Source organism: Salinarimonas ramus, from assembly GCF_014645695.1.
Lineage (GTDB): Bacteria > Pseudomonadota > Alphaproteobacteria > Rhizobiales > Beijerinckiaceae > Salinarimonas > Salinarimonas ramus.
This window is the reverse complement of sequence record NZ_BMMF01000003.1, coordinates 220,952-277,405: the sequence shown is the minus strand read 5'-3', so window position 1 is coordinate 277,405 and position 56,454 is coordinate 220,952. Positions and strand designations below refer to the sequence as shown.

Sequence of the window (56,454 nt, the reverse complement as noted above, 5' to 3'; positions counted from 1 at the left end):
TGGCCAGAATCTCGAAGGACGACCAGGCGAAGACGCGCTCCGCCGGGCTCAAGCCCGGCTCGCCCCACCAGGGGTCGAGCGCGGGCCCGCCGGGTTGCTGCTCGGGCACGATGTCGGCGAGCGCACGCCGCACCGCGTCCGGCACCGCACCCGGCGTCCATTCCGGGATGCGGATCGACCCCGTCGGGCCCGTGAGCGAGGCGAGTGCATGGGCGAGCTCGATCGCCGGGTTGGCCAGAAGGCCGCCGAAATTTCCCGAATGATGCGCGCCCTCGCGCGCCTCCACCACGAAATCGATCGGGTATCCCCCGCGCGATCCGAGGAAGAGCGTCGGGCGATCCTTCGACAGGCGCGGCCCGTCGGAGGCGACGAGGAGGTCCGCCGCGAGATCCGCCGCATGCGTGCGGGCGATCTCGCGAAGGCCCGGCGAGCCCGTCTCCTCGCCCATCTCCACGAGGAAGGTGGCGTTGAAGCCCAGCCGTCCGCGGGTCTCGATCACGGCGGCGAGCGCCGCCATGTCGATGGCGTGCTGGCCCTTGTTGTCGGCGGTGCCGCGCCCCCAATAGGCGCCGTCGCGCTCCACCAGCGTCCAGGGCGAGAGGCCCGCCGCCCAGCGCTCGTCCTGCCCGCGCACGGTGTCGCCGTGGCCGTAGCCGAGCACGGTGGGCAGATCGGCGCCCTCCCGACGCCGTGCGATGAGGAACGGCGCCGGCGCGGCCGGGTCGCGGACGATCGCGACCTCGAAGCCGAGCGCCTCGAAGGCCGGGCGCATGGCGTCGGTGAGGTAGGCCTCGAGCGCCGCTGCGCACGCGGGGTTCTGGCTCTCGGTGGGCATGGCGACGAGGCGCGCCAGCGTCTCGGCGAAGCCGCCCTCGTCGAAATGCGCGGCCGCGCGGGCGATGGCATCGGATCGTGTGGTCATGGCGCGACCCTAGCGCGCCGCGCGGGCGCGGGAAACGCGCGGGTTCGCGAAGACGGGAAGGGGACGAGCGGGGGAGGGGCGCCCGCTTCATTGCGTTTTCCCGGGGATGCACGCATCCCATTGTTGACGTCCGGCCCGAAGTTCCGCAAGCTGTGTCAACCTGACGCGACATCTTGAAGTGTCAGGAGCGGAGGGCAGTGCGATGGACGGGCCGAGACGCGCCGCGCGGGCGGACGGCGTGCGGCGGGAGACGACGATCCACGTGCGCGCGCCCGCCCGCACACGCGACCTCATCGACAAGGCCGCCTCCTCCCTGGGGAAGACGCGGTCCGAGTTCATCCTCGAGAGCGCACGCTCCCGAGCGGTGGACGTGCTCATCGACGAGCGGCTGTTCGGCCTGGACGATTCGCGCCACGCGGCCTTCCTCGACGCGCTGGACACGCCGCCCGCGGCGCATCCGCGCCTCGTCGCGCTGATGCGGCGCCGGCCGGCCTGGGAGGCGTGACATGCACAAGACCGTCTCGGAGAGCCTGCTCGCCGCGCCGCTCACGGCGCCGGGCCGCATGAACGCTGAATGCGAGGTGGGCGCCTTCGCCTGCGGCGACCCCGTCCTCGACGACTGGATCCGCCGCCGCTCGCTCAGGCGCGATTCCCGCGGCGCGCGGACTTTCGCGGTCTGTTCGGATCGCCGGGTCGCGGGCTTCTTCTGCCTCGCCCTCGGGCTCGTGTGCGCGCCCGAGGCGGAGAGCCGCCCCACGCGCGACGGCTTCGATCCGCTGGCGGCCCGATCCGAACCCGTCCCGGTGGCGATCCTGCGCCGGCTCGCCGTCGATTCCCCCTGGCAGGGCCGCGGGCTCGGCGCCGATCTCCTGATGGACGCGCTCCATCGCATCGTCGCGACGAGCGCCGATCTCGGCATCCGCGCGATCCTCGCCCGCGCCGTCGAGGCCCCCGCCCGCGACTTCTACCGTGCCTTCGGCTTCGCGCGGATGGAGCAGGACGAGGAGATGCTGATGCTGCCGCTGGAGACGGCGGAGGCGGCGCTGCGCGGGGTGTAGGGGCTCGCGTCACGCGACGGGCCCACCCCTGGCTCGCTTCGCGAGCTTTCCCCTCCCCGACAGGGAGAGTGCGAAAGGCGGCTACGCCATTCTCCTTCCCTTTAGGGGAAGGTGGCGCGCCGCGCAGCGGCGTGACGGACGGGGCACGCCGGAAGGCGTGTTCGGCGAAGCCGAAACGACGGCCGAAGCCGCGGTCACCGTGCCGAAGCGCATTCCCGAGCCGCCCGCGCCGCGCTAGAACAGGCGGGCCGCTCTCCCGCGGCTGCCCCCGGTTCCCGCGCCCGAGTTCCCCCATGGCCCGCACGCCCGTCTCCTATGCCGATCTCGCCCCGGAGGCTCTCACCGCCCGGCAGGCGAAGAAAGAGCATCAGCGGCTCGCCGACGAGATCGCCGGGCACGACGTGCGCTACCATCAGGAGGACGCGCCCACCGTCTCCGACGCCGAGTACGACGCCTTGCGCCGGCGGCTCGCGGCGATCGAGCAGCGCTTTCCGGAGCTGATCGGCGAGGCGGAGGTCTCGACCGCGGTGGGCGCGAAGCCGGCGGAGAAGTTCGCCAAGGTCCGCCACCGCGTCCCCATGCTCTCGCTGGAGAACGCCTTCGACGACGAAGAGGTGGGCGAGTTCGTCGGGCGCGTGAAGCGCTTCCTGAACCTCGCGGAGACGCCGGTCTTCACCGCCGAGCCGAAGATCGACGGGCTCTCGCTCTCGCTGCGCTACGAGGACGGGCGCCTCGTCACCGCCGCCACCCGCGGTGACGGCACGGAGGGCGAGGACGTCACCGCCAACGCGCGCACCGTCGACGACATTCCCGCCGAGATCCCGCAGGGCGGGGAGGTGGAGGTGCGCGGCGAGGTCTATCTCTCGCACGCCGATTTCGCGGCGATCAACGCGCGCCAGGCACAGGCCGGCAAGCCGCTCTTCGCCAACCCGCGCAACGCCGCGGCCGGCTCGCTGCGCCAGCTCGATTCGCGCGTCACCGCCGAGCGACCGCTCAAGTTCTTCGCCTATGCCTGGGGCGCCATGCCCCCGCCGGCGCCGACGCAATACGAGGCCGTGCGGCGCTTCGAGGCATGGGGCTTTCGCACGAACCCCTTGATGGTGCGCTGCGCCGATCTCGACGAGATGCTCGCCCATTACCGGCGCATCCAGGAGGAGCGGCCGGATCTCGGCTACGACATCGACGGCGTCGTCTACAAGGTCGACGACCTCGCGCTGCAGGAGCGCCTCGGCTTCGTGTCGCGCGCGCCGCGCTGGGCGCTCGCCCACAAGTTCCCGCCCCAGGAGGCCTTCACGGTGGTGGAGGCCATCGAGATCAACGTGGGACGCACGGGTTCGCTGAACCCGCTGGCGAAGCTCAGGCCCGTGACGGTGGGCGGCGTCGTCGTCTCCAACGCGACGCTGCACAACGAGGACTACATCAAGGGCATCGGCGGGAACGGCGAGGCCATCCGCGAGGGACGCGACATCCGCGTCGGCGACACGGTGAAGGTCTACCGCGCCGGCGACGTCATCCCCAAGGTCGTCGACGTCGTCGTCGAGAAGCGCCCGCCGGAGGCGCAGCCCTACGTCTTCCCGACCGTCTGCCCCGCCTGCGGCAGCCATGCCGTGCGCGAGGTGAACCCCCGCACCGGCCGCGAGGACGCCGTGCGCCGCTGCACCGGCGGGCTGATCTGCCCGGCGCAGGCGGTGGAGCGCCTCAAGCACTTCGTCTCGCGCAACGCCATGGACATCGAGGGGTTGGGCGCGGAGCGCATCGAGGACTTCCACCGCGAGGGGCTCGTCATGAGCCCGCAGGACATCTTCACGCTGGAGGTGCGCAACGCCCGCAGCCTCACCAAGCTCGAGACCCGCGAGGGCTGGGGCCCGCAATCGGCGCGAAACCTCTTCGCGGCCATCGCCGAGCGGCGCGAGGTCGAGCTCAACCGCTTCGTCTTCGCGCTGGGCATCCCCCATGTCGGCGAGACCGGCGCGAAGCTGCTGGCGCGCCATTTCGGGACGTTCGAGACCCTGCGCGAGACGGCGCTGCGCGCCGCGAACGAGGATGCGGCGGCCTACCAGGAATTCATCGACATCAACGGCATCGGCGCCGTCGTGGCGGACGCGCTGGTGGAGTTCTTCCGCGAGAAGCACAACGAGGACATGCTCGACGCGCTCCTGGCGGAGGTGACGCCGACGCCTCTCCAGGAGACCATCGCCACCGACAGCCCCGTCGCCGACAAGACCGTCGTCTTCACCGGCACCCTCGAGCAGATGACGCGCGACGAGGCGAAGGCCATGGCCGAGCGGCTCGGCGCCAAGGTGGCGGGGTCCGTCTCGGCCAAGACCGACATCGTCGTCGCGGGGCCTGGCGCCGGCTCCAAGCTGAAGAAGGCGCAGGAGCTCGGCCTCCAGGTCCTCGACGAGGACGGCTGGTTCGCGCTGGTGGGGCGCGGGCGATGAGCAGGCGGCGATTGGCGCGCGGGCGCGCGATGACTATCTCCTGCACGCCATGAAGATCCTCATCGTCGAAGACGACCGCGAGGCGGCGGCCTTCCTCGCCAAGGGCCTGCGCGAGGAGGGGCACGCCGTCGATCAAGCCGAGACCGGGCTCGACGGCTATGCGCTGGCCGAGAGCGGCGATTACGACATCCTCGTCGTCGATCGCATGCTGCCCAAGCTCGACGGGCTCTCCCTCATCCGCTCGTTGCGTGAGCAGGGCGTGGCGACCCCTGTGCTCATCCTCTCCGCGCTCGGACAGGTGGACGATCGCGTCAAGGGCCTGCGCGCGGGCGGGGACGACTACCTGCCCAAGCCCTACGCCTTCTCCGAGCTCCTCGCCCGCATCGAGGTGCTGGCGCGGCGCGGCGCGGCGCCGGCGCAGGCCGAGCCGACGAGCTATCGGGTCGCCGATCTCGAGCTCGACCGCCTGGCGCGGCGCGTCACCCGCGCGGGCACGGAGATCGAGCTGCAGCCCCGCGAGTTCCGGCTGCTCGAATACCTGATGAAGAACGCCGGCCGCGTCGTCACGCGCACCATGCTGCTGGAGCACGTCTGGGACTACCATTTCGACCCGCAGACCAACGTCATCGACGTCCATGTCTCACGCCTGCGGGCGAAGGTGGACAAGGGCTTCGACCAGGCGCTGATCCAGACCGTGCGCGGCGCCGGCTACCGGCTGCGCGGGGCGGGCGAGTGAGCGCGCGGGCGGGCATCGGCGCTGGAGCGGCCGGCCTGCGCAAGCTCCTGTCGACGACGGCGTTTCGCCTGTCGCTCGTCTATCTCGGCATCTTCGCCCTCTCGATCGTGCTCGCGCTCGGCTACGTCGCCTGGAGCGCCGAGCGGATCATGACGCGCGGCATGGTGGAGACCATCGAGGCGGAGATCGCCGAGCTCGAGCAGGTCTGGCGCCGCGGTGGGCTCCGGCGTCTCGCGGGCGCGGTGGAGCGCCGCGCGCAGGCGCCCGGCGCCTCCGTCTACCTGTTCACGACGCCGCAGGGGCAGCGCATCACCGGCAACGTCGTCTCGGTCTCGCCGGGCACCCTCGACGTGCCCGGCGAGCGCGCCATCGAATACGCGCGCCTCACCGCCGAGGACGAGAGCGGCGTCGCCGTGCATCGCGCGCTCGTGCGCGTCTTCGTCCTGCCCGGCGGCTTTCGCCTGCTCGTGGGGCGCGACATGGGCGAGCGCGACCGCCTCGTGGAGGCGATCTGGGGCGCGTTCGGCTGGTCGCTCCTCGTCCTCGTCGTGCTCGGCTTCCTCGGCGGCTGGCTCGTCTCGAAGCGCGTGCTCGGGCGCATCGAGGCGATGACGGCGACGACGAAGACCATCATGGCGGGCGATCTCTCCGGGCGCCTCGGCGTCTCGGGCTCGGGCGACGAGCTCGACCGGCTGGCGCAGAGCCTCAACGCCATGCTCGAGCGCATCGGCGAGCTGATGGAGGGCATGCGCCAGGTCTCCGACAACATCGCCCACGACCTGAAATCCCCGCTCGCGCGCCTGCGCGCCCGCGCCGACGAGGCGCTGCGCACCGCCGACAGCCCGGACGCGCTGCGCGCGGCGCTGGAGCGCACCATCGAGGAGAGCGACGACCTCATCCGCGTCTTCAACGCCCTCCTGATGATCGCGCGGCTCGAGGCCGGCAATGCGGAGGCGCCCCTCGCCGAGGTCGACGCCGCCGAGATAGCGCGAGGCGTGGGTGAGCTCTACGAGGCGGTGGCCGAGGAAGCGGGCGTGCCGCTGGAGCTGCGCATCGCGGACGCGCTGCCCCTCGTCGGCTCGCGCGAGCTGCTCGGCCAGGCGCTCGCCAACCTCATCGACAACGCGCTGAAATACGCGAGCGAGGCCGCGCCCGGTGCGCCCGTGACGCTGACGGCGGAGCGCGTGGGCGAGAACGTCGTGGTCAGCGTCCGCGATCGCGGGCCGGGCATACCGGCGGACGATCGGGAGCGGGTGCTGGAGCGCTTCGTGCGGCTCGAGACCGCGCGCACGCGCCCGGGCTTCGGGCTCGGCCTCTCCCTCGTCGCCGCGGTAGCGCGCCTGCACGGCGGGACGCTGCGGCTCGAGGACGCCGAGCCCGGCCTGCGGGCCGTGCTGGTCCTGCCCCGCGCACGCACGCGTCAGAAGGACCCCTCCACCAGGATCGCGGTGGCGTCGTCGGAGCGCTTGAAGCGCGGATAGAGGTGTCCCGACGGGTCGATCCGCGTCTCGATCTCCCGCAGCCGCGCGGCGAGCGAAGAGAGCCCCTCCTCGGCGGCGCGGGCCATCATCGCGGCGACGTCCATGTCCTCGTAGAGCTCGACCAGCGCCGAGAAGCCGTCGCTCGCCAGCAGCACCAGCGCGTCACCGTCGAGCGTGACGGAGCCGCGCTCGGCGAGCGCCACGGCGTCGGGATGGAGCCCGAACACGGCGGGCGCGCTCGCGACCTGCGCCCGGCGCCGGCGCTCGCTGTCCTCGCGATAGGCCTGCGTCGTGCGCATGGTCTCGACGTCCGCGCCGGTCTCGCGCATCAGCCGCGCGGCGAGCGCGCTCTCGGCCCGGCGCAGGTCCGGCGCTTCGCCCAGCGTGTAGACCGCGCCCGCCTCGTCGCGGACATAGGCGATCGTGTCGGCGATGGTGAGCGTGTCGAGCCGCCCGATGCGGCGATGCGCCAGCGTCAGCGCCGCCACGGGCCAGGTGTGGCGTTCCATCCGTTCGCTGCGCCCGCTCGTCTCGACGCGCTCCAGGAAGCCCGCGCGCGCCTCCTCGATCACGGCGAGCGTCAGCTGCGCGGGGTCTTGCGCGTGGGGCGCGAGGGCGGCGAAGCGCGCGCTCGCGAAGCCCGCGAGCCAGGCGGCGTCGGACGGCGCGTCCATGATCGGCTCGGTGCCCGGCAGAATCGCGCCGTCGATCACCCAGGCGAAGTCCCCCGCCGCCCCGCACGCGTCCTCGTTGGGCCGCGCGGGCGAGCCGGGAAGCGAGATCTGGTCACGGATCGTGAAGGCCATGAGACGCGGCTCCGCGGGGGCACTCGGGGAGGGAAAGCGCGACTGTGGCACGGACCCGACGCGAGGTCGACGGGGCGCAGTGTTTCGGCTAAGCCCGGCCGACGCATTCCCTCGCCGCCGAGGCTCCATGATCGACGCCGACTTCCTCTGGGCCGCTTTCGTGACGCTGCTCGTCACGCTCGATCCGCCGGGCCTCGCGCCGATCTTCCTGTCGGTGACGAACGGGATGACGAAGGAGCAGCGCCGCGGCGTGTCCGTGCGCGCCTGCCTCATCGCCTTCGCGATCCTCTTGTTCTTCGGCTTCGGCGGCGAATTGCTGCTGCAGGCGCTCGGCGTCGGGCTCCCCGCCTTCCGCATCGCCGGCGGCATCCTGCTCTTCTACATCGCCTTCGAGATGATCTTCGGCGGGCGCTCGGAGCGCAAGCGCGAGACGGCGGAAACGGCGATCACCCTCGACCACGTGCGCAACGTCGCCGCCTTCCCCCTGGCTATCCCGCTGATGGCGGGACCCGGCGCCATCACGGCGGTGATCCTGCTCGCCGGACGCGCGGCCGGCGAACCGGCGATGCAGGCGGCCCTCGTCGCCGTCATCGCCGTGTGCGTGGCCACCTGCTTCCTCGCCTTCCTGGTCGCCGAGCGCGTCTCGAAGCTGCTCGGCGTCACCGGCAACATCGTGCTGACCCGCCTGCTCGGCGTGATCCTCGCCGCGCTCGCGGTGCAGTTCGCGGTGGACGGTATCACGACGCTGGTGCGCGGGGGGTGAGGTGCATGCGGCGGCTCAGCAACTCCCACGCCCGTCCTGGAGATACATGCCGCGGGTGAAGCGATAGCGGACGTTGAGGATCTCCGAGCCGCCGTCGAAGGTGAAGTTGCGCTGGATGGTGACGAAGCGCGGCGGGCGCTCGCCGTACTCGATGCAGTACGAGCCCACCACGCTGAGGATCTGCTTCCAGCCGGTCCAGCGCTGGTCCACGAAGACGAAGGTCTCGCAGCCGATGGGCGCGCAGTGCATGGACTGGCGCCCGTGGCAATCGAAGCGGTTCTCGTCGAGGACGAGATCCGGGCGGCCGTTGCCGGTGAGGTCGACGCGCTCGATCGCCATCATCGGGTCGCCCGGGCTGCCGCCCGCGCGCTGGCAGGCGTCGACCATGGCGAGCGCCCGGCGCTGGACCATCTCCGGCAGCGCGTCGAGGCGCGCCTCGACGGGCGCGGCGAGCACGGTCAGCGAGAGGACGAGGCAGGCGAGGAGCGTGCGCGCCAGGCGAGGCGGCGCCGGGAGCGCCGTCGCGTCGGGGCGCGTGAGGGTCCGGTGCGTGCGCATGTGCCAGAATGGGCACGCACCGGTTAACGCGTGGTGAAAGCGGCTCAGTCGCGGGTGAGGTCGCCGAGCAGGCTCGCGGCCACCGTCAGCTTCGAGAGCGTCAGGCCCGAGGAGACGATGCCGTCGACCGCGGTGCGGATGCGCGTCACGTCCGGCCGGCTCGCGCACCACGCCTCCACCGCCTCGCGCCCGGAGCCCTGCTCGCGGGCGATCTCGGCGGTGAGCCGGCGATGCGCGTCGGCGACGCCCGAGAGCGCGCGCTCGAGGGCGAGGCGGTCGTAATAGTCGGCGATCGCCACGTCGCGTCCCTGCGCCGCGAGCGTGCCGAGGCGGAACGTCTCGTCGAGCGCGAAATAGGTCGCCGCGACGTCGCGCAGCGAGCGCTGCGCCTCCTCGGCGATGAGGGTGATGTCCGGCGCCGCGACGAGGATCGGCAGCGCCGCGAGCCGGCTCGCGAGCGCATCGGGCACGGCTTGCGCCGTGAGCGCCTCCGTCCGCTCGCGCCACAGCGCCTGTGCGGCGTCCGGCAGGCAGTCGACGAGGGCGGCCTCCACGGCCACGACGCCCTCGCGGAAGCGCCCGACGATGGCGTCCAGCGGCTCGAGATCGAGGTCGACGTTGCGGATGAACCAGCCGATGCGGTTCATCGCGAGCTCCTCGAGCTCGGCGTAGAGCGCGAGCTGCAGCGCGCCGGCGATCTTCGTGTCGAGCGCGTCGACGCCGGCATTGAGCTCGACGAGGCCGAACGAGTCGCGCGCCGCCGCGTAGGCCGCCGCGATGGTCGGCGCGTCGGCACCCGTCGCGTCCGCGAGGCGGGCGATGACGGTGGGGCCGCCGCGATTGACGATGGCGTTGGAGAGCTGCGTGGCGATGATCTCGCGGCGCAGGCGATGGCTCGCGATCGCGTCGGCGAAGCGCTCGTGCAGCGCCTGCGGGAAATAGCGGTCGAGCTCGCGACCGAGATAGGGATCGTCCGGCACCGCGCTCGCGAGCAGCTGGTCGTAGAGCTGGAGCTTGGCGTAGGCCAGCAGCACGGCGAGCTCCGGGCGCGTCATGCCGCGTCCCGCCTCGGCGCGGGCGATCAGGCTCGCGTCGTCGGGCAGCTCCTCCACCGCGCGGTCGAGGCGGCCCTCGTGCTCGAGCCCCTGCATCAGGCGCCGCACGAAGCCGATGTCGCCGGCCCCGCGCCGCTCGGCGAGCGAGATCGAGAGCGTCTGGAGGTAGTTGTTGCGCAGGACGAGGCGCCCGACCTCCTCGGTCATGCCGGCGAGGAGCGCGTTGCGCGCCTCCGGCTCGAGGCGCCCGTCGCGCAGCGGCGTGTCGAGCGCGATCTTGATGTTCACCTCGACGTCGGACGTGTTCACGCCCGCGGAATTGTCGATGGCGTCGGTGTTGAGCCGAACCCCCGCCTGCGCCGCCTCGATTCGGCCGAGCTGGGTCACGCCGAGATTGGCGCCCTCGCCGATCACGCGGGCGCGCACTTCGGAGCCGGTGATGCGGATCGCGTCGTTGGCGCGATCGCCCACCCGCTCGTCGCTCTCGCCCACCGCGCGGATGTAGGTGCCGATGCCGCCGAACCAGAGCAGGTCGACGCGCATGCGCAGGATCGCGCGCATCACCTCGAAGGGGGTGGCGCTCGCCTGGTCGAGGTCGAGGAGCGCGCGCATCTCGGCGGAGAGCGGGATGGCCTTGAGGCTGCGCGAGAACACGCCGCCGCCCTTCGAGATCAGGCTCTTGTCGTAATCCGCCCAGGACGAGCGGCCGAGATCGAACATCCGCCGGCGCTCGGCGAAGGACGTCTCCGGGTCGGGGTTCGGGTCGATGAAGATGTCGCGATGGTCGAAGGCGGCGACGAGCTTGATCGCGTGCGAGAGCAGCATGCCGTTGCCGAAGACGTCGCCCGACATGTCGCCGACGCCCGCCACCGTCACGGGCTGCGACTGGATGTCGACGTCCATCTCGCGGAAATGGCGCTTCACCGCCTCCCAGGCGCCGCGCGCCGTGATGCCCATGCCCTTGTGGTCGTAGCCGTTGGAGCCGCCGGAGGCGAAGGCGTCGCCGAGCCAATGGCCGCGCTCCAGCGAGATGGCGTTGGCCGTGTCCGAGAAGGTCGCGGTGCCCTTGTCGGCGGCGACCACGAGATAGGGGTCGTCGCCGTCGTGGCGCACGGTGTCCGGCGGCGGGCGGATGTCGTCGCCCACGATGTTGTCGGTGAGCTCGAGCAGCGTGTCGATGAAGACCTCGTAGCTCGCGCGCCCCTCCTCGAACCAGGCCTGCCGGTCCTCGTTCATCGGCGGCAGACGCTTGGGCACGAAGCCGCCCTTGGCGCCGACCGGCACGATGACGGCGTTCTTGACCTGCTGCGCCTTGACGAGGCCGAGCACCTCCGTGCGGAAGTCCTGCGGCCGGTCGGACCAGCGCAGCCCGCCGCGGGCCACCTTGCCGAATCGCAGGTGCACGCCTTCGACGCGGGGCGAATAGACGAAGATCTCGTAGAGCGGCCGCGGCAGCGGCATCGCCTCGACCTTGGCGCAGGCGAACTTGAAGGCGATGGTGCGGCGGGGGTGCCCGCCGCGCTCGATCTGGAAGTAGTTCGTCCGCAGCGCCGCCTCGACGAGGTTGACGAAGCGCCTGAGGATGCGGTCGTCGTCGAGGCTCTGGACCTCGGAGAGCATCTCCTCGATGGCGCCGCGAGCCTCGGCCTCCGCCTCCTCGCGGGGGCGCTTGTCGGAGACGCGCGGGTCGAAGCGGGCGTAGAAATAGGCGACGATCGCCGCCGCGATCCGCGGATGGCGCGCGAGCGTCGTGGCGAGGTAGTCCTGCCCGTAGGCGATGCGCACCTGGCGCAGGTAGCGCGCCAGCGCGCGCACCATGGCGACGTCCCGCCAGCCGAGCTCGGCCTCCAGCACCAGCTTGTTGAACCCGTCCGATTCCGCGAGCCCGCGGAACAGCGCGAGCAGCGCCGCCTCGATGGGCTTCTCGATGCGCTCGATCGTGATCGGCCCGCCGGCGGCGCGGGTCAGCGTCATGTCGTGGAGCCAGACCCGCTCGTCCTCTCGCGAGCCGGCGGGGACGACGCGATAGGTCCGCTCGTTGACGACGTGGAAGCCGAGGTTCTCGAGCAGCGGCACGCGCTCGGAGAGGGGCAGGCCGGCGCCGCGGGAGAAGACCTTGAGGTTGATGCGCGTCTCCGGGTCGCCCTCGCGGCGGTAGAGATCGACGGCGCGCGGCCGCTCGGCGGAGATGCGCTCGGTGATCAGGATGTCGCGGATCGCCTCGCGGGCCGAGAAGGCCTCGCGATAGGCGGCGTTGAAGGCGTCCGCGTAGCGCGCGCCGAGCGTACGGGCGCGCGGTCCGCCGATCTCCTCGCGCAGCACGTCGCGCAGCGCGTCGCCCCAGGTGCGCACGATCGTGCCGACGCCGTCCTCCAGCGTCTGGCGCGCGACGCGGGGCGTCTCGCCCTCCTCGCGGCCGATGATGTAGTGCGTGCGCGCGAGCGGCCCTTCCGGATAGGCGGGGTAGGCGGCGGAGACGCGGCCCTGGTAGATGCCCGCCAGGAACTCGCCGACCTTGCGGCGCACCTGCGTGTCGTAGCGATCCTTGGGGATGAAGACGAGGACGGAGACGAAGCGGTCGAACTCGTCGGGCCGCGCCAGCACGCGCACGCGCGGGCGATCCGACAGGTTCATGATCTCGAGCGCGAAGGCGTAGAGCGTCTCCTCGTCGACCTGGAAGAGCTCGTCGCGCGGGAAGTTCTCCAGCACGTTGATCAGCGCGCGGCCCGCATGGCTCTGCGGATCGAACTGGGCGCGCTGGAGGATCTTCTCGCGCTTGAGGCGCAGCACCGGCACGTCGTCGGTGGATTCGATGTACGCGCTCGCGGTGAAGAGGCCGACGACGCGCAATTCGCCCGCGACCTCGCCCGTGTCCGAGAACAGCTTGATGCCGATGTAGTCGAGATGCGCCCGGCGATGGACGCTCGACTTCACGTTCGCCTTGGTGATGATGAGCGCGGAGGGCTTCTGCAGGAAGGCGCGCACCTCCGGCGTCATGGCCACGAGCTCGCGCCCGCGCCGCAGCACCTTCACGGCGGGATCGCGCAGGATGCCGAGCCCCGATCCCTCGATCGGCGCGGCGGCGACGTCGCCGTCGGGGAAGCTGTATTCGCGCACGCCCAGCAGCGTGAAATTGTCCGCCGCGATCCAGTCGAGGAAGGCGAGCGCCTCCTTCGTCTCGTCGGCGGGGAGGGGAGGAGGTGCCTGGCGGTAGCGCGCGATGGCGCCTGCGAGGCGCTCGCGCATGGGGCCCCAGTCCGAGACGGCCACCGCGACGTCCGAATAGACCCGCTCGAGCGCCGTGCGCAGCCGCTCGCGGGCCTCGTCGTCGAGGCGGTCGAGATGGATGTGGATGAGGCTCTCGCGGATCGCGCCCTCGGGCGTCGCCCCGCGGGAGGGGCCGAGCAGCTCGACGAGCCGCCCCTCGGCGTCGCGGCGCACCGTCAGGATCGGATGCGCCACGAGGCGCGGCTCGTAGCCCTGGTCGACGATCTCGGCGAGCGTCGAATCGAGCAGGAAGGGCATGTCGCCGTTCACGGCCTCGACGAGGGTGATCTCGCGGCCGTGGCCGGAGCCGCTCCCGGAGAGCTCGCGATCGACGACGACGAGGTCGTGGCGGGGCACGCCGCCAACGTCGGGGCAGGGCTTGCGCAGGTGGTCGTAGGCGGCGGCGGCGAGCGCCGCGAGCTCGCTGGGTGCGTAGCGGTCGAGGTCCTCGCTCGGGGTGCGGCCGAAGAGGTCGTCGACCATGCGGGGCGGGGCCTGCCGGCTGCGCTCCTCCTCGAGCGCGGCCATGGCCGCCGCGATCGTCCCGCTCCCGTTCGCGTCCTCGATCCGGTCCATCGCGCGCCCCCTCCTCGTGAGCTCCGCCGCCGTCTTCGCGACGATCATGGGGGAAGGCTTGGCATAGCCCGCCGCCCGCTGCAACAATTCGCCGCGCACCAACGCGCGAGCGGGAGGAGAGTGTCATGAGCGATGGAAAAGCGGCCGGATCGGGCCTCGCGCCGGCTCGGCAGGAGCCGGAGGCGCGCCCCACCGCCCTCGATCTGCCCCGGGCCGACCTCTCGCCGGAGATGCGCGCCTATCTCGAAAAGTGCGACGAGAAGATCGGCTTCGTCCCCAACGTGCTCGCCGCCTACGCCCACGACGACGTCAAGCTCTCCGCCTTCGCCGCCTTCTACAACGGGCTGATGCTCGCGCCCTCGGGGCTGTCGAAGCTCGAGCGCGAGATGATCGCGGTCGTGGTCTCGGCGGCGAACCGTTGCTACTACTGCGTCACCGCCCACGGCGCGGCGGTGCGCCAGCTCTCGGGCGATCCGGTGCTCGGCGACGTGCTCTCCACGAACTGGCGCGCGGCCCGGCTCGCGCCCCGCCACGTCGCCATGCTGGGCTTCGCCGAGACGGTTGCCACCGGTTCCTTCGCCATCGGCGAGGCGGATCGCCAGGGGCTGCGCGACGCCGGCTTCTCGGACGTGGACATCTGGGACGTGGCGGCGGTGGCCTCCTTCTTCGCCATGTCGAACCGCCTCGCCTCGGCCACAGACATGCGGCCGAACCCGGAATATCACGCGATGGCGCGCTGAGCGCCGATCTCCCTCCTTCCCTGTAGGGGAAGGTGGCTCGGCGGAGCCGAGACGGATGGGGCGCGCATCGCGCGTTCGGCGGAGCCGAAACCGACGTGCGATCGCGGACACCGCAATTTCCGCTTCGCGGAACACGCTTCGCGGCGCGCCACCTTCCCCTACAGGGAAGGAGAAGGGGCGCGGATCGATCGTCTTGCGCCCGGCTCCGCCGGTGACCATTTGAGCGACGAACGCGGTCGGCGCCTTTTCACCCTTTGCGGGGGCGGCATGACCGTGCTAGAGGCGGCGCTCATCGCAAGACGTGACGAGCGGCCCGCCGTGCGCGGGACCGCTCGAGGCTGTTTCAATGCAAACCGTTCTGATCATCGTCCACCTGATCATCGTGCTCGCGCTCGTCGGCGTCGTGCTCCTGCAGCGCTCGGAGGGCGGCGGGCTCGGCATGGGCGGCGGCTCCTCGGGCGGCGGCGGCGGCTTCATGACCGGCCGCGGCCAGGCGAACGCGCTGACGCGGACGACGGCGGTGCTCGCCGCGCTCTTCTTCGCCACCAGCCTCGCGCTGGCGATCCTCGCCGGCTACAGCCGCGCGCCGACCTCGGTGATCGACACGCTGCCGCTCTCCTCGGGCCCGAACCAGCCCTCCGCGCCCGGCGAGGCGCCGGCGGGACCGGGCGTCCTCGAGCAGCTCCAGCAGCTCCAGGGCGACCAGCCGGCGGGCCCGCAGGTGCCGCAGTCGCGCTGATCGCGCGGCGCGGGCGAGCGACGAGGACCGGCGGCAGGCGCGGGACGCTCCGGCGTCCCGGCCGCACGTGACGTTCGACAGGATGTGGATGGCATCGGCTCCGCTCGATTCGCCGCTTGCGAATCGAGGGCGTCGTCATGAAGGTGAAGGTCCATGACGCGGTACGTTTTCATCACCGGCGGCGTGGTGTCATCGCTCGGCAAGGGCCTCGCCTCGGCGGCTCTCGGGGCGGTGCTGCAGGCGCGCGGCTACACGGTTCGCCTGCGCAAGCTCGATCCCTACCTCAACGTCGATCCGGGGACGATGAGCCCCTACCAGCACGGCGAGGTCTTCGTCACCGACGACGGCGCCGAGACGGATCTCGACCTCGGCCACTACGAGCGCTTCACCGGCGTGCCCGCCTCCAAGCAGGACAACATCACCACGGGGCGCATCTACCAGGACATCATCGCCAAGGAGCGGCGCGGGGACTATCTCGGCGCGACGATCCAGGTGATCCCGCACGTCACCAACGCCATCAAGGACTTCGTGCTCACGGGCAACGAGGGCTACGACTTCGTCCTCGTGGAGATCGGCGGCACGGTGGGCGACATCGAGGGCCTGCCCTTCTTCGAGGCGATCCGCCAGCTCGGCAACGAGCTGCCGCGCGGTGCCGCGATCTACATCCACCTGACGCTCCTGCCGTTCATTCCCTCCGCGGGCGAGCTGAAGACGAAGCCGACGCAGCACTCGGTGGCCGAGCTGCGCTCCATCGGCATCCAGCCCGACATCCTGCTGTGCCGCTGCGATCGGCCGATCCCGCGCGAGGAGCGCCGCAAGCTCGCGCTCTTCTGCAACGTGCGCGAGACGGCGGTGATCGAGGCGCGCGACGTGCCCTCGATCTACGAGGTGCCGCTCTCCTACCATGCGGAGGGCCTCGACGCGGAGGTGCTCGCCGCCTTCGGCATCGAGGACGCGCCCGAGCCGGATCTCGCCACCTGGGAGGACATCGTCGAGCGGGTGAAGAACCCCGAGGGCGAGGTCACCATCGCCATCGTCGGCAAGTACACGGGGCTGAAGGACGCCTACAAGTCCCTCATCGAGGCGCTCAACCACGGCGGCATCGCCAACCGGGTGAAGGTCAATCTCGAGTGGATCGAGAGCGAGATCTTCGAGCAGTCCGACCCCGCGCCCTATCTCGAGAACGTCAACGGCATCCTCGTGCCCGGCGGCTTCGGCCAGCGCGGATCCGAGGGCAAGATCCAGGCGGTGCGCTTCGCGCGCGAGCGCGACATCCCGTATTTCGGCATCTGCTTCGGCATGCAGATGGCCTGCATCGAGACCGCGCGCTCGCTCGCGGGGATCGAGCATGCCGGCTCGACCGAGTTCGGCAAGACCGACGAGCCCGTCGTCGGGCTGATGACGGAATGGATGCGCGGCAACGAGCTCGAGCGCCGCGCGGCGGCCGGCGATCTCGGCGGCACGATGCGGCTCGGCGCCTATTCGGCGAGCCTGGCGGAGGGCTGCCGCGTCTCCGAGATCTACGGCTCGACCGAGATCACCGAGCGCCACCGCCACCGCTACGAGGTCAACATGGCCTACCGCGAGCGGCTGGAGGAGGCGGGCCTGAAGGTCTGCGGCGTCTCGCCGGACGGCCTCCTGCCGGAGATCGTCGAGCGGGCGGACCATCCCTGGTTCGTCGGCGTGCAGTTCCACCCGGAGCTGAAGTCGCGCCCCTTCGACCCGCACCCGCTCTTCCGCTCCTTCATCGAGGCGGCGCTCGTCCAGTCCCGCCTCGTGTGAGCCGGGACGCCCGCTCGGGGCGTCCCGTGAACGGCCGTCAGGCCGCGCGGACCTGAGAGACGAAGCTCTCCACCCGCGTGCGGATCGCCGCCGCCTCGTCGGCGAGCTTCCGCGACGCGTCGATGATGGCGTGGGAGGCGGAGCCGGTCTCGTCCGCGAGGCCGCCGACCACGTCGACGGCGCCGTTCACCGCCCGCGCACCGCTGGCGGCCTCCTGGACGTTGCGGGAGATTTCAGAGGTCGCCGCGCTCTGCTGGCTGACGGCGGAGGCGATGGCGGCGGCGAGCTGGTTCATCTCGTCGATCGTCGTCGCGATCTCGCGGATGGAGGTGACCGAGCCGTCCGTCGCCGCCTGCATCTCCGCGACCTTGGAGGCGATGTCCTCGGTGGCCTTGGCGGTCTGGTTGGCGAGGGTCTTCACCTCGGCCGCGACGACCGCGAAGCCCTTGCCCGCCTCGCCGGCGCGCGCCGCCTCGATGGTGGCGTTGAGCGCCAGCAGGTTCGTCTGCTCGGCGATGGTGCGGATGAGGTCCACGACCTCGCCGATGGAGCGCGCCGCCGCCGACAGGTCCTGGACGTGGGCGTCCGTCGCTCGCGCGCCGGCCACAGCTCGCGCCGCGATCTCGGAGGAGGACTGGGCCGAGCGGCCGATCTCGCCGATCGAGGCGGCGAGCTCCTCGCCCGACGCCGCGACGTGCTGGATGTTCGCCGCGGTGCTCTCCGAGCGGCCCATGGCGTCGGAGACGGACGCGCGGGTGCGTCCGGCGATGGCGGTGAGCCCGTCCGCCTGGCTGCGCATGGCGGCGAAGGCCTGGTCGAGGCTCTGCAGCGCCGCGCGGATGCCGCTCTCGAACTCCGCCGCGAGGCGATCGACGGCGGCGGCGCGGGCGGCGACCTTCTCGTTCTCCGCCTCGCGCATGGCCGCGAGCTCGCGCTCCTTGGCCGTGGCCTCCTCGGCGGCGGCGAGCCCGGCATTGGCCGAGGCGATCATGGTCTCGAGCGTCAGCACCACCCAGGTGAGCACTGCCGTCTCGAGGACGACGATCACCGCGTGCAGCAGCACGCGCCCGAAGCTCGCCCCCTCGGGGAAGACGGCGAAGGGGATGACGAAGTTGAAGCCCAGATGGTGGAGCGCGGTGACGCCGGCCGCCGCCAGGATCACCCGCCAGTCGCAGAAGCCCGCCAGCATGGCGAGCGCCGCGAAATAGTACATGTGCACGTCGATCTGCCAGGGATGCCCGGCGAGCTCGTAGACGAAGAGCGAGACCTGCGCGATCAGCCCGATCGCGACCGCCATGCGCGTCTCCATCGCGGCCGGGCGCGTCGCGGTCAGCGCGACGCCCGGCGCCGCGAGGAGCGCGGCGACGGCGACGTTGGCGACGAGCGATCCGCCGATCGTCAGCGCGAGGACAGCGGCGACGGCGACGTGGGCGACGAGGAGAACGGAGAGCGTCCTCGCGGTGGTTGCGCGGAGCGTGGAAACATCGACCATTGTGGGGACACGTCCTTGGGCGGGCGTCATGGGCGGGCGGTCTCACGGGGGACGAGGCAGCCGCCGAGCGTACGCGGATCGAGAAGCGCCCAGGCGCCCGCCGCGCGCACCGCGCTGGCGAAGGCGTCGGGCCGTTGGGCCGTGGCGACGGCTACGAAGGGGAAGGCGCCGGCGCTGACCAGCGCGCCGCCGCTCTCGCCGATGCGGGCGAAGACGTCGGCCTGGCTCGTCCACGGCGCGAACACGACGGCCGTCCCCACGCGCGCGTCGCCGGGCGCCGCCGCCGCCAGCGGCAGAACGAGCGAGACGAGCACGAACAGGACGAGCGACAGGCGTGCCATGAACTTCCCTAGCGGCGTAGCTGCCGCATACCGGAAATCACGATACGCCTGTGGGTTTTAAGCGCAGATTAATTCACGGATCTGAATTATTCAGCCGATGCCGCGCCGCGACAATTCCTGAGCGATCTCGTCGAGGATTACTGGATCGTCGATGGTCGCCGGCATGGACCATGCGTCACCGTCGGCGATCTTCTTCATGGTGCCGCGTAGGATCTTGCCGGAACGCGTCTTCGGCAGGCGCCCGACGGTGATCGCCAGCTTGAAGGCGGCGACGGGGCCGATCTTCTCGCGGACGAGCGCGACGAGCTCCTTCTCGATCTCGAGCGGCGAGCGCTCGACGCCCGCCTTGAGCACCACGAAGCCGCAGGGGACCTCGCCCTTAAGCTGGTCCTTGACGCCGATGACCGCGCACTCCGCGACGGCCGGATGGGAGGCGAGCACCTCCTCCATGCCGCCGGTGGAGAGGCGGTGACCGGCGACGTTGATGATGTCGTCCGTGCGGCCCATGATGAACAGGTAGCCGTCCTCGTCGACGAAGCCCGCATCCGAGGTGCTGTAATTGCCCGGGAAGGCCTCGAGATAGCTCTCGCGGAAGCGGTCGTCCGCGTGCCACAGCGTCGGCAGGCAGCCGGGAGGCAGCGGCAGGCGGATCACGATGGAGCCCATCGTGTTCGGCGCGACGTCCCGCCCGCCCTCGTCGACGACGCGCACGTCGTAGCCGGGCATCGGCACCGTCGGCGAGCCGTGCTTGACCGGAAGGACGCCCAGGCCCACGGGATTGCCGGCGATGGCCCAGCCGGTCTCCGTCTGCCACCAGTGATCGATCACCGGCACCTTCAGGATATCCTCCGCCCACTCGACGGTCGCGGGGTCGGCCCGCTCGCCGGCGAGGAAGAGCGCGCGGAAGGAGGCGAGGTCGTAGCGCTTCAGGTGCTCGGCGTGCGGATCCTCCTTCTTGATGGCGCGCAGCGCGGTGGGCGCCGTGAACAGCGTCGTCGCCTTGTGCTGGGAGATCACTCGCCAGAAGGCGCCGGGATCGGGCGTGCCCACCGGCTTGCCCTCGTAGAGGATCGTCGTGCAGCCCGCGATCAGCGGGCCGTAGACGATGTAGGAATGGCCCACGACCCAGCCGACGTCCGAGGCGCACCAATAGACCTCGCCGGGCTTCATGCCGTAGAGCGCCTCCATCGACCAGGCGAGCGCCACCATGTAGCCGCCGCAATCGCGCACGACGCCCTTTGGCTTGCCCGTCGTGCCGGAGGTGTAGAGCACGTAGAGCGGGTCCGTCGCGGCGACGGGCACGCAATCGGCGAGGCGGCCCTCGCGCCTGGCGGCGTCGATGGCGCCCTGCCAATCGTGGTCGCGGCCCTCGACGAGGGCGGCGTCCGCCTGCGGGCGCTGGTAGATCAGGCAGGCGTCGGGCTTGTGGATCGACAGCTCGATCGCCTGGTCGAGGAGGGGCTTGTAGGCGACGACGCGTCCCGGCTCGAGGCCGCAGGAGGCCGACAGTATCGCCTTGGGGCGCGCGTCCTCGATGCGGGTGGCGAGCTCCTTGGCCGCGAAGCCGCCGAAGACGACGGAATGCACGGCGCCGAGGCGCGCGCAGGCGAGCATGGCGAAGACCGCCTGCGGGATCATCGGCATGTAGACGACGACCCGATCGCCGGCCTCGACGCCCATCCCGCGCAGCACGCCCGCGAGAGCCGCGACCTCGTCGCGCATCTCGCGATAGGTCCAGGTCGCGGTCTCGCCGGTCATGGCGCTGTCGTAGATCATCGCCGGCTGGTCGCCGCGGGTCTCGACATGGCGGTCGAGCGCATTGTGGCAGACGTTGCAGGTCGCGCCCTCGAACCAGCGGCCGTAGACGCCCGCCTTCTCGTCGAGCACCGTCTCGGGCGGCGTGAACCAGTCGATGGCCTTCGCCGCCTCGCCCCAGAAGGCCCGAGGGTCCGCCTTCCAGGCGGCGTAGACCTCGTGATAGCGGCTCTCGCCCGACATCGCGCCCGACATGGTTCGTCCTCCCCGTGCGGCCTCGTTCTTCGCGGTCGGCGGCACGATGCGTCGCGCCCGTGCGGCGCGCAAGATCGGCCGATCCCAGACTTTCGGCCATCGGGGAGAGCGCGGATGGGGGTCTCGTGGGGGCGTCCCGACGCCGAAATGGCGCGTTCGGGCCTTCATTCCACCGTCCCGAGCCCGTAGGATCGGGAGATCGACGCTCAGCGAGAGGTTTTCATGCGGCTCCTCGTCCTCCTCGCCGCGGCCGTGCTCGCCACGGCACCGGCGCTCGCCTTCGATCTGCAGGGCCATCGCGGCGCGCGCGGGCTCGCGCCGGAGAACACGCTCGCCGCGATCGACCAGGCGCTCGCCATCGGCGTCGACACGCTGGAGCTCGACCTCGTGGTGACGGCCGACGACGTCCTCGTCGTGCACCACGACCTCACGCTCAACGGCGACATCGCCCGCGGGCCGGACGGCGCCTGGGTCACGGGCGAGGTGCCGCTGCGCTCGCTCACCCTCGACGTCGTGAAGACCTTCGACGTGGGGCGCCTGCGCGCCGGGAGCGAGTACGCCCTGCGCTTCGCCGACCAGATCACCCGAGACGGCGCGCGCATTCCGACGCTCGACGAGGTCTTCGCCCGCGTCGCCGCGCTCGGCGCCGATCACGTGCGCTTCAACCTCGAGACGAAGATCAGCCCGAGCCACCCGGCCCACACGCCGGCGCCCGACGCGTTCGCCGCGCTGCTGGCCGAGGCGATCCGCGCGCACGGGCTCGTCGAGCGGGTGAGCGTGCAGAGCTTCGACTGGCGCACGCTCGACGCCATGGCCGAGATCGCCCCGGAGATCGTGCGCGTGTGCCTCACCGCGCAGGGACGCTTCGACACGGTGCGGGCGGGGGAAGCGGGCGCGTCGCCCTGGCTCGGAGGACGCGACGTCGACGACGCGGACGGCTCGGCGCCGGCGCTCGCCGCGCAGGCGGGCTGCGCCGTCTGGTCGCCGCATCACGGGGACGTCGACGCCGATCGGCTCGCGGAGGCGAAGGGGCTCGGCCTCGCCGTCGTGCCGTGGACGGTCAACGAGATCGCCGACATGCGCCGTCTCGTCGATCTTGGCGTCGACGGGCTGATCACCGACTACCCCAACCGCCTGAGGGCGCTCCTCGTCGAGCGCGGGATCGAGACGGCGCCGCAGGTGCGCCTGCCCACGCGCTGAGTGCGTCGCGTAGAACGAAGAGCGCCGCGCCGCCGACGAACGGCGGCACGGCGAGGCGGCACGATCAGCGCACCACGTTCAGGACGTCCCGTATCATCTCCTGGGCCGTGGAGATCACGCGCGTGTTGGCCGTGTAGGCCTGCTGCGTGACGATCATCTTGGCGAATTCCTCCGAGATGTCGACGTTCGAGCTCTCGATGCCACCGGACATCACCGTGGCGCGGGCGAAGGCGACGGAGGGATCGCCGGATTCGCGCGTCGCCTCGAAAGCGCCGCCGTCCACGCGCCTCAGGGCGTTGGGCGCATAGAAGCCGACGAGGCTGATCTCGGCTACGGGCACGACCTGCCCGTTGCTGTAAGCGACCGAGACGACGCCCTCCTCGGAGACGGCGACGCTGTCGTAGCGCCCGACGCCGTAGCCGTCTTGCTCCAGGAGGCCGGGCTGGACGCTCGAGACGCTCAGCTGCCTGATGTTGCCGCCGAAGTCGATCGTCACCTCCTGGAAGTCGATGTCGTTGATCTCGACGACGGCCGGCGCGGTGGTGAGCGTCGCCGGGCCGTTCAGCGAGCCGTCGGCGTTGAAGGTCACGTCTACGCCGATCTGGCGCCAGGCATCGCCGCCGGAATTGGACTCGTAGTAGAGCTGCCACGTGTCGGGCCCGTCGGCGGTGCGGGCCCACCGAAGGTTCATGCTCTCGATGGCGCCCACTGAATTGTAGACGGTGACGCTCCCTCCCGGCAGCGTCGAGCGTAGGAAGGCTTCCGCATCCGCTTCGAGGACGTTTCCGCCGGGCTGCACGCTGGCGGGGTTCACGAAGTAACCGTGCGCGGCGGTTGTGCCCGAATCGGTGGTCGTCGGATTGGTCGGCAGGTCGACGGCGTAATCGATCGTCGTTGTCGGCTGCGGATCGAGGCGGCCCAAGAGTTCCTGCGAAATCTGGATGAAGCCGCCGTTCTGCGTCGCGACCGGCAGGCCGGTTTCGCGATCGAGCATCGTCCCACGTAGCGCATAGCCCGCGCCGTTGACGAGATAGCCTTGCCGGTCGAGCTCGAAGTCACCGCGGCGGGTGTAGAGCTCGGGGCTCTGGCGCACGATGGAGCTCGTCTGGCTCGGGCGTTGACCGACGGCGAAGAAGCCGTCGCCGTTGAGCGCGATGTTGGTGTCGAGGTTCGTGGGCAGGAACTCGCCGGAGAGCGTGTTCGTCGCGCGCGAGAAGGAGTTCACCGACCCGGAGACCTGTCGCGCCAACGGCTGCTCCGGCACGAGGTCGGCGAAGCTCGTGTCGACGCGCTTGAAGCCCGGCGTCGAGGAGTTGGCGATGTTGCCCGAGATGTTCTGCATCGAGAAGGACTGGGCGCGCAGGCCCGACACCGCGGTGAGCAAGGATCCGAAGCTGCCCATGACCGATCTACCCCTTCACTGGCACTGACTTGCGACGTCGATACGCGACGCCGTCCCGCCGCTCGTTCCGCAAGCGCCGTGCCAGGGGGAAGATGTTGAAAGATCGGCGTTTTTCGGCGCGATTCATGGCGCCGGCACGGCAGGATCGGCATGCCAGGCGGCAGGAATTGCCGGTCGCGCCCCGAAGCTTAACCGCCCGTTAACCCTCCGCGATGTGTGCTCTCCGGGCCTTGTCACGCCGCCCGGGACCCGAAGCCATGGCCGCCTCCGCCCTCACCGCCGCCAACGCCGCCGACGAGTTCGACAGCCTGCCCGGCCCCCAGCGCGCGGCCCTGTTCCTGCTGCTTCTCGGCGAGCAGCACGGCAAGCCGATCTGGGCGATGCTCGACGAGGAGGAGGTGCGCAGCGTCTCCCACGCCATGGTGCAGCTCGGCACGGTCGACGCCTCGACGGTGGAGCGGCTCATCGTCGACTTCATCCAGCGCCTGTCGAACTCGAGCGTGTCGGGCTCGGTGGAGCGTACCGAGCAGCTCCTGATGAAGGTCTTCCCGGCGGACCAGGTGGCCATCATCATGGCCGAGATCTACAACACGTCGGGCAAGCGCATCTGGACGCGCCTCTCGCAGATCGACGCCGAGATCCTGGCGAACTACCTGCGCTCGGAATATCCGCAGACCGTGGCCGTGATCCTCTCGCGCGTGCGCCCCGACCACGCGGCGCGGGTCTTGACCATGCTCCCCGACGATTTCGCCCTCGACGTCGTCAACCGCATGCTCAAGCTCGAGACCGTGCAGAAGGAGGCGCTCCACCACATCGAGGAGACGCTGCGGCTCGAGTTCGTCGGCGCCGTCGCCCAGACGGCCAAGCGCGATGCCCACGAGGCGATGGCGGAGGTCTTCAATGCCTTCGACCGCCAGACGGAGACGCGCTTCCTCTCCGCGCTCGACGACCTCAACCGCGACGCGGCCAAGCGCATCCGCCAGCTGATGTTCACGTTCGAGGACCTCACCAAGCTCGATCCCGCCTCCGCCCAGACGCTGATCCGCCAGGTGGACAAGACCGTCCTGTGCAAGGCGCTCAAGGGCTCGCCGGAGCCGGTGCGGACGTTCTTCCTCGGCAACATGTCCAGCCGCGCCGCCAAGAACCTCAACGAGGAGATGGAATCGCTCGGGCCCATCCGCATCAAGGACGTGGACGAGGCCCAGCTCGCGATGGTCAACCTCGCCAAGGAGCTCGCCGACAAGGGCGACATCATGATCTCGAAGAACCGTGCCGAGGAAGAGCTGATCTACTGAAGGCGACTCTCGGTTCCGCGCGCGCGATCGGCGTCACTCGCGCGCGAGCCAGGGCCGGGTCTCCGGCCGGCGGCGGACCGTCTCGAGGCGCGGGACGTCTGCCTCGAAGCGCAGCGTCGCGGCGCCGGTCGTCTCGAGCATGGCGCGATCGAGGACGATGCCGGCCTCGCAGCCGCGCGGCGCGGTGAGGCGCGCGACCACGACGGCGGCTCTCGCGCAATCCTCCGCGAAGGCGCCGGGCTCGCGCACGAGGGCGATCGCGCCGATGCCGGGGAGCACCGCGACGCAGCCCAGCGGGTCGCAGGCGACGCCCGCGGCGAGGCTCGGATCCGTGGGCAGGCGCGGGTCGCCGTCGGACTTGAGCCATTGCTCCAGCACGAAGTCGCCGGGATCGCCCAGGACGACGAGGCGCCCGTCGGCGGCGCGTAGCGCGACGCCGCGCCCGTCCCGGTCGACGTAGAGATCGGGGCGCGCGGGCGCCGTCGCGAGAGCGAGCCCCGCCGCGACGAGAGGAAGGGCGAGGAGGCGCAGCCGCGAGACGCTGAGCGTCACGACGAGGAGCCCGCCGACGAGGAGCCCCAGCGCGCCCACGTCGAAGGCGCGCACCACGACCTGCGATCCCGGCAGCGCCGCGACGGCTTCCGAGAAGGCGATCACCTGCCCCACGCCCGCGCCCATCGCCCGCCAGGCGAGAGCGTCGAGCCCGAGCGGCAGGAGCGCCATGCCGATGACGGCCGCGGGCATGACGAGGATCGTGACGACGGGCAGCGCCAGCACGTTGCCGAGGAGGCCGTAGGGGTTCGCGAGCTGGAAATGGTAGGCGGCGAAGGGACCCGTCGCCGCGGTGGCGATGAGCGTCGTCACGACGATGCCCATCAGATTGTCGCGCACCGCCCCGAGCGCGCGCCCGATCCGCCCCGGCGGCGGCGCGGGCGCGCGGGTGCGCGTCGCCTGCCATTCGGCGCCGGCGATGAGCCCGGCGACCGCGGAGAACGACATCTGGAAGGACGGGCCCACCAGCGCCTCCGGCTCGCGGGCGAGGACGATCAGCGCGGCCAGCGCGAGGTTGCGCATGGAGAGCGCCGGGCGGTCGACGAGGATCGCGCCGAACATGATCGTCGTCATGATCAGCGCCCGCTCGGTGGCGACGGCGGAGCCGGAGAAGACGCAGTAGATCGCGCCCGCGAGGATCGCCGCCGCCGCCGCGATCTTCTTGATCGGCCATCCGAGCGCGAGGACCGGGAAGGCGGCGAGGACGGCGCGCAGGCCGAAGAACACGGTGCCGGCGGCGAGCACCATGTGCAGGCCCGAGATCGAGACGATGTGGTAGACGCCGGCCGCGCGCAAGACGGCGTTCGTCTCCTCGGCGATGAGGCCGCGCTTGCCCGTGACGAGGGCGGCGGCGACGGCGCCGGGCTGGCCGCCGACGATGCCGGCGATGCGCTCGGTCAGCGCGTTGCGCGCCGCGTCGAGGCGGGCGGCGAGCCGCAGGGCGAGGTCCGGCGCCACGGGTGCTTCGGCGATCTCCGGATGCCCGTAGAGGCCGCCGACGGCGCCGATGCCGCGGAAATACGCCTCCTTGGCGAAGTCGTAGCCGCCCGGACGCACCGCTTCCGGCGGCGGCAGCAGGCGCACGCGCGCGACGATCCAGTCTCCCGGCGCGAGGATTGGCGCGTCCGGCGCGGCGCGCAGCGTGGCGCGCACGCGCAGGGGGCCGTCGCCGCGGACGGGCAGGTCGTGCTCGGCGATGCGAAGGACGATGCGCACGCCCCGCTCGCGGTCCTCCAGGCTCTCGACGAAGCCGGCGACCGTGCCGCTCGCGGGCGAGACGAGAACCGGCGCGGCGACGCTCGCCTGGCGATGCGCCGCCGCCGCGAAGCCGGCCGCGAGGAAGGCGAGGCCGGCGAGCACGATGCCGCCCGCGAGCGACCGATGGCGGATACGCGCCCAGGCGAGCGCGGCCGAGAGCGCGAGCGCTCCCGCGACCGCGCCGACGGGCAGGCTCGGACGGGCGTTCGCGCCGAAGAAGAGCAGGATGCCGAGCCCGAACAGGACGGCGCCCCAGGGCAGCAGCCGGCGCCGCTCGATCTCGACGAGCGCGGCCGTGGAGATACCTTTTGCGACCTCCGCCGCCGGGCCCGCCACGAGGCGGTGCCGGCGCCGCCACGTCGTGGCGAGCCATGCCGCGAGGACCCCCGCGCGTCGCTCCGCCTCGCTTCTCGCCGCACGCATGGAGCCCGTCCCGATCGCCTCGCGTGCGAGACTATCCGCCTCGGGTCACGAGTGCGCCTGCGGGAACGCACCTATATCATCAGACGCGAAGAGGGGAGTTTGCACGACCTTTACGCGTGTCGCTCATCCGGCGGCGAACAGGTCCGAGCCGCCGCTCTCCTGCGGCTCCTCCCAGGCGGCGGGGTCGCCGGGCGCGGTCTCGACGCCGAGATCGGGCAGGGCGACGATGCGCTGGCCGCGCAGGTCCGCGCGGGTCACGACGTGACCGCGGCTCTCCATGTACTGGACGAGCCGTCGCGCGCGCCCGGGCGAGCGCGAGCCGCAGGCACGGGCGATCTCGCCGTCGGGTGGGCAGGGCGCGCCCTCGAAGGCGGCGCGGGCGAGGAGGAGGTAGACGCCCTGGATGTCCTCGGGCAGGTCGGCGGCCGCGGACTCCGCGCGCGCCCAGCTCTCCTCGGGGATCGTCCCCGCCTCGACGCCCGCGCGGGCGACGGAGAGGCGCTTCTTGAAGGCGGCCAGCGTCGGCGCGTCGCCGGGCACGCGCTTGATGCGCAGGCGCACGAGAAAGTCCTGGTAGAGCACCGCCACCGAGCGGAAGGCGGCGTCCGGATCGGCGAGGAGGTCGCGCAGGATCTCGTCGATGGCGGCCGCGCGCGCCTGCGCCGCGTGGGCGAGCTCCTCCGCGCTCGGAGGCGTCGCCGTCTCGCCGCTCGCCGCGGGGCGGGCGCGCACGAGCTCGGCCAGGAGATCGTTCGTCGAGGGCGGCGGGGGAGGGGCGGGGCGACGCTCGGGGCGCGGGCGCATGGGCTCGGGCTCCAGAGGCGCGAGGATGAGATCGCGCGCGGCCTCCGCCGGCGTCTCCGGCAGGGGCATGAGCTTGGGGCTCGTCGAGCGCGCGGCGGTCTCCACCGTGCCGATGCGCACGGGCACGGGTCGGCGGGAGAGGGCGGGGCCGAGCGCGACGAAATGCCCGCGCGCGAGATCGCGGAAGCTCTCCGCCTGGCGGCGGTCCATGCCCAGCAGATCGGCGGCGCGCGCCATGTCGATGTCGAGGAACGTGCGCCCCATCAGGAAGTTGGAGGCTTCCGCCGCCACGTTCTTGGCGAGCTTGGCGAGGCGCTGGGTGGCGATGACGCCGGCGAGCCCGCGCTTGCGGCCGCGGCACATCAGGTTCGTCATGGCGCCGAGCGAGAGCTTGCGGGCGTCGTCGGAGACCTCGCCCGCCGCCATCGGCGCAAAGAGCTGCGCCTCGTCGACGACGACGAGCATCGGGTACCAATGGTCCCGGTCCGCGTCGAAGAGGCCGCCCAGGAAGGCGGCGGCGGCGCGCATCTGCTGCTCGGCGTCGAGCCCCTCCAGGCTGACGACGACGGAGACGCGGTGCTGGCGCACGCGCCCCGCGACGCGCACGAGGTCCGCCTCCGAGCGGTCCGCCTCGACGACGACGTGGCCGTACTTCTCGGCCAGCGTGACGAAGTCGCCCTCCGGGTCGATGACGCATTGCTGCACCCAGGGCGCGCTCTGCTCGAGCAGGCGCCGGAGCAGGTGCGACTTGCCCGAGCCCGAATTGCCCTGGACGAGCAGGCGCGTGGCGAGGAGCTCCTCGAGGTCGACGAGCATGCGCCCGCCGCCGGGCGCCGCGTTCTCCCCGATATCGATCCCGACCGTCATCTGCCGCCTCTCGCGCCTCCCCGCGCACCAGGTCCCCGCGGACGCCATCGATAGCACGCCGGGGCGCCCGCGCGATCCCCCGCATCCGGACCCTCCACAGCTTGCGACCATGCGCCCCGGCACCCATTCTCCGGGTCCCACCGTTCCGGCGGGTGCATCCCGCGACACTGGAAACGAGAGGAGACGACCATGAGCGGCGTCGAGACCAACGAACGTCCCTGGACGTACGAGCAGGTGCAGGAGCTCATCGCGATGGCACGCGAGAACGTGCCGGCGTCCATCATCAGCATGAAGACGAAGCGCTCCCAGCAGGCGGTGCACGCCAAGCTCTCCGAGCTCGGCCTGTCCGTGCCGCCGGAGGCCTGAGGCGCCCCTCCGCCCCGGGTGCCGGCGCCAGGCGCGCGACGCGCCCGCACGGCCGCGTCCGGGGCGGATCGTCGCAGGACCGTGACGAGAATTGAAACTATAGGTAGACTAGCTCGGTACGGCCTTGCGCCGGGCGCGGGGCCGCGTTACGGAGTGCGCCGTCGCTTCAGGGGAACGGATCGGCAGATGACCTACGTCGTCACGGAAAACTGCATCAAGTGCAAGTACATGGATTGCGTCGAGGTCTGCCCCGTGGACTGCTTCTACGAGGGCGAGAACATGCTCGTCATCCATCCGGACGAGTGCATCGATTGCGGCGTCTGCGAGCCGGAATGCCCGGCGGAAGCCATCAAGCCCGATACCGAGCCGGGCCTCGAGCAATGGCTCAAGGTCAATGCCGACCTGTCGAAGTCCTGGCCCAACATCACCCAGAAGAAGGACGCGCCCGCCGACGCCAAGGAGTACGACGGCATGGCGGGCAAGTACGAGAAGTTCTTCTCGGCGGAGCCGGGCGAGGGCGATTGACCGATCGCCCCCTGCGACGCGCGGTTTTCGTGGCCGAGCCGGGCATGCTACCGGCCCTCGGGTGTCGCAACCTGGCCATTCATTGCGATTTTCTTTGATTTATCAGCCGGCTCGTGGTACGTATGAGCCCTGCCGTTGAACGCGCCCCGCGCGCTGCAACCTCGCACGTGAAGCCATAAGCAGAACATGAGATCAGCTCACGCACCCCTCGACCGGGTCATTCCTCATCACGTCCCGGCGAGGTCGAGAGGGCGCTTTCCGTCACCGGCCGAATCTTGAAGGGGACTCCGTCGGAACCCGCGAGGGCCGGCGGAGTCGAGTCTTTTCGACCGTCGGACCCCTTTTCCGACGGCGCTGTCTGTGTCGCGGCTCGGGCTGCGGCGCGCAACAGGGAGCCTCCAACGCATGACGACCCCCAAGAAGACTGGGAAGACCTTGGGTTTCAAGGCGGGCGAAGCGATCGTGTATCCGGCCCACGGCGTCGGGCAGATCACGGCGATCGAGGAGCAGGAGATCGCGGGCTTCAAGCTGGAACTCTACGTCGTCAGCTTCGAGAAGGACAAGATGGTCCTGCGCGTCCCGACCGCGAAGGCGGCGACCGTGGGCATGCGCAAGCTCGCCGAGCCGGACCTCGTCAAGAAGGCGCTCGACACCATGTCCGGCCGCGCGCGCGTCAAGCGTACGATGTGGTCGCGGCGCGCCCAGGAATACGAGGCCAAGATCAATTCCGGCGACCTCATCTCCATCGCGGAGGTCGTGCGTGACCTCTACCGGTCCGATGCGCAGCCCGAGCAGTCCTATTCCGAGCGCCAGCTCTACGAGGCCGCCCTCGACCGCGTCGTGCGCGAGATCTCCTCGGTGAACAAGATCACCGAGACCGAGGCGTTCAAGCTCATCGAGGCGAGCCTCGCCAAGTCCCCGCGCCGCGCCAAGGGCGAGGCCGCCGAGGCCGAAGCCGAGGCGAACGACGGCGACGACCTGCAGGAGGAGGCGGCCTGATCGCCGCAGCTTTCGCGAGGACGAACTGAAAGAGCCCGGCCGAGAGGCCGGGCTTTTTTCTGCCCGTCTCCCGCTCGCATCACGGCGAGGGCGCGACGCTGTCCGCCGCCTGGGCGCCGCGGGTGCCCATCGGCGAGTCGGGCGGGACCGTGGTGTCGCGGGCGGTCTGGCGTTCCATCTCGGCGTTGAGCTCGGCGGCGAGGAGAATGATCGTGGTGGAGAGCCAGATCCAGACCATGAAGCCGACGACCGCGCCGAGCGAGCCGTAGGTCGCGTTGTACGAGCCGAAATTCGAGACGTACCACGTGAACAGCATCGAGAAGCCGACGAAGGCCACGGCGCCGATGCCTGCGCCCCACAGCACCCAGCGCCAGCGCGCGCGGGTGCGGCTCGGGCCGTAGCGGAAGATCAGCGCGAGGAGACCCGTCACCAGCACGAGGGCGATGGGGAAACGCAGCCAGCGCAGCAGCGTCTCGATCTCGGCGCCGAGCGGCACCGCGGCGAGCACCGCCGGCAGCACGGCCACCGCCGCGACGAGCCCGCCCCCGATCACGAGCGCGCCCAGCGTGAAGACGAGGGTGAGCGCGTTGAGCGTGAGGAAACCGCGCGCCTCCTCCTCGTCGTAGGCGACGTTGAGCGCGTCGAAGATCGCCTTCATGCCGGAATTGGCGCTCCACAGCGTCAGCAGCAGGCCGCCGACGAAGCCGAGCGTCAGCGATCCGCCGCCCTGCGCGGCGACGCGCTCCACCTCCCCCTCGATGACCTCGACGGCGCCGCTCGGGATCACGCCCGAGAGGGAGGCCACCTGCCGGCTCACCTCCTCGGGGGAGAAGAACAGGCCGTAGAGGGAGACGAAGGCGGCGATGGCGGGAAACAGCGCCAGCAGCGCGTAGAAGGTCACGCCCGCCGCGACCGCCATCAGGCGATCGCGGGAGAACTCGGTGAAGACGCGCTTGGAAATGTCGAGCCAGCCCGCGCGGGGGATCTGGCTCGGCGTCGCCGCATGCCGCCCGCGGGCGGGATCGCGGTCGGCTTCCCGGTCCGGGGTCTTGGAGGGGCGCGCGCGCGAACGCCCGCTCTTGCCGCTCGCGCCGTCCGCACGCGCTCCCGGGTCGCGCGGGCGTTCCCCGCGCGGGCGGTCGGGTTCGCCGGGCGCGCCGTCCCCCGGCCGCGGCGGGCGGCGCAGGAAGGCCGCCGTCGCGACGATGGCCGTCGCCGCGACGAGCCCGAGGGTGGGGATGCGCTCGCGGCGCTCGTCGGCGCGCGTGTGCGGGGCGGGGGCGTCCATGGCGTCGTATCCCGGTCGTGATCGTCGGGTATGGGAACAGGGTCGATGCTCGACGGTTCCCCGCCCGGCGCCGGAAACGGCCGCGCTCCCGCTGCGGCGTCCGGACATGCCCGCAATTGCGCAGCGCAGCGAAGTCGCCGAAGGTGGGGGCCTCACCCCGCCGTCGGGCCCGGCCTTCGCCGCACGGAACGAAAGGCCGGCCCGGACCGTCGACCGTACGACGCGCCGCTCACGACGGGCGCGCGCGAGCGAGCCCCTGCGAGCCCGCATCCCCCGAACTGCCTCGGAGTGCGCATGAAGCCCATCCTCACGCTCACCCTGAACCCCTCCGTCGACGGCGCGGCCGAGACGGACGTCGTGCGCCACACCCACAAGATCCGCACCTCGAACGAGCGCTACGATCCCGGCGGTGGCGGCATCAACGTCGCGCGGGTTCTCACCGAGCTCGGCGCGCCGGCCTGCTCCGTCTACGCCGCGGGCGGCGCGACCGGGGGCGTCCTCGACACGCTGGTCGGCCAGCGCGGCATCGCCTACACGCGCATCCCCATCCACGACGACACGCGCATCAGCCACGTCGTCTTCGAGCGCTCGTCGGGCAAGGAATACCGCTTCGTGCCCGAGGGGCCGCTCCTGCGCGAGGGCGAATGCGCGGCCGTCCTCGCCGAGATCGAGGGGCGCGACGTCGACTGGATCGTCGCCTCGGGCTCGCTGCCCCGCGGCACGCCGCCGGGCTTCTACGCGCGCATCGCGGACATCGTCGCCGCCAAGGGCGCGAAGCTCGTGCTCGACACGTCGGGCGCCGCGCTCGCGGATACGCTGGCCCATGGCGGGCTCCACCTCGTCAAGCCGAGCCAGGGCGAGCTCGAGAAGGCGGTAGGGCGCCCGCTGCCGGACGCGGATGCCATCGGCGCCGCCGCCATGGAATTCGTCGCCGCCGGCAAGGTCGACCTCGTCGCGGTGACGCTCGGCCACGAGGGCGCGATCCTCGTCTCGCGCGACGGCGTGGTGCGCAAGGCCGTGCCGCAGGTCGAGGTGCGCTCGGCGGTTGGCGCGGGCGATTCGTTCGTGGCCGGGATGACCTTCGGGCTCGCGACGGGCCTGTCCGCGAACGACGCCTTCGTGCTGGGCATGGCCGCTGGTACCGCCGCGGTGCTCACGCCCGGCACCGAATTGTGCAAGCGCGCGGACGTCGAGCGCCTGCGTACCCAGATCGGCGCCTGATTCCGGCCGTCGAGCGAAAAACGAGCGAGGACACAAAACCGCATGAAAGTCGTCGTCTTCAGCGCCAAGCCCTACGATCGCGCCTTCCTGCACGAGGCGGCACGCCCGCTCGGGCATGATCTCGTCTTCGTCGAGGCGACGCTCACCGCCGACAGCGCCGTGCTCGCGGACGGGGCGCAGGCCGTGTGCGTCTTCGTCAACGACCATTGTGACGCCGCCGCGCTCGAGCGCTTGGCAGGGCTCGGCGTGAAGCTCGTGGCCCTGCGCTGCGCGGGCTTCAACAACGTCGACCTACAGGCGGCCCGGCGGCTCGGCATCGCGGTGGCGCGCGTGCCGGCCTATTCGCCGCACGCGGTGGCCGAGCACACGCTCGCCCTCGTGCTCGCGCTCAATCGCAAGATCCACCGCGCCTACAACCGGGTGCGCGAGGGCAATTTCGCGCTCGACGGGCTTCTCGGCTTCGATCTGCACGGCAAGACCGTGGGCGTCGTCGGCACGGGGCAGATCGGCGCCATCGCCGCGGGGCTGTTCCAGGGCTTCGGCTGCACCGTGATCGCCCACGACATGTACGAGAACCCCGACTGCGTCGCTCGCGGCATCGCCTACGTCTCGCGCGAGGAGCTGTTCGCCCGCGCCGACATCGTCTCGCTGCACTGCCCGCTCACCCCGCAGACGCGCCACATGATCGACGCCGACGCCATCGCGCGCATGAAGCGCGGCGTGATGATCGTGAACACGAGCCGCGGCGCGGTGATCGACACGCCCGCGGTGCTGGAGGGGCTGAAATCCGGCCGGATCGGCAACCTCGCGCTCGACGTCTACGAGGAGGAGGGGGACCTGTTCTTCGAGGATCTCTCCAACACGATCCTCGGCGACGACGTCTTCGCGCGCCTGCTGACGTTCCCCAACGTGCTGATCACGGGCCATCAGGCCTTCTTCACGAAGGAAGCGCTCGGCAACATCGCCGACACGACGCTCGCCAACATCGACGCCTTCGCGAAGAGCGGCGCGCCGCTGCACGCGGTGTCGGTGGAGAAGATCGCGGAGTGACCTCCTTCCCTGTAGGGGAAGGAGGGGGTGCCCGCCTCGTCACCGGGGCCGAGCACGAACCGTGTTCGCCTGTCACAAGAAGCTCTGCGGATCGACATCCACCTGAACGCGGATGTTGCCCTTCGGGCGGGGGCCCGCGGCGAGCCAGTCGCGCAGGAAGCCCTGCAGGTCGCGTGTGCGGGCGGCGCGCACGAGGATGCGCACGCGGTGGCGCCCGCGGATGACGGCGATCGGCGCCTCCGCCGGGCCGAGCACCGAGAGGTCGGCGTCGATGACGCCCATCGCATGCGCCGCGCGCACGAGGGCGCGGGCGTGGGCGTGGGTGGCGTCCTTGTCGGTGCCCGAAACGACGAGGGCGGCAAGGCGCCCGAAGGGCGGCAGGCGCGCCGCCTCGCGCTGCGCGGTCTCCTCCGCATAGAACCGCTCCGCGTCGCCCGAGAGCAGAGCCGCGATCACCGGATGGCCGGGCTGGTAGGTCTGCAGATAGGCGCGGCCGGGCCGATCGCCGCGCCCGGCGCGCCCGGTCACCTGCTGCAGGAGCTGGAAGGTGCGCTCCGCCGCGCGCGGGTCGCCGGAGGTCAGCCCGAGATCGGCGTCGACGACGCCGACCACCGAGAGCAGCGGGAAATTATGCCCCTTCGCCACGAGTTGCGTGCCGATGACGATGTCGCAGGCCCCCGACGCGATCTCGTCGAGCTCGGCGCGCAACCGCTCCGCTCCGCCGGGGAAGTCCGAGGAGAGCGTGATCACGCGCTTCTCCGGAAAGAGCGCCGCCGCCTCCTCCGCGATGCGCTCCACCCCCGGGCCGCAGGGGACGATCGTGTCCACTCCGCCGCAGGAGGGGCAATGGCTCGGCGTGCGCTCCACGTGGCCGCAATGGTGGCAGACGAGCGCGCGGCGGAAGCGGTGCTCGACGAGCCAGGCGGTGCAGTTGGGACACTCGTAGCGATGCCCGCAGGCGCGGCAGAGCGTCAGCGGCGCGAAGCCGCGACGGTTGAGGAAGAGGAGCGCCTGCTCCCCGCGCGCGAGCGCCGCCTCCATCGCCGCCGCGAGGGGCGGTGCGATCCAGCGGCCCTGGGGCGGGCCGTCCTTGCGCATGTCGACGGCGGCGATCTGCGGGAGCGTACGCCCGCCGAAGCGCTCGGGCAGGCGAAGGTGCCGGTAGCGCCCGCGCTCGGCGTTCACCCGCGTCTCGAGCGAAGGCGTCGCGGAGGCGAGCACGAGGGCGGCGGGCTCGAGCCGCGCGCGCATCACCGCCATGTCGCGGGCGTGGTAGTGGACGCCGTCCTCCTGCTTGTAGCCGGCGTCGTGCTCCTCGTCGACGACGACGAGGCGCAGCTTGGCATAAGGCAGGAACAGCGCCGAGCGCGCGCCGACGATCACCTTGGCGGCGCCCGACGCGATGTCGGCGTAGAGCCGCTCGCGCTTCTTGCCGGTGACGCCGGAATGCCAGGCGGCGGGGCGCGCGCCGAAGCGTGCGGCGAAGCGGTCGAGGAAGGTCGAGGTGAGCGCGATCTCCGGCATCAGGACGAGGCTCTGCGCGTCCATCCGGAGCGCTTCCGCGATGGCCTCGAAGTACGCCTCCGTCTTGCCCGACCCGGTGACGCCTTCGAGCAGCACCGGTGCGGGGACGCCGCTCGCGGTCTCGCGCACGGCCTCGGCGAGGGCGCACGCCGCGGCGCGCTGCGCGTCCGAGAGGGCGGCGGGCGCATGATCGGGATCGGGGGCGGGGGGCTTCGGGTCGATCAGCGGGAGCGTCTCCAGCACGCCCTCGTCGACGAGCCCGTCGACGACGCCGGCGCTCACGCCCGCCTCCAGCGCGAGGTCGCGCTTCTGCCGCACGGCGCCGTCGGCGATGGCGGCGAGGACGCGCTCGCGGGCGGGCGTCATGCGCCGGGGAAGGGTCCCCGTCGGGCGCACGCCGACGCGCGTGGTCTCGGGCCGGTCCGGATCGGCGAGCTTGAGCGCCATGGGCAGGACGGCGCCGCGCGGCGCGAGCGTCCAATGCGCGACGAAGTCGAGGAGCGCACGCAGCGGATCGGGCAGGAGCGGTGCCTCGATCGGCCCCGAGAGCACCTTCAGGTTCGAGCCCTCGCCGGCCCGCAGCCCCCAGACCACGCCCACGGCCTCGCGCTGCCCGAAGGGCACGCGCACCGGCTGCCCGGGCACGAGCGTCATGCCGTCGGGGACGCGGTAGCTGAACAGGGTGTCGAGGGGCAGCGGGACGAGGACGTCCGCCAGCGTCTGAGGCATGGATCCGAGCGATGAGCGGGCGGCGTTGACGATTTGGTGAGCCTGTGCGGGGACACTTACGCGATCGACGCCGCGAGCGCCATGGCGGGACGAGACGAACGTGACCTTCGTGACCTGCACCGACCCGCTCCCTCCTTGCAGGGGAGGGGAATGCCGCCGCAGGCGGCCAGGGCTGGGGTCCGTCGCTAGACTCTCGCGGGTGGATCTCGGCTTCGCCGAGCACGCCTTGCGGCGTGCCCCATCCGTCTCGCCGCTTCGCGTCGATCCACCTTCCCCGACAGGGAAGGAGAGGGCTTGCCCATGATCGCCCCCGAAATCGACGCCGCTTTGCGGGCGCATCTCATGGCGCTCGCCACGGAGCGGCGTTATGCGCCGAACACGATCGAGGCCTATGGCCGCGACATCCGCCAATGCCTGACCTTCCTCGCCGAGCATCTCGGCGGGCCGCCGGACGCGGCGGCGCTCGTCGCGCTGCCGGCGCGCGACCTGCGGGCGTTCCTCGCCGCGCGGCGGGCGGACGGGGCGGTCGACGCCACGCTCTCGCGCAAGCTCGCCGCCGTTCGCGGCTTCGTGCGCCGCCTCTCCCGGGAGACCGGGATCGAGATGGCGGGCGTCGCCGCCGTGCGCGGGCCGCGGCGCAAGCGCGACCTGCCGCGCCCGGTCTCGCCTGCCGCCGCGATCGCGCTGACCGACCCGGATCTGCGTGCGGACGAGGACCGGCCGACCTGGGTGCTCGTGCGCGACGCCGCCGTGCTGGCGCTGCTCTACGGGGCGGGCCTGCGCATCTCCGAGGCGCTCGGCATCGCGCGACGGGACGCGCCGGTCCAGGCGGGCGTTCCTTTGCGCGTCGCGGGCAAGGGCGGGCGCGTGCGCGCCGTGCCGATCATCCCCGCCGTGGCGGAGGCGGTGGGGGCCTATCTTTCGGCCTGCCCGCATCCGCTCGCCCCGGACGCGCCGCTCTTTCGCGGCGAGAAGGGCGGGCCGCTCAACCCGCGCATCGTCCAGGGTGCCATGGCGCGGCTGCGCGGCGCGCTCGGCCTGCCGGACACGGCGACGCCGCACGCGCTGCGCCATTCCTTCGCGACGCATCTCCTGGGTCGGGGCGGGGACCTGCGGGCGATCCAGGAGCTGCTCGGCCACGCCTCGCTGTCGACGACGCAGATCTACACCCGCGTCGACGCGGGCAGCCTCCTCGCCGCCGTGGAGGCGGCGCATCCGCGTGCGCGCCGACGGTAGCGCACGCGGCTCGCCTCGCGCGATGGCTGCGGATGCGGGCGCCTCCGCCATCGGGGTAACCATATGAAAAGCATTCCCGCTTACCGTGAAATTCGTCATCCGAGACGGAAAGGAACCTCATGGTCGAGCGAGCCGCGCGCAGAGGAGCCGACGAGCGCCGTGCCGTGCGCGTTCTCGTCGCCGATCCCGCGGCGGGCGCGCGGCTGAGCCTCGCGGTCACGCTCAAGGGCTTCGACCCGGGCATGGAGGTGATCGAGGCGACCGGCGGGCGCGAGACGCTCGAGGTCCTGACCAAGAGCCGGCCCGACATCGCCTTCGTCAACGTCCACATGGAGGGCATGTCCGGCGCGGAGGCGATGGCGGTGGCGCGTCACCAGGGCGTGCGCCCGCTCACCATCCTCATGGCCGACGGCGTGATGAAGCACTGGGTCGACCTATCGGTCGAGCTCGACGCCTACGAGTTCCTGAAGAAGCCGGTGGACGTCGACCACGTCACCGCGCTCCTGAAGAACCACCGGCGCATGCGCCAGCCCCTGCGGCTGCTCCTCGTCGACCATTCGGATTCCGCGCGCGCCACCGTGCGCAAGATCTTCGAGCGCAGCCGCTTCCGCTTCGAGATCGACGAGACGGACGCCGGCCGCCATGCCCTCAAGCTCTTGCAGCTGACGAGCTACGATCTCGCGCTGTTCGACATGCACCTCAAGGGCATGGACGGGCTCGAGACCGCCTGCCAGGCCCGTGAGGTCGCGCCGAACACGAAGCTCCTGATCATGAGCGTCTCGCCCGGCGACAGCCTGCCCGGCGCGCTCAAGCATTTCGGTGTCGAGGCGCTGCTCGAGAAGCCCTTCTACATCCGCGACGTCGAGAAGGTCTTCCACAAGATCTACGGCCTGCGCCGGCCCTACCTGATGAACGCGCTGACCCCCGAGACCGAGGCGAAGGCCCGCGTCGCGGCGCTGCGCTGAGCTGGGCGGCTCAGAGCCGGAAATCCTCGCCGAGATAGAGCTTGCGCACCTCACGGTTCGCGACGATCTCGCCGGGCGTGCCCTCGGTGAGGACGCGTCCCGAATGGATGATGTAGGCGCGGTCGATGAGGCCCAGCGTCTCGCGCACGTTGTGGTCCGTGATCAGCACGCCGATGCCGCGCTTCGTCAGGTGCCGCACCAGGTTCTGGATGTCGCCCACCGCGATCGGGTCGATGCCCGCGAAGGGCTCGTCGAGCAGCATGAAGGACGGGTCGGAGGCGAGCGCGCGCGCGATCTCGCAGCGCCGCCGCTCGCCGCCCGAGAGCGCGATCGACGGCGACTTGCGCAGGCGCGCGATGGAGAATTCCTCCAGGAGCTCGTCGAGCTTCGCCTCGCGCCGGTCGCGGTCGGGCTCCACCACCTCGAGCACCGCGCGGATGTTGTCCTCGACGTTCAGCCCGCGGAAGATCGAGGCCTCCTGCGGCAGGTAGCCGATGCCGAGCCGCGCGCGGCGATACATCGGCATCATCGTGACGTCGTTGCCGTCGAGGCTGATCATGCCCCGGTCCGCCGCGACGAGGCCGGTGATCATGTAGAAGATCGTCGTCTTGCCGGCGCCGTTCGGCCCGAGCAGCCCCACGGCCTCGCCGTTGCGCACGGCGAGGGCGGCGTCGTTCACGACCATGCGGCCGCGATAGGATTTCTGCAGGCCCTTCACCGCGAGCACGCCAGGCCCACCGAGAATCGCGGCGGGCCCCTCCTCGTCGTGGTGCGCGATGTCATGCGCGCCGGCTTCGCGGCGGCGGGGCAGGAGCGTCCTCAAGCGCGAGAGCACGCTCGGGCGCGCGGGCGGCGGCGGGGGCTCCTCCAGCGCGCTCCGATCGGCCTCGGGCGCATCGGGCTCGTAGGCGTGGTGCTCGTAGGCGTGGGGCTCATAGGCGTGGGGATCGCGGGCGTGGGGATCGCGGGCGTGGGGATCGTGGGCGTGGGGATCGTGACCGTGGGGATCCCAGGCCTCCGCATCGCGCGGATCGTCGGCGTGTCGCGGCTCCTGCTGCGCGAACGCGTCCGGGCGCGGGTCATGCGTCGCGGCCCCGTCCTCGGGGCCTCGCGCGACGCCGATCCCGTGCGCCTGTCCAGCCTGCGGCCGCCTCTGATCCACGCGTCAGATCCCCCTTCGCCCCGTGGCACCCGGTCTTACTGCGCGCCGCCTGGGACGAAAAGCCCACGAACGCGCTGGTTCCCGCCGGATTCGATGTTGGCGACGCCGGCGTCGACGTCGTAGACGAGCCGCTCCCCGCGGGTGACGTTCTGCCCCTGGCTGAGCGCCACGTCGCCGGTGAGCACGACCTCGCCCGCCCGCCGATCGTAGATGGCGCGCGCGCCGGTGGCGACCTGGTCCTCGGAGAGGATGGTGACCGGCCCTTCGCACTCGATCCGGTCGATGCTCTCGGTGCCGCCGCCCTCGCCCTGGTCCTGCGCCGCCGCCCCGGCATCCTCGCCCTGGCGGGCGAAGAAGATCGTCAGCGAGGCGCAGCGCATGGTCGTGTTGCCCTGCACGGCGACGACGTTGCCGGCATAGACCGCGCGGCCCTCGCGCTCGAACACGTCGAGCCGGTCGGCGTCGATGCGAATCGGCGCCTGCGAGGTGGAGCCGAGCCCGGCGAAGGCGCCGGTGCGCTCGCTCTGGGCGAGCGCCGGGACGCCGTGGAGGCAGAGAGCACCGCCCATCGCCGAGGCGAGGACGGCGGCGAGGACGTACGAGCGGGACGGACGACGCGCGGAATGCACGGAATGGGGCTCCCTCGATCGGGCCTGGGGCCGACGGTTCGGATCTGTCACGGATCGTTGCTCCTGGAGGAAGCCGCAGGGGAGGCCGCGGCCGCGGCCGCCTCTTCGCCCTCGGCGCCGAGCAGGAAGGTGGAGGTCACGCCACCCGTGAAGGTGATGACGTCGCCGCCCTCCGACAGGGAGAGGGCGTTCGCTTCCACCGTACCCGAGCCGACGCCGACGCGCACGGGCTCGTTCGAGACGACGGTGCCCGCGCCGAAATCGATGCGCGCCGAGCGCAGGTCGGCGGTGTAGCCGAGCGTCGAGGTGATGCGCACGTCGCGCTCGAGGTCGAGGAGCTCGGCCTCGGTGTCGAAGCGCCCCTGCGCCGCCTCGACGCGCACGATGTTGCCGGCATCGTCGATGGTGATGCGCGCGCGCAGGTCGACGAGGTCGACGAGGTTCGGCTCGCGCACGTCCTGGGAGGCCTGGGTCGCCGTGACCTCGTAGGGGCGCGTGTCGTCCTGGAAGCCCGACAGGCGCGGGCCGTCCATGACGATGCGCGTGCCCGACACGTTGACGGGGCCGATGGAGAGGCCGCCCTGCGAGGCGAAGGGATTGAAGAGCGTGATCGCGACGACGAGCACCACGGCGGCCACGGCGCCCACGGGAATGGCGCGCTTGAGGACGCGCACGCGGCGCGAATGCGCCAGCGCACGCGTGTAGCTGCGACGCCCGGCGAGGGACGGCGAGCGGTCGACCGAATTCGTGGGTGCTCTCGCGTGCAAGCGGGCTCCTCGACGCAAATGCCGCGGCGTCATCGCGCCGGCTCGTGGCGAAGATGAGGCCCGTGGCCCCGAGACTTATGCCCGTCCCGGCGCGTGCGTGCAAATGCCGTGATGCGCCGCGGAGTTCAGGAATGCGCGAAGATATCGACCTCGGGCCAGCCCATCAGGTCGAGCTTGGCGCGGGTGGGCAGGAAGGCGAAGCAATCCTGCGCCACCGCGGTGCGACCCTCGCGCGCGAGGCGCAGGTCGAGCTGGTCCTTGAGCGCGTGCAGGTGCAGCACGTCCGAGGCCGCGTAGTCGAGCTGCGCCTGGGTCAGCGTCTCCGCGCCCCAGTCGGAGGATTGCTGCTGCTTGGAGATCTCCTGGCCGAGGAGCTCGCGCAGGATGTCCTTGAGGCCGTGACGGTCGGTGTAGGTGCGCGTGAGCTTCGAGGCGATCTTGGTGCAGTAGACCGGGCTCGGCATGACCCCGAGCGCGTGAAACAGCACGGCGAGGTCGAAGCGCGCGAAGTGGAAGATCTTGAGGACGTCCGCGTCCCCCATCAAAGCCGCGAGCCGCTCCGGCCGCGGACCGTCCCGCAGGATCTGCACCACGTCAGCATGCCCGTCGCCCTTCGAGATCTGCACGACGCACAGCCGGTCGCGCAGCGGGTTGAGGCCGAGCGTCTCGGTGTCTACCGCGATTGCGGGGCCGGGAACGTAGTCGGCGGGCAGGTCCCCGCGGTGCAGGCGGACGGTCATTCTCTCGTGCTCGTCGAATTCGTCGATGGTCGCGCGACGTGTTCCACGCGCGACCGGCGGATGTCAAATGGCGCGCCCGCTCAGCCCTTGTCGGCGATCTTCGAGAGCTTGGCCTGCATGTCGGCCATCTGCGCCTTGAGGTCCTGGAGCTCGCGCGCGGGATCCTCGCCGCCGCCGCTCGCGGGTGCGCCGCCGCCCTCGCCCCGCGCCTCGGCTTGGCGGCGCATGGCGTCCGCGCGCACGCCCGGGAAGGGCGAGAACATGCGCATCGCGTCCGAGAACAGGCTCATGTTGGCGCGCACCTGCTCCTCCAGCGAGGGGAAGGCCTTGCCGCCGAAGGCGCTCGTCATCTGCTCGCGCAGCTTGGCCTGCTCGCGCAGGAAGCTCTCCATCGAGAACTCGAGATAGGTCGGCACCATGGCCTGCATCGAATCGCCGTAGAGGCGAATGAGCTGGCGCAGGAAGGCGACCGGCAGCAGGTTCTGCGCGCCTTCCTTGTTCTCCTGCTCGAAGATGATCTGCGTGAGCACGCTGCGGGTGATGTCCTCGCCCGTCTTGGCGTCGGTGACCACGAAGTCCTCCCCGGCGCGGACCATGAGGCCGAGATCCTCCAGCGTCACGTAGGTGGAGGTCCCGGTGTGGTAGAGCCGCCGGTTGGCGTATTTCTTGATGACCGTCGGCTGCTTCTCGTCGCTGGCCATGGCGCCCTCGTCACTCGACTGCACGCGTGCGGGTAATCCTCGTCAATTCGTCTGACCGGCCCCGCCGAGCGTCTCCCCTCGCGCGACTGTAGAAGCTTCGCGCCGCCTCCGAAACAGCTATTTCGCATCGCACCCGGCAGGCGCGCCGCGTTGCAGCGGCGCGGACGTGCGTGCTTGCACGGCCTTGACTGGAGCGTCGGCTGCGGTTCGATAGCGCCGAGCCGGGAGCCGCGTCGCGGTGTCCCGATCCGTTTTCGAGGCAGGATCGTCAGGAAGGATTTCCATGGCCGCCCAGGACATCGTCATCGTCTCCGCCGCGCGCACGCCCGTCGGAGCCTTCAACGGCGCCTTCGCCGCCATTCCCGCCCACGAGCTCGGAGCCACCGCCCTCAAGGGCGCGCTCGAGCGCGCCAAGGTCGACGGCGCCGAGGTGGACGAGGTCATCCTCGGCCAGATCCTCGCCGCCGGCGAGGGCCAGAACCCCGCCCGCCAGGCCGCGATGAAGGCCGGCATTCCGCAGGAGGCGACGGCCTTCGGCATCAACCAGCTCTGCGGCTCGGGCCTGCGCGCGGTCGCGCTCGGCATGCAGCAGATCGCGACCGGCGACGCCAAGATCGTCGTCGCCGGCGGCCAGGAGAGCATGTCCATGGCGCCGCACGCCGCGCACATGCGCGCCGGCACCAAGATGGGCGCCCTCGAGCTCGTGGACACGATGCTCAAGGACGGCCTGATGGACGCCTTCCACGGCTACCACATGGGCAACACGGCCGAGAACGTCGCCTCCCGCTGGCAGCTCACCCGCGAGGAGCAGGACGCCTTCGCGGTGGCCTCGCAGAACAAGGCCGAGGCCGCCCAGAAGGCCGGGCGCTTCGACGACGAGATCGTCGCCTACACGGTCAAGACCCGCAAGGGCGAGACCGTGATCGCCGCCGACGAGTATCCCCGCCACGGCACCACCATCGACGCCGTCGGCAAGCTGCGCCCCGCCTTCTCGAAGGAGGGCACGGTGACCGCGGGCAACGCGTCGGGCATCAACGACGGCGCCGCCGCCCTCGTGCTGATGAGCGCCGAGGAGGCCCAGCGCCGCGGCCTCACCCCGCTCGCACGCATTGCCTCGTGGGCCACCGCGGGCGTCGACCCGGCGGTGATGGGCACGGGCCCGATCCCGGCCTCGCGCAAGGCGCTCGAGAAGGCCGGCTGGAAGGTGCAGGACCTCGACCTCGTCGAGGCCAACGAGGCCTTCGCCGCCCAGGCGCTCGCGGTCAACAAGGACATGGGCTGGGACCCGGAGATCGTGAACGTCAACGGCGGCGCCATCGCCATCGGCCATCCGATCGGCGCGTCGGGCGCGCGCGTCCTCACGACGCTGCTCTTCGAGATGGGCAAGCGCGACGCCAAGAAGGGCCTCGTCACGCTGTGCATCGGCGGCGGCATGGGCGTCGCCATGTGCCTCGAGCGCTGAGCGGCGCAACGACACGCATGCACCGGGTGCGGATGGGAGCCGCGCCCGGTGCTCCACGAGAGAACAACGGGAGGACAACGCCATGTCACGCGTCGCAGTGGTCACCGGGGGCACCCGCGGCATCGGGGCCGCGATCTCGAAGGGGCTGAAGGAAGCCGGCTATTCGGTCGCGGCCACCTATGCCGGCAACGACGAGAAGGCCAACGCCTTCAAGGAGGAGACGGGCATTCCCGTCTACAAGTTCGACGTCGCCGACGCCGCCGCCTGCGAGGCGGGCCTGAAGCAGATCGAGGGCGATCTCGGGCCGGTGGACGTGCTCGTGAACAATGCGGGCATCACCCGCGACCGCATGTTCCACAAGATGACGTTCGAGCAATGGTCCGACGTCATGCGCACGAACCTCGATTCGATGTTCACGATGACGCGCCCGCTCATCGAGGGCATGCAGGCGCGCAAGTTCGGCCGCATCATCATCATCTCCTCCATCAACGGCCAGAAGGGCCAGATGGGCCAAGCGAACTATTCCGCCGCCAAGGCCGGCGTGATCGGCTTCGCCAAGGCGCTGGCGCAGGAGAACGCGTCGAAGGGCATCACGGTCAACGTGATCGCGCCGGGCTACATCGGCACGGAGATGGTCATGGCGGTGCCCAAGGAAGTGCTCGACACCAAGATCATCCCGCAGATCCCCGTCGGCCGCCTCGGCGAGGCCGAGGAGATCGCGCGCTGCGTGACCTTCCTCGCCTCCGACGGCGCGGGCTTCATCACCGGGTCGACGCTCTCGGTGAACGGCGGGCAGTACATGGCGTGACGGGCGAGGCGGGAGGCCCGCCGCGCGCCGCGCGCGGAGAGGGCCTCTCGCCACGCGCCTCCGCGCGCGCTAGACACGGGACGCGCCCCTGATCGCGTCCCGGAGCCCCCGCATGACTCGCCTCGAGACACCGACCTTCTCGCACGCCGCCGTCGCCGCGCCCCATGCGGCCGCATCCGAGGCCGGCCGCGCGATCCTGATCGAGGGCGGCAACGCGGTGGAGGCGATGATCGCCATGGCCGCGACGATCGCGGTCGTCTATCCGCACATGAACGGCATCGGCGGGGACGCCTTCTGGTGCGTGTCCGACCCCAACGGGCGCGTCCACGCCATCGACGCCGCCGGCTTCGCCGGATCGCTCGCGACGCCGGCCTTCTACCGCGACCGCGAGCTCGAGACGATCCCCACCCGCGGTCCTCTCGCGGCCCTCACCGTGCCGGGCACCATCGACGGCTGGCGGCTCGCGGGCGAGCTCGCCCGGGCGCGCGGCGGGCGCCTCCCGCTCGAGACGCTGCTGGCGGACGCCATCCGCCGCGCCCGCGAAGGCGTCGCCGTCGCCGGCAGCGAGGCGCGGCTCTGGGCCGACGGCAAGGGTCCGAACGCGCGCGACGCGCTCCTCGACGCGCCGGGCTTCCGCGAGGCCTATCTCGTCGAGGGCGAGCCTCCGGAAGCCGGGGCGCTGCGCCGCGCGCCGGCGCTGGCGGACACGCTCGCGCAGCTCGCCCATGCGGGGCTGCGGGACTTCTATTCCGGCGACGTCGCCCGCGAGATCGCCGCCGACCTGGAGCGCATCGGCGCGCCGGTGACGCGCGAGGACCTGCGCCGCTACGAGGCGCGCGTGGTGCGTCCCCTCTCCCTGAACCTTCCCGGTCTCCAGGTCTTCAACTTGCCGCCTCCGAGCCAGGGCCTGGCTTCGCTCGCCATCCTCGGCATCGCCGAGCGCCTGGCGCTCGGGCGGGTCGACGACGTCTCCTGGCATCACGGCCTCGTCGAATCGGTCAAGCGCGCCTTCGCGATCCGCGACCACGCCGTGCGCGACCCCGCGCGCCTCGACGGCGATCCGCAGGAGCTGCTGGCGGACGCGTCCCTCGCCCGCGAGGCGGCGGCGATCTCCATGTCGCGCGCCGCGCCCTGGCCGCGGGACGGCTCGCAGGCGGACACGATCTGGATGGGCGCCATCGACGGGGACGGGCTCGCGGTCTCCTTCATCCAGTCGCTCTACTGGGAATACGGCTCGGGCTGCGTGCTGCCGTCGACGGGCATCACCCTGCAGAATCGCGGCGCGGCCTTCTCGCTGGCGCGCGACGCGGTCAACCCGCTGGCGCCGGGCCGCAAGCCTTTCCACACGCTCAACCCCGCGATCGCGCGCTTCGCGGACGGGCGCGTCGTCGCCTATGGCTGCATGGGCGGGGACGGCCAGCCGCAGACGCAGGCGCAGGTGATCACGCGCTACCGCGCCGGGGCCAATGCCGCCGAGGCAGTCGACGCCCCACGCTGGCTGCTCGGGCGCACCTGGGGCGACACCTCGACCTCGCTCAAGCTCGAGGCACGCGTCGACGAGAGCCTCGTTGCGGGATTGAGACGGCTCGGCCATAGGGTCGAGGTGCTCGACGCGCCCTATTCGGACACGCTCGGCCATGCGGGGCTCCTGGCCAAGCACCCGGGCGACGGGCGCGTGGAAGCCTCGCACGATCCCCGCTCTGACGGAGCCGCACTCGGATTATGAGCACGCGATACGCCCTCTACGTCGCCCCCGCGGCGCATTCGGATCTCTGGCGCTTCGGCTGCGCGATCCTCGGCTACGACGCCGAGACGGGTGCGGAGACGCCTCAGCTGGTGCCGCCCTCCTTCGCGCCGGACGCGTTCCACGCGCTCACCGAGGACCCGCGGCGCTACGGCTTCCACGCCACGATGAAGGCGCCGTTCCGTCTCGCCGAGGACGCGAGCGAGGATGCGTTGATATCCGAGCTGCGGGACTTCTGCGCCGCGCGCACGGCCTTGCGCCTGCCGCGTCTCGAGGTCCGTGCGGTGGGTGCCAACGACGCCGGGGACGCGTTCGTCGCGCTGATCGAGCCCGAGCCGACGCTGGAGCTCCTGGCGCTGGAGCGCGACCTCGTCATCGGCTTCGACCATTTCCGCGCGACGCTCACCGAGGCCGAGATCGCGCGGCGGCGGCCCGAGCGGCTCTCGGAGGGCGAGCGCGAGAACCTGATGCGCTGGGGCTATCCCGGCGTCCTCGATCACTTCCGCTTCCACCTGACGCTGACGGGCCGCGCGCCGGCGGCGGACGTGGCGCGGCTCGAGGCCGAGCTCGCCACACTCCATGCCGCGCACGTCCCGGACGACGGGCTCCTCGTCGATCAGATCGGGCTCTTCGTGCAGCGCCCCGGCGAGCGCTTCGTCGTGCGCGAGCGGGTTCTCTTCGTCTGACGTCGCGGCCCTTATCCGCGTCGCGGGCGCGTGCTATCGATTCTTCCTCGCCGCTGGTGGGTGATGGAGGTTTCGGCATGCCTTGGACGCTCGGCCTGATGACCGGCACGGTGCTCGACGGCAACGTCGACATCGCCGCCCTCGACACGGACGGCACGCGCATCCACGCCTTCGGGCCCTGGACGCTCGCGCCCTACGGCGTCGATCTGGGCGACCTCCTGCGGCGCACCCTCGCGGAAGCCCGCGCCTGGAATTTCGAGGGGCCTGAGCCGGCCGTCTTCGCGGAGGCCGAGGCGGCGCTGACGCGGGCGCAATCGGCCGCGGTCAACGCGTTCCTCGCGCAGAGCGGCATCGCCCCCGCCGACGTGACGGCGATCGGCTTCCACGGGCAGACGGTGCTGCATCGCGGCCCGGTCGGCGGGCGCCGCGGCGCCACGCGCCAGCTCGGCGACGGGGCGCTGATGGCCTCGCTCACGGGCATCGACACGGTCTACGATTTCCGCTCGGCGGACGTCGCCGCCGGGGGGCAGGGCGCGCCGCTCGCGCCGGTCTATCACGCCGCCCTCCTCGACACGATCGGGGCGGGGCCCGACAGCGCGGTGCTCAATCTCGGCGGCGTCGCGAACCTCACCTGGCGCGACGGCGCGGGTACGCTCCACGCCTTCGACACCGGGCCCGCGAATGCGCCGATCAACGACTGGGTCCACCGTCACAACGGCGCCGCGATGGACGTCGACGGCGCGCTCGGGGCGCAGGGCCGCGTCGACGAGGAGCGGCTCGCGCGGCTCCTGACCCACCCCTATCTCGCGGCGCCCTACCCGAAATCCCTCGACCGCTTCGGCTTCGAGGCCTCCATGGCGGACGGTCTCTCGCTCCCCGACGGCGCGGCCACGCTCACGGCCTTCACGGCGTGCGCCGTGGCGCGCGCGCTCGACCGCCTGCCGGCGCGCCCGAGCCGCATCGTCGTCAGCGGGGGAGGGCGCCGCAACCCCACCCTCATGCGCATGATCGGCGAGCGCGCCGGCGTCGACGTCGTTCCCGCCGAGGCCGTCGGCTGGCGTGGGGACGCGGTCGAAGCTGAATGCTTCGCCTTCCTCGCCGCGCGCGTTCTCGCCGGCGAGACCTATTCCTACCCCACGACCACGGGCGTGCCGCAGCCGACGCGCGGCGGGCGCGTCGCCCGGGCCGGCGGCTGAGCGCGCACCTCAGGTGCGGAAGAGGTCGCGCGCGACGCCGGCGGTCTCGAAGAGCCAGTCGCGGCTCGCCTCGAGCTCGCCGCGCAGGCGGTCGAGATCGTGGCCGAGGCGCGCTAGACCACCAGGTTGCGCGGCGTGCCGGCGAGGAAGGCGTCGATGTTGTCGACGAGCTGGTCGGCGAGCGCCTGCGTCGCCTCGCGGCTCGCCCAGGCGACGTGAGGCGTAACGAGGACGTTCTCGCGCCGCGCAAGCGCGTGGATCGGGTGGTCGGCGCCCGGCGGCTCGGGGATCGTCACGTCGAGGCCGGCACCCGAGACGAGGCCGGCATCGAGGGCACGCGCGAGCGCGGCCTCGTCGACGAGACCGCCGCGGGCGGTGTTGATCAGGAGCGGCGCGCGGCGCATCAGCGCGAACTCGGCGTCCGAGATCAGGTTGCGCGTCTGCGGCGTGAGCGGGCAATGCAGCGTGATCACGTCGGAGCGCGCCATCACCTCCTCGAAGGGCGTGTAGAGCGGGCCCATCCCGGCGACGCCCTTGTAGGAGGAGAACAGCACCTCCATCCCGAAGGCCTCTGCGATGCGCGCCACCGCCTTGCCGAGCGCGCCGTCGCCGACGACGCCCAGCGTCGAGCCGGCGAGATCGGCGATCGGGTAGTCGAAATAGCAGAACTGCCCCGCCTCCTCCCAGCGTCCCTCCGTCACCGAGCGCGCATAGGGCACGAGCGAGCGGCGCAGCGCCAGGATCAGCGCGAAGGTGTGCTCGGGCAGCGTGCGCGTCGCGTAGGCGCGGATGTTCGCCACACGGATGCCCGCCGCCTCGCACGCCGCGACGTCGACCGGATCGTACCCCGTCGCGGCCAGCGCGACGAGCTTCAGGCGCGGCGCGCCGGCGATGGCGGCGGCGTCGACGCGCACCTTGTTGGTGACGACGATGTCGGCGTCCGCGATGCGGGCCGCGACCTCGTCGGGCCGGGTGCGGGCGTGGACGACGAGGTTCGCCGGCCGCGCGAAGTCCTTCAGGCGTACGCTCGGCGGGAGCGTGTCGCGGTCGAGGAAGACGATGGTCGGTCGCTCGCTCACGGCGCGTCCCCCAGCGATGCGACGCCGACCTTGCGGGCGACGGCGTCGAGATCGGCCACCACGTTGTCCGGCAGCGCAATGCCGCGGGCCGCGACGTCGCGGGCGCGCTCCGCCTCGACCTCGCCCGGCATGCGGATGCGCTCGAAGCCTTCCGCGGGCGCGCTCCCCGTCAGCTCCGCGACGAGCGCACCCGCGCGCTCCGCGAAATCGGGGCCGAGATGGGTGCGCGAGAGGTCGACGACGAGAAGGAAGTGCCCGACGTCCTGGGTCAGCTCGTAGTCGGAATAGAGGTTGCCCATCGACTTGGCGAAGCGCCCGCCGGCGAGGACGCCCGTGAGGAGCTCCACCATGATCGCGAGCGCCGAGCCCTTGGCCCCGCCGAAGGGCAGGACGACGCCCTTCTCGGCCGCCACCGCGTCCGTCGTCGGGCGCCCGTCGCGATCGAGCGCCCAGCCGGGGGGGATGGTCTCGCCGCGCTTGGCGCCCTCGACGATCTTGCCGCGCGCGACGACGGAGGTCGCCATGTCGAGGAGGAGCGGGGCCTCGCTCGCGGTCGGCGCGCCGAAGGTGATCGGGTTCGTGCCGATCACGGCCTCGCGCCCGCCGAACACCGCCATCGAGGGCGGGGCGTTCGTCATGGCGAAGGCGAGGCAGCCGGCCTCGATCGCCTTCTCGACGTAGAAGGAGCCGGCGCCGTTGTGGTTCGAATGCGCGATCGAGGCCGCGACGACGCCCTGCTCGCGCGCCGCCGCGATCGCCGCCTCGAGCGCCCGCAGCGTCACCACCGGGCCCGGCCCGTTGTCGCCGTCGACGTGGAGGAAGCCCGGGGAAGGGCGCTCGACCCGGATCTCGGGGCGCGCTTTCACCGCGCCCGCGACGATGCGCTCGGCGTAGATCGGGATGCGGGTGAGCCCGTGCGAGCCGTGCCCGCGCAGGTCCGCGTGGACGAGGACGTCGGCGACGGTCTCGGCGTCGGCATCGTCGAGGCCGGCGGCGGCGAAGACCGAGACGGCGAAGGCGCGAAGCCGTGCGACGGAGAAGGCGCGGGACATCACGCGTCTCCCCGTGCGCGACCGTTGAGGAGGTCGTAGAGCCGGCCCATGGCCGCGCTGTCGAGCTTGGCGAAGCCGGCGTTGCAGGTCGCCTGCATCATCTCCTGCGCCAGCGCGGTGGCGGGCTGGGAGCGGCGGTAATGCGTGCCGATCGCGGCTGCGATGCCGAGGTCCTTGCGCATCAGCTCGGCCCGGAAGCCGCCCTCGAGCGCATCGTCGACATAGCGCTTGGCGTGCATCTCGAGGACGCCGCTGCGCGCCGCGCCCGTCGAGAGCACCTCGCGCATCACGTGCGCATCGACGCCCGCGGCGCGCGCGAGCGCGATGGCCTCGAAGGCGCCCATCATGTTCACCGCGACCATGAGCTGGTTGCAGGCCTTCACCGCCTGGCCGGCGCCCAGCGGGCCGACGTGATGGATCGCCTTGCCCATGGCGTCGAGCACGGGGCGGGCGCGGGCGACGTCGTCCGCATCGCCGCCGACCATGATGGTGAGCGCGCCCTCGTCCGCGCCCTTCTTGCCGCCGCTGACGGGCGCGTCGATCATCCGCGCGCCGACGGCGGCGAGCGTCCGCTCCACGGCCTGCGCCTCGAAGGGCGCGATCGTGCTGCAATCGACGAGGAGCCCGCCCTCCCACGGGGCGGAGGCGAGGCCGGTCTCGCCGGAGACCACGGTCTCGAGCGCGCTCGCCTCGGGCACGCAGGTGAGGACGATCCTCGCCTCCCGCGCCACCTCGGCGGGGCTCTCGACCACCCGCGCGCCCGCGGCGGCGAAGGCGTCGGCCTTTTCCCGCGAGGAGGTGGTGACGACGAGGGAATGGCCGGCGGCGAGGATGTTGCGGGCCATGCCCGCACCCATCACGCCGAGGCCGATGAAGCCGATCGTGTCTGTCATGCTCTGCCTTCCGATGCCTTGGCGTCCCCATCGTCGGCGGCCTTCTCGGCACTCGCCCGCGCGGCGAGCGCACGCTCGCGGCGTGCCGAGAGGAGGACGAGGAGGATCGCGACGAGCGCGAGGCCGATCGTGACGGGGTTCGTCAGGAACGGCGCGAAGGAGCCCTGGGAGCGCGTCAGCGCCTGGCGCAGCGCCTCCTCGAAGGGCGGTGTGATGATGAAGGTGATGAGGAGCGGCGCCACCGGCACGCCGGTGCGGTTGAAGACGAAGCCGAGCACGCCCGCGCCGATCATCACGAACAGGTCGACGATGTTGTTGCGCGCGACGTAGCTGCCCGCGACGCACACCAGCGCCACGCACGGCATCAGGTAGATCTTGGGGATGCGCAGCGTCATCGCCAGCGGCCGCACGGCGAAATAGCCGATGACGCCCATCAGGATCGTCGAGAGCAGCAGCGCGAAGTAGATCGTGTAGACGATCCCCGGCGCCGTCATGAAGATCAGCGGGCCGGGCGTCACGCCCTGCAGCACGAGCGCGCCGAGCAGGATCGCGGTGACGGCGTCGCCCGGGATGCCGAGCGCGAGCGTCGGGATGAAGGTCGCGCCCACGACCGCGTTGTTCGAGCTCTCCGAGACGGCGACGCCGCGCACGTCGCCCTTGCCGAAGCGCGAGGCGTCCTTCGCGGAGCGCTTGGCGTCGGCATAGGCGAGGAAGGAGGCGATGGTCGCGCCGATGCCCGGCAGGATGCCGATGGCCGAGCCGATGGCGGAGGCGCGCAGCATGGGCACCCCCATCATCTTCAGCTCCGTACGTGTGATGCGGTTGGCGGCGCGGTCCTCGGCGGCGAGCTCGACCTTCTGCGCGGTCTTCGAGAAGCCCTTCGTCGCCTCCTCGATGATCTCGGCAAGCGCGAACAGGCCCACCAGCAGCGGCACGTAGGTGAGCCCGTCCATCAGCGAGGTCGAGCCGAAGGTGAAGCGCGGGATGCCGAGCATCGGGTCCGAGCCGATGGTCGCGAGCGCCATGCCGATCGAGGCGGAGAGGAGCCCCTTCATCAGCGAGCCGCCGGAGAGGACGCCGATGATGAGGAAGGTGAAGAACAGGAGCGAGGCGATCTCCACCGGCCCGAAGCGAAGCGCGAATTGCGCGAGCTGCGGGGCGAGCATCACGAGGAGCGCGATGGAGAACACCGAGCCGAAGACCGAGGCGACGAGCGAGATCCGCAAGGCCTTCGTCGCGAGCCCCGCGCGGGCCATGGGGAAGCCGTCGAAGATCGTGGCGGCGGACGCCGGCGTGCCCGGCGCATTGAGCAGGATCGCCGAGATCGAGCCGCCGAAGATGCCCGAGCCGTACAGGCCGATGAGCATGACCAGCGCCTGCTCGGTGGGCATGAAGATCGTCAGCGGCACGGCGAGCGCCACCGCGATGTTGACCGACAGGCCGGGGATCGCGCCGATGACGAGGCCGATCACCACGGAGCCGAGCAGCGTCAGGAACACCGCCGGCGTCGTGAAGCCCCACAGGGCGAGGAGTAGCGGATCCATCGAGAGGCTCCGGCCGGCTCAGAAGACGAGACCCGACGGCAGGGGGATGAGGAAGAGCTCGCGCAGGATGGCGTCCACGGCCACGGGCACGACGATGGCGAGGATCGTCGCAACGATCCACGAGCGCGGCCGGTAGAGCGCGAAGACCGCGGCGAGGAACAGGATCGAGGCGGCGAGGAAGCCGAGGACGAGCATGCCCAATGCATAAGCGAGCGTCAGCCCGACGAAGAGGAGGCCGAGGCCGAGCCGCCCGCCTCCCGCGCCGTCGGCCGACCCGGCGGGCTTCGCCTCAAGCGCGACGGCGATGGAGAAGAGGAGGACGAGGCCGCCCGCGAGATAGGGGAGCGCGGTCGGCCCCACGGTGTAGAACCCCCCGCCACCGAGGAACGGGTCGTCGCCGAGATCGGGCACGAGCACCAGCAGGAAGGCGAGCGCCGCCGCGGCGAAGACGATCCCGAGGAGGCGGGGGGCGTTCATCAGTTGCCCTCCGGGCGCTCGCCGATGGCCTCGCGGATGGCGGCGGACATGTCGCTCATCGCCTGCTCGAATTCCTGGCCGGAGAGGTAACCCGGCTGGATGTTGGCGCGCTCGGCGAGCGTGGCGAAGGTTTCGGACTGCATCGCCTGCTCGAAGCGCTCCTGGAGATAGGCGATCGCCTCGTCCGGCGTGGCGGCGGGGGCGACGAGGCCCTTCATGTTCTCGAGGTTCACGTCGTAGCCGAGCTCGGAGAGCGAGGGCACGTCCGGGATCTGGGGCGCGCGGTCGGAGGTCGTGGCGATGGCGTTCACGTTGCCCGCCTCCATCTGCGCCATGGCGTCGCCCGGCGTGATGATGGCGAGATCGACGTGACCGCCCAGCAGCGCCGCGAGCGCCGGCGCGCCGCCCTGATAGGGCACGTGCTGCATCTCGATGCCGGCTTCCTTCTCGAAGACGAGGAAGGCCGAATGCAGGATGCCGGCGGGGCCGGAGGAGGCGTAGGCGAGGTCGCCCGGGTTCTCCTTGGCGTGCTCCACCACCGCCTCGACGCTGTCGAGACCGCTGCCGGCCTTCGTCACGATGACCATGTGCTCGCGGTTCACGCGGGCGACGCCGCGGAACTGGTCGAGGCTGTAATTGGTCTCCATGTGGTTGGGGACCGACGTGCTCTCGCTGCCGCCGCCGACGAGGAGCGTGTGCCCGTCGGGATCGGCGTTGGCGACGATCTCGGCGGCGAGCGTGCCCGAGGCGCCGGGGCGGTTCACCACGACGAGCGGCACGGGGAAGAGCTCCTGGGCCGCCGACGCGATGAGGCGGGCTGTCTGGTCCGTGCCGCCGCCGGGCGCGAAGCCGACGACGATCTGGATGGGACGGGTGGGCTCCCAGCCCTGCGCGGAGGCGGGGGCGGCGCTCAGGCCGAAGCTCAGGCCGGTCGCGGCGGCGAGGCCGAGGCCGAGCGCGGTCGAGAGCACGGTTCTCCTGGTCGAGGTCATGCGTTTTCTCCCTTGTCGTTGCGTTGTCGATGCTTCGTCGCGACGCGCCCTTGGCGGGCGTCTCGTTCGTTCGTCGGTTCGAGGGGCGAGGCGCGGCGTCAGACGCCCGCGCAGCCCTTCTCCCGAAGGATCTGGTCGACCCAGGCGCGGTCCCAGCCCGCGCCGGCGATGGCGGCGAGCGTCTTCGCCTCGCGCTCCATCTGCGCGCGCCCGGCCTCGACGAGCTCCGCCGCCTGCGCCCGCGGCACGCAGAGCACGCCGTCGAGGTCGCCGACGATTACGTCGCCCGGCTCGATCACCATGCCGTCGAGCGCGATCGGCACGTTCACCTCGCCGGGTCCGTCCTTGTAGGGGCCGCGATGGCTCACGCCAGCGGCATAGACGGGGAAGTCGTCTTGGCCGATCGCATCCATGTCGCGCACCGCGCCGTCGACGACGAAGCCGACGACGCCGCGCGAGCGGGCATGGGCGATGATCAACTCGCCGATGAGCGCGTTCGTGAGGTCCCCGCCGGCGTCGACGACGATGACGTCGCCGGGCTCTGCCATGTCGGCGGCCTTGTGGATCATCAGGTTGTCGCCGGGGCGCGTCTTCACGGTCAGCGCCGTGCCGGCGAGGCGCCCGCCGCGATGCATCGGGCGCAGCCGCGCCCCGCCCGCGACCATCCGGCCGAGATTGTCGCTGAGGACGGCGCACGGGATCTCGCCCAGCGCACGCACGAGCGCGGCATCGGTGCGGACATGGCCGGTGACGACGCGGAATCCGAGGCTCACGGAAGACCTCCCTTTCATGTTTATCGTTGGCGGGAGGTTAGGAACTGGCTTTCCGTTGTGTCCAATATATTGTCGGTACCGTATTGATGCCCGTTCGGCATCGCGAGGGGACCGGCATGCTGGAGACGCGGCTGATCCGCTCCTTCGTCCACGTGGCGGAGGAGCTGCATTTCGGGCGCGCGGCGCAGCGCCTGCACATCGCCCAGCCGGCGCTGAGCCGGCAGATCGCGCAGCTCGAGGAGCGCCTCGGCGTGGTCCTGCTCGAGCGCACCCAGCGCGCGGTGACGCTGACGGCGGCGGGCGCCACCTTCCTGGAGCGCGCCTATCGCATCCTCGCGGACATCGACAAGGCGGCGGACGAGGTGAAGCGCGTCGTCGCGGGCGAGGTGGGGCAGCTCGTCGTGGGCTTCATCCATTCCTCCACCTACGGCATCGCGCCCCAGCTGCTGCGACGCTTCCGGGAGGCCTATCCGTCGGTTCGGCTCGATCTCTACGAGATGACGATCCAGGAGCAGGTGGAGGCGCTGGCCGAGCGGCGCATCGACGTCGGGCTCCTGCGCCCGCCCATCGCCGACCCGCTCCTCGACCACGCGGTGCTCGAGGAGCAGGACTTCCTCCTCGCCGTGCCGGGTTCGCATCCGCTGGGCGCGCGCGAGCGCGTGTCCATCGCGGAGCTGTCGCAGGAGAGCTTCATCCTGTTCTCGCAGCGCAACAGCCCGCTCTTCTACGGGCGCATCGTCGCCATGTGCGAGCGCGGCGGGTTCGTGCCGCGCCTCGTCCAGAACGCGACGCAGATCCACACGGTGATGGGGCTCGTGAGCGCCAACATGGGCATCGCCATCGTGCCCTCGGTGGCGCGGAACCTGCACATGCCGGACGTCCGCTTCCTCGCCTTCGAGGAGGCGTTCGATCCCGTCGCCGTGGGCGTCGCCTGGCGCCGCGACGCGCGCTCGCCGGTGCTCGCCGCCTTCCTGGAGCTCGCCCGGGCGGGGGCGGGGGAGGGGGAACTCGAGAGCGCGTGACGCCTCAGGTCGAGGCCGCCTCGTCGGCGGCGGGGGCGAGGCGTTCGAGATAGGGGAGGTCCGGCGGGTCGAAGGCCTCGCGGATGCGCGCGATGCGGGCCATGGCGCGGGCGCGCGAGACGGTGAGGTGGGCCCGCAGGCTCGCCGCCGCCTCCTCCACGCGCCCGGCGCGCAGATGGCCCACGATCTCCCTGTGCTCGGGCAGGAAGGGCTCGACCTCGTACATCGCCAGCGTGCGCCGGTAGAGGAAGCGGTGG

48 protein-coding genes and 2 pseudogenes (2 of these 50 only partly in view) are annotated in these 56,454 nt (G+C 71.6%); 24 read left to right on the top strand and 26 right to left on the bottom strand.

What is annotated here, in order from left to right; all coding sequences use genetic code 11:
- On the bottom strand, positions 1-922 hold the 5' portion of the coding sequence (locus tag IEX89_RS05860; RefSeq protein ID WP_188910598.1) for a M20 family metallopeptidase. 485 nt of this gene lie to the left of the window's left edge; only the first 922 of its 1,407 coding nucleotides appear in the window; its start codon is at positions 920-922; its stop codon lies beyond the left edge, outside the window.
- Between the two features lie 202 nt (positions 923-1,124).
- Here IEX89_RS05860 and IEX89_RS05855 point away from each other — a divergent pair, with 202 nt between their 5' ends.
- The 5 genes from IEX89_RS05855 (at position 1,125) to IEX89_RS05835 (ending at position 6,638) form a co-directional block, all read left to right on the top strand.
- Entirely contained in the window at positions 1,125-1,427 is a 303-nt protein-coding gene (locus IEX89_RS05855) for a type II toxin-antitoxin system TacA family antitoxin (protein WP_188910596.1), read from the top strand.
- A 1-nt stretch (position 1,428) separates the two neighbouring features.
- Positions 1,429-1,980, top strand: coding sequence for a GNAT family N-acetyltransferase (locus IEX89_RS05850; protein WP_188910594.1), 552 nt, complete (start codon positions 1,429-1,431; stop codon positions 1,978-1,980).
- 293 nt (positions 1,981-2,273) lie between these two features.
- Positions 2,274-4,421 (top strand): NAD-dependent DNA ligase LigA, encoded by a 2,148-nt coding sequence (ligA, locus tag IEX89_RS05845; protein WP_188910592.1) that lies wholly within the window; start codon positions 2,274-2,276, stop codon positions 4,419-4,421.
- A gap of 49 nt (positions 4,422-4,470) precedes the next feature.
- A complete protein-coding gene (locus IEX89_RS05840; RefSeq protein ID WP_188910590.1) occupies positions 4,471-5,157 on the top strand; it encodes a response regulator transcription factor in 687 nt (228 codons plus the stop codon).
- On the top strand, positions 5,154-6,638 hold the full coding sequence (locus tag IEX89_RS05835; protein WP_188910588.1) for a HAMP domain-containing sensor histidine kinase: 1,485 nt from the start codon (positions 5,154-5,156) through the stop codon (positions 6,636-6,638). Before IEX89_RS05840 ends, IEX89_RS05835 begins: the two co-directional genes overlap by 4 nt.
- Here IEX89_RS05835 and IEX89_RS05830 read toward each other — a convergent pair.
- Complete coding sequence (locus IEX89_RS05830) at positions 6,578-7,444, bottom strand: protein phosphatase 2C domain-containing protein (RefSeq protein WP_188910585.1); 867 nt, start codon at positions 7,442-7,444, stop codon at positions 6,578-6,580. The genes IEX89_RS05835 and IEX89_RS05830 overlap by 61 nt on opposite strands.
- A gap of 127 nt (positions 7,445-7,571) precedes the next feature.
- On the opposite strand from IEX89_RS05830, the gene IEX89_RS05825 reads away from it, so the two are divergent.
- Complete coding sequence (locus IEX89_RS05825) at positions 7,572-8,207, top strand: MarC family protein (protein WP_188910583.1); 636 nt, start codon at positions 7,572-7,574, stop codon at positions 8,205-8,207.
- Between the two features lie 15 nt (positions 8,208-8,222).
- On the opposite strand, the gene IEX89_RS05820 is transcribed toward IEX89_RS05825, so the two are convergent.
- Both IEX89_RS05820 and IEX89_RS05815 read right to left on the bottom strand, forming a co-directional pair.
- Positions 8,223-8,765 carry a hypothetical protein gene (locus tag IEX89_RS05820; RefSeq protein ID WP_188910581.1) on the bottom strand — a complete coding sequence of 181 codons (543 nt, stop codon included), beginning with the start codon at positions 8,763-8,765 and terminating at the stop codon, positions 8,223-8,225.
- A 44-nt stretch (positions 8,766-8,809) separates the two neighbouring features.
- Positions 8,810-13,663, bottom strand: coding sequence for an NAD-glutamate dehydrogenase (locus IEX89_RS05815; protein ID WP_188910579.1), 4,854 nt, complete (start codon positions 13,661-13,663; stop codon positions 8,810-8,812).
- Between the two features lie 125 nt (positions 13,664-13,788).
- On the opposite strand from IEX89_RS05815, the gene IEX89_RS05810 reads away from it, so the two are divergent.
- The 3 genes from IEX89_RS05810 (at position 13,789) to pyrG (ending at position 16,924) form a co-directional block, all read left to right on the top strand.
- Positions 13,789-14,403 (top strand): peroxidase-related enzyme, encoded by a 615-nt coding sequence (locus IEX89_RS05810; RefSeq protein WP_188910577.1) that lies wholly within the window; start codon positions 13,789-13,791, stop codon positions 14,401-14,403.
- A 346-nt stretch (positions 14,404-14,749) separates the two neighbouring features.
- Positions 14,750-15,142 carry a preprotein translocase subunit SecG gene (secG, locus tag IEX89_RS05805; RefSeq protein WP_188910575.1) on the top strand — a complete coding sequence of 131 codons (393 nt, stop codon included), beginning with the start codon at positions 14,750-14,752 and terminating at the stop codon, positions 15,140-15,142.
- A gap of 153 nt (positions 15,143-15,295) precedes the next feature.
- On the top strand, positions 15,296-16,924 hold the full coding sequence (gene pyrG / locus IEX89_RS05800; RefSeq protein ID WP_188910573.1) for a CTP synthase: 1,629 nt from the start codon (positions 15,296-15,298) through the stop codon (positions 16,922-16,924).
- Positions 16,925-16,961: 37 nt separating this feature from the next.
- Here pyrG and IEX89_RS24840 read toward each other — a convergent pair whose 3' ends face one another.
- The 3 genes from IEX89_RS24840 to IEX89_RS05785 all read right to left on the bottom strand — a co-directional run bounded on the left by IEX89_RS24840 (position 16,962) and on the right by IEX89_RS05785 (position 20,755).
- Positions 16,962-17,657, bottom strand: coding sequence for a methyl-accepting chemotaxis protein (locus tag IEX89_RS24840; protein ID WP_444544456.1), 696 nt, complete (start codon positions 17,655-17,657; stop codon positions 16,962-16,964).
- Between the two features lie 785 nt (positions 17,658-18,442).
- Complete coding sequence (locus tag IEX89_RS05790) at positions 18,443-18,757, bottom strand: hypothetical protein (protein WP_188910568.1); 315 nt, start codon at positions 18,755-18,757, stop codon at positions 18,443-18,445.
- Between the two features lie 90 nt (positions 18,758-18,847).
- A complete protein-coding gene (locus IEX89_RS05785; protein ID WP_188910996.1) occupies positions 18,848-20,755 on the bottom strand; it encodes a propionyl-CoA synthetase in 1,908 nt (635 codons plus the stop codon).
- 234 nt (positions 20,756-20,989) lie between these two features.
- Between IEX89_RS05785 and IEX89_RS05780 the strand changes: the two genes are divergently transcribed.
- Positions 20,990-21,967 carry a glycerophosphodiester phosphodiesterase gene (locus IEX89_RS05780; RefSeq protein ID WP_188910566.1) on the top strand — a complete coding sequence of 326 codons (978 nt, stop codon included), beginning with the start codon at positions 20,990-20,992 and terminating at the stop codon, positions 21,965-21,967.
- A 64-nt stretch (positions 21,968-22,031) separates the two neighbouring features.
- Here IEX89_RS05780 and IEX89_RS05775 read toward each other — a convergent pair whose 3' ends face one another.
- A complete protein-coding gene (locus IEX89_RS05775) occupies positions 22,032-23,369 on the bottom strand; it encodes a flagellar hook protein FlgE (RefSeq protein ID WP_188910565.1) in 1,338 nt (445 codons plus the stop codon).
- Between the two features lie 257 nt (positions 23,370-23,626).
- Between IEX89_RS05775 and fliG the strand changes: the two genes are divergently transcribed.
- Positions 23,627-24,664 carry a flagellar motor switch protein FliG gene (fliG, locus tag IEX89_RS05770; RefSeq protein WP_188910563.1) on the top strand — a complete coding sequence of 346 codons (1,038 nt, stop codon included), beginning with the start codon at positions 23,627-23,629 and terminating at the stop codon, positions 24,662-24,664.
- Between the two features lie 33 nt (positions 24,665-24,697).
- On the opposite strand, the gene IEX89_RS05765 is transcribed toward fliG, so the two are convergent.
- The 3 genes and pseudogenes from IEX89_RS05765 to IEX89_RS24735 form a co-directional block, all read right to left on the bottom strand.
- Entirely contained in the window at positions 24,698-26,896 is a 2,199-nt protein-coding gene (locus IEX89_RS05765) for a ComEC/Rec2 family competence protein (RefSeq protein ID WP_188910561.1), read from the bottom strand.
- Between the two features lie 476 nt (positions 26,897-27,372).
- A pseudogene (locus tag IEX89_RS24740) lies at positions 27,373-27,508 on the bottom strand (ATP-binding protein); the annotation flags it as partial.
- A 900-nt stretch (positions 27,509-28,408) separates the two neighbouring features.
- Positions 28,409-28,516 (bottom strand): annotated as a pseudogene (locus tag IEX89_RS24735) (hypothetical protein); the annotation flags it as partial.
- 240 nt (positions 28,517-28,756) lie between these two features.
- Here IEX89_RS24735 and IEX89_RS05755 point away from each other — a divergent pair.
- The 3 genes from IEX89_RS05755 to IEX89_RS05745 all read left to right on the top strand — a co-directional run bounded on the left by IEX89_RS05755 (position 28,757) and on the right by IEX89_RS05745 (position 30,457).
- Positions 28,757-28,933, top strand: a complete 177-nt coding sequence (locus tag IEX89_RS05755) for a hypothetical protein (RefSeq protein WP_188910552.1) — start codon at positions 28,757-28,759, stop codon at positions 28,931-28,933.
- Positions 28,934-29,119: 186 nt separating this feature from the next.
- Complete coding sequence (gene fdxA, locus IEX89_RS05750) at positions 29,120-29,458, top strand: ferredoxin FdxA (protein ID WP_188910550.1); 339 nt, start codon at positions 29,120-29,122, stop codon at positions 29,456-29,458.
- 405 nt (positions 29,459-29,863) lie between these two features.
- Positions 29,864-30,457 carry a CarD family transcriptional regulator gene (locus tag IEX89_RS05745; RefSeq protein ID WP_188910548.1) on the top strand — a complete coding sequence of 198 codons (594 nt, stop codon included), beginning with the start codon at positions 29,864-29,866 and terminating at the stop codon, positions 30,455-30,457.
- 79 nt (positions 30,458-30,536) lie between these two features.
- On the opposite strand, the gene IEX89_RS05740 is transcribed toward IEX89_RS05745, so the two are convergent.
- Positions 30,537-31,745 carry a YihY/virulence factor BrkB family protein gene (locus tag IEX89_RS05740; RefSeq protein ID WP_188910547.1) on the bottom strand — a complete coding sequence of 403 codons (1,209 nt, stop codon included), beginning with the start codon at positions 31,743-31,745 and terminating at the stop codon, positions 30,537-30,539.
- Positions 31,746-32,039: 294 nt separating this feature from the next.
- Between IEX89_RS05740 and IEX89_RS05735 the strand changes: the two genes are divergently transcribed.
- Positions 32,040-32,966: a 1-phosphofructokinase family hexose kinase gene (locus IEX89_RS05735; protein WP_188910545.1), complete on the top strand. Its 927-nt coding sequence runs from the start codon at positions 32,040-32,042 to the stop codon at positions 32,964-32,966.
- 42 nt (positions 32,967-33,008) lie between these two features.
- Positions 33,009-34,016 carry a 2-hydroxyacid dehydrogenase gene (locus tag IEX89_RS05730; RefSeq protein WP_188910543.1) on the top strand — a complete coding sequence of 336 codons (1,008 nt, stop codon included), beginning with the start codon at positions 33,009-33,011 and terminating at the stop codon, positions 34,014-34,016.
- Positions 34,017-34,088: 72 nt separating this feature from the next.
- On the opposite strand, the gene IEX89_RS05725 is transcribed toward IEX89_RS05730, so the two are convergent.
- The gene (locus IEX89_RS05725) at positions 34,089-36,269 is read right to left on the bottom strand and encodes a primosomal protein N' (RefSeq protein WP_188910541.1); all 2,181 of its coding nucleotides are present in this window, start codon (positions 36,267-36,269) and stop codon (positions 34,089-34,091) included.
- 300 nt (positions 36,270-36,569) lie between these two features.
- On the opposite strand from IEX89_RS05725, the gene IEX89_RS05720 reads away from it, so the two are divergent.
- Together IEX89_RS05720 and IEX89_RS05715 are read left to right on the top strand one after the other, a co-directional pair.
- A complete protein-coding gene (locus IEX89_RS05720) occupies positions 36,570-37,505 on the top strand; it encodes a tyrosine recombinase XerC (protein ID WP_188910539.1) in 936 nt (311 codons plus the stop codon).
- A 119-nt stretch (positions 37,506-37,624) separates the two neighbouring features.
- A complete protein-coding gene (locus tag IEX89_RS05715) occupies positions 37,625-38,470 on the top strand; it encodes a response regulator (protein ID WP_188910537.1) in 846 nt (281 codons plus the stop codon).
- Between the two features lie 10 nt (positions 38,471-38,480).
- Here IEX89_RS05715 and lptB read toward each other — a convergent pair whose 3' ends face one another.
- The 5 genes from lptB to phaR all read right to left on the bottom strand — a co-directional run bounded on the left by lptB (position 38,481) and on the right by phaR (position 42,469).
- Positions 38,481-39,341, bottom strand: coding sequence for an LPS export ABC transporter ATP-binding protein (gene lptB / locus IEX89_RS05710; protein ID WP_188910994.1), 861 nt, complete (start codon positions 39,339-39,341; stop codon positions 38,481-38,483).
- 326 nt (positions 39,342-39,667) lie between these two features.
- Positions 39,668-40,261 carry an LptA/OstA family protein gene (locus tag IEX89_RS05705; RefSeq protein WP_188910535.1) on the bottom strand — a complete coding sequence of 198 codons (594 nt, stop codon included), beginning with the start codon at positions 40,259-40,261 and terminating at the stop codon, positions 39,668-39,670.
- A gap of 47 nt (positions 40,262-40,308) precedes the next feature.
- Complete coding sequence (locus IEX89_RS05700; RefSeq protein ID WP_188910533.1) at positions 40,309-41,028, bottom strand: LPS export ABC transporter periplasmic protein LptC; 720 nt, start codon at positions 41,026-41,028, stop codon at positions 40,309-40,311.
- 125 nt (positions 41,029-41,153) lie between these two features.
- Complete coding sequence (locus IEX89_RS05695) at positions 41,154-41,768, bottom strand: ribonuclease D (protein WP_188910531.1); 615 nt, start codon at positions 41,766-41,768, stop codon at positions 41,154-41,156.
- Positions 41,769-41,848: 80 nt separating this feature from the next.
- A complete protein-coding gene (gene phaR, locus IEX89_RS05690) occupies positions 41,849-42,469 on the bottom strand; it encodes a polyhydroxyalkanoate synthesis repressor PhaR (protein WP_188910529.1) in 621 nt (206 codons plus the stop codon).
- 283 nt (positions 42,470-42,752) lie between these two features.
- On the opposite strand from phaR, the gene IEX89_RS05685 reads away from it, so the two are divergent.
- From IEX89_RS05685 to IEX89_RS05665, 5 genes are all read left to right on the top strand, one after another.
- On the top strand, positions 42,753-43,931 hold the full coding sequence (locus tag IEX89_RS05685; RefSeq protein WP_188910527.1) for an acetyl-CoA C-acetyltransferase: 1,179 nt from the start codon (positions 42,753-42,755) through the stop codon (positions 43,929-43,931).
- A gap of 82 nt (positions 43,932-44,013) precedes the next feature.
- The gene (gene phbB, locus IEX89_RS05680) at positions 44,014-44,739 is read left to right on the top strand and encodes an acetoacetyl-CoA reductase (RefSeq protein WP_188910525.1); all 726 of its coding nucleotides are present in this window, start codon (positions 44,014-44,016) and stop codon (positions 44,737-44,739) included.
- A gap of 112 nt (positions 44,740-44,851) precedes the next feature.
- Positions 44,852-46,465: a gamma-glutamyltransferase family protein gene (locus tag IEX89_RS05675; protein ID WP_188910523.1), complete on the top strand. Its 1,614-nt coding sequence runs from the start codon at positions 44,852-44,854 to the stop codon at positions 46,463-46,465.
- A complete protein-coding gene (locus tag IEX89_RS05670) occupies positions 46,462-47,169 on the top strand; it encodes a DUF1045 domain-containing protein (protein ID WP_188910522.1) in 708 nt (235 codons plus the stop codon). Before IEX89_RS05675 ends, IEX89_RS05670 begins: the two co-directional genes overlap by 4 nt.
- 77 nt (positions 47,170-47,246) lie before the next feature.
- Positions 47,247-48,365 carry an anhydro-N-acetylmuramic acid kinase gene (locus IEX89_RS05665; protein WP_188910520.1) on the top strand — a complete coding sequence of 373 codons (1,119 nt, stop codon included), beginning with the start codon at positions 47,247-47,249 and terminating at the stop codon, positions 48,363-48,365.
- 113 nt (positions 48,366-48,478) lie between these two features.
- Here the strand turns inward: IEX89_RS05665 and IEX89_RS05660 are convergent, their stop codons facing one another.
- The 7 genes from IEX89_RS05660 to IEX89_RS05630 all read right to left on the bottom strand — a co-directional run bounded on the left by IEX89_RS05660 (position 48,479) and on the right by IEX89_RS05630 (position 55,175).
- Positions 48,479-49,444, bottom strand: coding sequence for a D-2-hydroxyacid dehydrogenase (locus IEX89_RS05660; protein ID WP_210317582.1), 966 nt, complete (start codon positions 49,442-49,444; stop codon positions 48,479-48,481).
- Complete coding sequence (locus IEX89_RS05655; protein ID WP_188910518.1) at positions 49,441-50,496, bottom strand: Ldh family oxidoreductase; 1,056 nt, start codon at positions 50,494-50,496, stop codon at positions 49,441-49,443. The genes IEX89_RS05660 and IEX89_RS05655 overlap by 4 nt, the downstream gene beginning before the upstream one ends.
- Complete coding sequence (locus IEX89_RS05650) at positions 50,496-51,404, bottom strand: NAD(P)-dependent oxidoreductase (protein ID WP_244645127.1); 909 nt, start codon at positions 51,402-51,404, stop codon at positions 50,496-50,498. Before IEX89_RS05650 ends, IEX89_RS05655 begins: the two co-directional genes overlap by 1 nt.
- Complete coding sequence (locus IEX89_RS05645; protein ID WP_188910514.1) at positions 51,386-52,933, bottom strand: tripartite tricarboxylate transporter permease; 1,548 nt, start codon at positions 52,931-52,933, stop codon at positions 51,386-51,388. Before IEX89_RS05645 ends, IEX89_RS05650 begins: the two co-directional genes overlap by 19 nt.
- A gap of 18 nt (positions 52,934-52,951) precedes the next feature.
- Positions 52,952-53,410, bottom strand: coding sequence for a tripartite tricarboxylate transporter TctB family protein (locus tag IEX89_RS05640; RefSeq protein ID WP_188910512.1), 459 nt, complete (start codon positions 53,408-53,410; stop codon positions 52,952-52,954).
- Positions 53,410-54,402 carry a Bug family tripartite tricarboxylate transporter substrate binding protein gene (locus tag IEX89_RS05635; protein ID WP_188910510.1) on the bottom strand — a complete coding sequence of 331 codons (993 nt, stop codon included), beginning with the start codon at positions 54,400-54,402 and terminating at the stop codon, positions 53,410-53,412. The genes IEX89_RS05640 and IEX89_RS05635 overlap by 1 nt, the downstream gene beginning before the upstream one ends.
- Positions 54,403-54,500: 98 nt before the next feature.
- The gene (locus IEX89_RS05630) at positions 54,501-55,175 is read right to left on the bottom strand and encodes an RraA family protein (RefSeq protein ID WP_244645109.1); all 675 of its coding nucleotides are present in this window, start codon (positions 55,173-55,175) and stop codon (positions 54,501-54,503) included.
- A 116-nt stretch (positions 55,176-55,291) separates the two neighbouring features.
- On the opposite strand from IEX89_RS05630, the gene IEX89_RS05625 reads away from it, so the two are divergent.
- Complete coding sequence (locus tag IEX89_RS05625; protein WP_188910506.1) at positions 55,292-56,197, top strand: LysR family transcriptional regulator; 906 nt, start codon at positions 55,292-55,294, stop codon at positions 56,195-56,197.
- A gap of 4 nt (positions 56,198-56,201) precedes the next feature.
- Here the strand turns inward: IEX89_RS05625 and IEX89_RS05620 are convergent, their stop codons facing one another.
- Positions 56,202-56,454, bottom strand: partial view of a GntR family transcriptional regulator gene (locus tag IEX89_RS05620; RefSeq protein WP_210317581.1) — the 3' end only. 731 nt of this gene lie beyond the right edge of the window; 253 of the gene's 984 nt are visible here — the last part of the coding sequence; its start codon lies off the right edge, out of view — the gene reads right to left on this strand; the stop codon is at positions 56,202-56,204.

Bases quoted from the DNA above. Each gene is read 5' to 3' on its own strand.
- IEX89_RS05855 (WP_188910596.1), top strand. From the start codon at position 1,125: ATGGACGGGCCGAGACGCGCCGCGCGGGCGGACGGCGTGCGGCGGGAG.
- IEX89_RS05850 (WP_188910594.1), top strand. From the start codon at position 1,429: ATGCACAAGACCGTCTCGGAGAGCCTGCTCGCCGCGCCGCTCACGGCG.
- ligA (WP_188910592.1), top strand. From the start codon at position 2,274: ATGGCCCGCACGCCCGTCTCCTATGCCGATCTCGCCCCGGAGGCTCTC.
- IEX89_RS05840 (WP_188910590.1), top strand. From the start codon at position 4,471: ATGAAGATCCTCATCGTCGAAGACGACCGCGAGGCGGCGGCCTTCCTC.
- IEX89_RS05830 (WP_188910585.1), bottom strand. From the start codon at position 7,444: ATGGCCTTCACGATCCGTGACCAGATCTCGCTTCCCGGCTCGCCCGCG.
- IEX89_RS05825 (WP_188910583.1), top strand. From the start codon at position 7,572: ATGATCGACGCCGACTTCCTCTGGGCCGCTTTCGTGACGCTGCTCGTC.
- IEX89_RS05820 (WP_188910581.1), bottom strand. From the start codon at position 8,765: ATGCGCACGCACCGGACCCTCACGCGCCCCGACGCGACGGCGCTCCCG.
- IEX89_RS05815 (WP_188910579.1), bottom strand. From the start codon at position 13,663: ATGGACCGGATCGAGGACGCGAACGGGAGCGGGACGATCGCGGCGGCC.
- IEX89_RS05810 (WP_188910577.1), top strand. From the start codon at position 13,789: ATGAGCGATGGAAAAGCGGCCGGATCGGGCCTCGCGCCGGCTCGGCAG.
- secG (WP_188910575.1), top strand. From the start codon at position 14,750: ATGCAAACCGTTCTGATCATCGTCCACCTGATCATCGTGCTCGCGCTC.
- pyrG (WP_188910573.1), top strand. From the start codon at position 15,296: ATGACGCGGTACGTTTTCATCACCGGCGGCGTGGTGTCATCGCTCGGC.
- IEX89_RS24840 (WP_444544456.1), bottom strand. From the start codon at position 17,657: ATGGGCCGCTCGGAGAGCACCGCGGCGAACATCCAGCACGTCGCGGCG.
- IEX89_RS05790 (WP_188910568.1), bottom strand. From the start codon at position 18,757: ATGGCACGCCTGTCGCTCGTCCTGTTCGTGCTCGTCTCGCTCGTTCTG.
- IEX89_RS05785 (WP_188910996.1), bottom strand. From the start codon at position 20,755: ATGTCGGGCGAGAGCCGCTATCACGAGGTCTACGCCGCCTGGAAGGCG.
- IEX89_RS05780 (WP_188910566.1), top strand. From the start codon at position 20,990: ATGCGGCTCCTCGTCCTCCTCGCCGCGGCCGTGCTCGCCACGGCACCG.
- IEX89_RS05775 (WP_188910565.1), bottom strand. From the start codon at position 23,369: ATGGGCAGCTTCGGATCCTTGCTCACCGCGGTGTCGGGCCTGCGCGCC.
- fliG (WP_188910563.1), top strand. From the start codon at position 23,627: ATGGCCGCCTCCGCCCTCACCGCCGCCAACGCCGCCGACGAGTTCGAC.
- IEX89_RS05765 (WP_188910561.1), bottom strand. From the start codon at position 26,896: ATGCGTGCGGCGAGAAGCGAGGCGGAGCGACGCGCGGGGGTCCTCGCG.
- IEX89_RS05755 (WP_188910552.1), top strand. From the start codon at position 28,757: ATGAGCGGCGTCGAGACCAACGAACGTCCCTGGACGTACGAGCAGGTG.
- fdxA (WP_188910550.1), top strand. From the start codon at position 29,120: ATGACCTACGTCGTCACGGAAAACTGCATCAAGTGCAAGTACATGGAT.
- IEX89_RS05745 (WP_188910548.1), top strand. From the start codon at position 29,864: ATGACGACCCCCAAGAAGACTGGGAAGACCTTGGGTTTCAAGGCGGGC.
- IEX89_RS05740 (WP_188910547.1), bottom strand. From the start codon at position 31,745: ATGGACGCCCCCGCCCCGCACACGCGCGCCGACGAGCGCCGCGAGCGC.
- IEX89_RS05735 (WP_188910545.1), top strand. From the start codon at position 32,040: ATGAAGCCCATCCTCACGCTCACCCTGAACCCCTCCGTCGACGGCGCG.
- IEX89_RS05730 (WP_188910543.1), top strand. From the start codon at position 33,009: ATGAAAGTCGTCGTCTTCAGCGCCAAGCCCTACGATCGCGCCTTCCTG.
- IEX89_RS05725 (WP_188910541.1), bottom strand. From the start codon at position 36,269: ATGCCTCAGACGCTGGCGGACGTCCTCGTCCCGCTGCCCCTCGACACC.
- IEX89_RS05720 (WP_188910539.1), top strand. From the start codon at position 36,570: ATGATCGCCCCCGAAATCGACGCCGCTTTGCGGGCGCATCTCATGGCG.
- IEX89_RS05715 (WP_188910537.1), top strand. From the start codon at position 37,625: ATGGTCGAGCGAGCCGCGCGCAGAGGAGCCGACGAGCGCCGTGCCGTG.
- IEX89_RS05695 (WP_188910531.1), bottom strand. From the start codon at position 41,768: ATGACCGTCCGCCTGCACCGCGGGGACCTGCCCGCCGACTACGTTCCC.
- phaR (WP_188910529.1), bottom strand. From the start codon at position 42,469: ATGGCCAGCGACGAGAAGCAGCCGACGGTCATCAAGAAATACGCCAAC.
- IEX89_RS05685 (WP_188910527.1), top strand. From the start codon at position 42,753: ATGGCCGCCCAGGACATCGTCATCGTCTCCGCCGCGCGCACGCCCGTC.
- phbB (WP_188910525.1), top strand. From the start codon at position 44,014: ATGTCACGCGTCGCAGTGGTCACCGGGGGCACCCGCGGCATCGGGGCC.
- IEX89_RS05675 (WP_188910523.1), top strand. From the start codon at position 44,852: ATGACTCGCCTCGAGACACCGACCTTCTCGCACGCCGCCGTCGCCGCG.
- IEX89_RS05670 (WP_188910522.1), top strand. From the start codon at position 46,462: ATGAGCACGCGATACGCCCTCTACGTCGCCCCCGCGGCGCATTCGGAT.
- IEX89_RS05665 (WP_188910520.1), top strand. From the start codon at position 47,247: ATGCCTTGGACGCTCGGCCTGATGACCGGCACGGTGCTCGACGGCAAC.
- IEX89_RS05655 (WP_188910518.1), bottom strand. From the start codon at position 50,496: ATGTCCCGCGCCTTCTCCGTCGCACGGCTTCGCGCCTTCGCCGTCTCG.
- IEX89_RS05645 (WP_188910514.1), bottom strand. From the start codon at position 52,933: ATGGATCCGCTACTCCTCGCCCTGTGGGGCTTCACGACGCCGGCGGTG.
- IEX89_RS05640 (WP_188910512.1), bottom strand. From the start codon at position 53,410: ATGAACGCCCCCCGCCTCCTCGGGATCGTCTTCGCCGCGGCGGCGCTC.
- IEX89_RS05635 (WP_188910510.1), bottom strand. From the start codon at position 54,402: ATGACCTCGACCAGGAGAACCGTGCTCTCGACCGCGCTCGGCCTCGGC.
- IEX89_RS05625 (WP_188910506.1), top strand. From the start codon at position 55,292: ATGCTGGAGACGCGGCTGATCCGCTCCTTCGTCCACGTGGCGGAGGAG.